Here is a 57,671-nt window from a genome sequence, read left to right as displayed (position 1 = left end):
CTGCCACCGGCTCGCCGTGGCTGTTGAAGATCGGTGCGGCGATGCAGCGCATCCCCGTGGCCCGTTCCTGATCGTCGATGGCAAAGCCGCGCGCCCGGATCTGCGCCAGATCGGCCCGCAGCGCCTCTGGCGTCACATGGGTGGCAGGGGTGGACCGCTCCAGCCCCTTGGCGCGCAGGATACGCTCCACCCGCATGTCGGAGTACCACGCCAGCAGGGCCTTGCCGATGCCTGACACATGCATCGGGGCCTTGGTGCCGGGCGGAAAGAAGGCGCGGATCGCCTCATGCGTTTCCACCTGACTCAGGAACAGCACCTCGTCCGCCGCCTCGATCCCCAGATTGGCCGTCTCGCCGGTGTCGCGCATCAGCGCATCCATCGGTTGCCGCGCCCGCTCCACCACCTTGGTGCGGCGCAGAAACGCGTTGCCCACCCGGAACGCCCCCGGCCCGATGTGCCAGACCTGCCCGCCGTCCTCGGCCTCCACCATGTCATGCTTTTGCAGCGTGACCAGCGCGCGGAATACGGTCGCCACCGCCTCGCCGCTTTGCGCCGCCAGTTCCGAAAGCGACAGGCCCGGCCGCGCCGCGACCTGCTCCAGCAGCGCAAGCCCGCGGTCCAGCGCCTGCACCGTGTTCTGGTCGGTCTTGTCGTGAAACGCCTTGGGCCGTCCGCGCGGCCGCAAAGAATTTGCCATCCCACACATCTCCTGCAATTCGTGAAAAAGGCTTAGTGACTGGATTTTATCGGAAATATCACGTTTTCAATGAAATGAAAAACCTTTTCGAAAAAATTGTCCCCCTGCGTTACACAGGTTAACGTCTTGTCATCAGCGCTTGGAGGAGCCGCCATGTATTCCCAGAACCCCGTCTTCATCCCCGGCCCGACGAATATCCCCGAGGCCATCCGCAAGGCCTGCGACATCCCCACGCTCGACCACCGCTCGCCCGCCTTCGCCCGGATGTTCAAGCCTGCGGTGGCCGGGGTGCGGCGGGTCCTGAAAATGGAGGAGGGCGAGGTGATCGTGCTGCCCTCTACCGGAACGGGGGGCTGGGAGGCCGCGATCACCAACACCCTCTCCCTCGGAGACACCGTGCTGGCCGCCCGCTTCGGCATGTTCAGCCACCGCTGGATCGACCTGTGCCAGCGCCACGGCCTGAACGTCCAGATCATCGAGACGCCCTGGGGTCAGGGCGCCCCCATCGACAGGATAGAGGCCGCCCTGAAGGCCGACACCGGCGGCACCATCAAGGCCGTCCTTGCCACCCACAACGAGACCGCCACCGGCGTGCGCTCTGATATCGCCGCCCTCCGCCGCGCGATAGATGCGGCAGGGCACGGGGCGATGCTGATGGTGGACGGCGTGTCCTCGATCGGCTCGATGCCCTTCGAGATGACAGCCTGGGGCGTCGATATCGCCGTCGCGGGCAGCCAGAAGGGGTTCATGCTCCCTGCGGGCCTCGCCATCCTTGGCGTCAGCCCCAAGGCCCTCGCCGCGATGGAGAGCGCCACCCTGCCGCGCACCTTCTTTGACTTCCGCGACATGCTGAAAAGCTATGCCGCGGGCGGATATCCCTATACCCCTGCCGTCGGCCTGATCGCGGGTTTGGCGCGGTCTGTCGAGATGCTCGAGGAGGAAGGGCTTGACGCGGTCTATGCCCGACACCACCGGCTTGCCGAAGGGGTGCGGCGCGCAGTGGCGGCATGGGGCATGCGGCCCTGCGCCGCCTCGCCCGAGCTATACTCTGACACCGTAACCGCCGTGTTGGTGCCCGAGGGCTGTAACGGCACCGATCTGGTGAAGCTGGCCGCAGACAAATACGGCATGGCCTTTGGCGTCGGGCTGGGCGAGGTCGCGGGCAAGGTTTTTCGTATCGGACATCTGGGGATGCTGAACGATGTGATGGTGCTGGCAGGTCTTGCAACCGCCGAGATGTGCATGGCCGATCTGGGCTGGCCGGTGCGTCTCGGGTCGGGTGTTGCGGCGGCGCAGGAATATTACCGCGGCTCGGCCGGAACGCTCGCCCTTGCGGCGGAATGAGGCGGAAAGGCCGGGGGGCTGTCTGCCCCCCGGACCCCCCGAGGATATTTAGGAACAGATGAACATGAAGGATCTGACCCCGATGTATGTGCCGACCTTCGACGACGTACTGGCCGCGCATGAGCGCATCCGTCCGCATATCCACCGCACGCCGGTGCTGACCTCGAGCTATTTCAACGAACTGGTCGGGGCGGAGTTGTTCTTCAAATGCGAGAACTTCCAGAAGGCGGGCGCGTTCAAGGTGCGCGGGGCCTGCAATGCGGTTTTCGGGTTGAGCGAGGCACAGGCGGCACTTGGCGTCTGCACCCATTCGAGCGGCAACCATGCGCTGAGCCTGTCCTATGCGGCGGGGCGTCGCGGGATACCCTGCAATGTGGTGATGCCGCGCACAGCGCCGCAGGCCAAGAAGGATGCCGTGAGGGGCTATGGCGGGGTGATCACCGAATGCGAGCCCTCGACCAGCAGCCGCGAGGCGGTGTTCGCGCAGGTGCAGGCGCAGACGGGGGGCGAGTTTGTGCACCCCTATAACGATCCGCGCGTGGTGGCGGGGCAGGCCACCTGCTCACGCGAATTGCTGGAGCAGGTCGAGGGGCTTGATGCGGTGATCGCACCGATTGGCGGCGGCGGGATGATCTCTGGCACCTGCCTCACCATGAGTGCGATTGCGCCGGGGGTCGATGTCTATGCCGCCGAGCCGAAGAATGCCGACGATGCCTATCGCAGTTTCAAGGCGGGCCGGATCATTGCCGACGACGCGCCCGAGACGGTGGCGGACGGGCTGAAGGTGCCGCTGAAGGACCTGACATGGCATTTCGTCTCGAACCATGTCGCCGACATCTTCACCGCCACGGAGGAGGAGATTGTCGAGGCGATGAAGCTGACATGGAAGCGGATGAAGATCGTGATGGAGCCGAGCTGCGCCGTGCCGCTTGCCACCATTCTGAAAAACAAGGACGTTTTCCGGGGGAGGCGCGTCGGCGTCATCATAACCGGAGGAAACGTCGATCTGGACACTTTGCCTTGGATGAAAGGGTAACGCCATGAACAAGCACGCAGATTTCGAAGGGCTGGAAGTGGGATACGACATCCCCGCGCTGCCGGGGATGGACGAGGCGGATATCCAGACGCCCTGCCTTGTGCTGGACCTTGATGCGCTGGAGCGCAACATCAAGAAGATGGGCGACTATGCCCGCGCGCATGGCATGCGCCACCGGGTGCATGGAAAGATGCACAAATCGGTGGATGTGGCCAAGCTGCAGGAGCAGTTGGGCGGTTCGGTGGGCGTGTGCTGCCAGAAGGTTTCGGAGGCCGAGGTCTTTGCGCGCGGGGGGATCAAGGATGTGCTGGTGAGCAACCAGGTGCGGGATTTGGCCAAGATCGACCGCCTGGCCCGCATGCCGAAGCTTGGGGCGCGCACCATTTGCTGCGTCGACATGATGGACAACGTGGCCGATCTGTCGGCGGCGGCGGTCCGGCACGGCACGCAGATCGAATGTCTGGTCGAGATCGATTGCGGCGCGGGGCGCTGCGGCGTCAAGACCACGCCGGAAGTGGTGGCCCTGGCCAAGGCGATCGAAGCGGCCGAGGGGCTGAAGTTTGCCGGCATCCAGGCCTATCAGGGCGCGATGCAGCACATGGATTCCTATGACGACCGCAAGGCAAAGATCGACCTCGCGGTGGCGCAGGTCAAGGATGCCGTCGATACGCTGAAAGCCGAAGGGATTGCCTGCGACATCGTCGGCGGCGGCGGCACCGGCAGCTATTACTTCGAGAGCAATTCGGGCGTTTACAACGAGTTGCAGTGCGGCAGCTATGCCTTCATGGATGCCGACTATGGCCGTATCCTCGACAAGGACGGTCGCCGGATCGATCAGGGCGAATGGGAAAACGCGCTGTTCATCCTGACATCGGTGATGAGCCATGCCAAGGCCGACAAGGCGATTGTGGATGCGGGCCTCAAGGCGCAATCGGTGGATTCGGGCCTGCCGGTGATCTTTGGCCGGACGGATGTGAAGTATGTCAAATGCAGTGACGAGCATGGGGTGGTCGAAGACCTTGGCGGCGTGCTGAAGGTCAACGACAAGCTGCGGTTGGTGCCGGGCCACTGTGACCCGACCTGCAACGTGCATGACTGGTATGTCGGGGTGCGGAACGGCAAGGTCGAGGTTGTCTGGCCGGTCAGCGCGCGCGGCAAGGCGTATTGAGATGGGAATCGCACATAGGATTTACGTCTGGCGCAGGTCTGGCGCGCGTATGGCAAATGTCATGACGCGGGTGCGACCATGCTGATCGTTCCTGAAAGCCTGATTGGCGGGCTGGTGTCGCCCGAGGATGCCTTTGCCGCTGTCGAGGCCACCTTTGCCGCGATGTCGCGGGGCGATGCCTATAACTTTCCGGTCGTGCGCGAGGCGCTGGGCGAGGGGCGGCAATACGGTTTCAAATCGGGGCTGGACCGGTCTGGCGGGCAACTGGGCGTGAAGGCGGGCGGTTACTTTCCCGGCAATGCGGCCAAGGGCATCATCAACCACCAGTCCACGGTGTTCCTGTTCGATCCCGAGACCGGACAGCCGACGGCCATGGTCGGGGGCGGTCTGCTGACGGCGCTGCGCACGGCGGCGGCCAGTGCGATTTCCATCGACCGGCTGGCGCGTGCCGATGCCCGCGTTCTGGGCATGGTCGGGGCGGGCCATCAGGCAGGGTTCCAGCTGCGGGCGGCCGCTCGGGTGCGGTCGTTCGAGCGGGTGATCGCGTGGAACCTGCACCCCGAGATGCTGGACCGGCTGGGCGCTGTGGCGGCAGAGCTTGGCTTGCCGTTCGAGGCTGTCCCGCTGGAGCGGATGCGCGAGGCCGATGTGATCGTGACAATCACATCGTCTCCGGCGGCCAGTCTGCTGGATGCGCATGTGTCGGCGGGCACCCATCTGGCCTGCATGGGCACCGATACCAAGGGCAAGCAGGAGGTCGAGCCCGCGCTCCTGGGGCGGGCTGCGGTCTTTACCGACGAGGTGGCGCAATCCGTCTCTATCGGAGAGGCGCAGCACGCGGTGGCTGCGGGCCTGCTCGGGCCGGAGGCAATCACGCCCTTGGGGGATGTGCTGACCGGCGCGCATCCGGGCCGCAAGACGGCCGAGGAGATCACGCTGTTTGACGGAACCGGCGTCGGACTTCAGGATCTGGCGGTGGCGGCGATGGCGGTGCGGCGCGCGCAGGAGCGTGGCGAGGGGATCAGCGTTGCCCTTTAGCCGGGAAAGCTTGTTCGGGTGACAAAGCGGCGCTTGCGCGGGGCGCGGGCGCGTGCTGAACCTGCGGCGGATCCATGGGGGACATCATGCGGGTTTTCATCAATGGCTTTGGCCGGATCGGCCGCTCGGTTCTGCGTGCTTGGGCTTCGGACGGGGCCGCATGGCCGGGGCTGGAGGTGGTGGGGATCAATGATATCGCCGCCCCCGAGATGTGCGCGCATCTCTTCGAGTTCGACAGCGTTTTCGGCCCGTGGCGCGGCAGCGTGCAGCTGGAGGGCGGGTCACTTGTCGTCAACGGCAAGGCCATTCCGCTGTTCCGCACGCCGGACCTGTCGGTGCTTGATCTTGCGGGCGTCGATGTGGTGATGGAATGCACCGGGAGGGCCGACCACCCCGAGGTGGCCGCGCGTGGCTTGCGGGCGGGGGCGCGGCGGGTGTTGATTTCCGGCCCGTCAGGCGCGGCGGAGGTCACCGTTGTGCTTGGGGCCAATGACGAGGCGCTGGCGGATCAGAAGATCGTCTCGAATGCTTCTTGCACCACCAATGCGCTGGCCCCGCTGGCCCGCCTGATCGAGCGGGAATGGGGCGTGGTGACCGGGTCGATGACCACGATCCATTGCTATACCGGCAGCCAGCCGACGGTGGATGCACCCGCGGCGGATTACGCACGCAGCCGTGCCGCGGCGCTGTCGATGGTGCCGACCACCACAAGCGCCTCGCGCCTGCTTGATCTGGTCTTGCCGCAAATGGCGGGGCGGATCGAAGGCTCGGCGGTGCGGGTACCGGTGGCGAGCGTGTCTTGTGTCGATCTGTCGGTGATGACCGCGCGTCCGGTGACCGTCGCCGCCGTCAACGCCGCCTTTCATGCGGCAGGCGGGGTGATCGGCGTGACCGACCGCCCGCTGGTTTCGACCGACCTGCGCGCGCGTCCGGAAAGCATCGTGATGGCCACGCCCGAGACGAGGGTGACAGCAGGCGGCCTGCTTCGGGTGTTCGGCTGGTATGACAATGAATGGGGCTTTTCCAACCGCATGCTGGATGTCGCGCTGCGCATGGGGTGACCCGCGCATGGGGGCTCTGCCCCCAAACCCCCGGAGTATTTGAAAAGCAGCAAATTGCATTTGCACCTTCCTGGATACGCCCGCGCGGAGCGCATCCCCCTCAGGGCTTGCGCCGCGGCTTTTCATCTGGCGCCGGGGTCAGCCCGTAGCGGGCTGCAAGCGCCCAGACATGGGCCGGAACCATGTTCTTGAGCCGGGCGGGGTGGGTCCTGCGCAGGTGAAGGATGGTCTCGATCGCCTTCATTTCCACGCGGGCGCGCGCGAATTCGAGGCCCTTGGGGCCAAAGTAGCGTTGCAGGAGGCCGACGAGCGGGCGGAGCAGATCGGGCATGCGGCGCAGCGGCAGGCCGCCTGCGGCGCGGGCGGTGTTGGCGGCGAAGCCCCTGACGGCCGCTTCGCGTCGGCCCGAGGACGCGGGCGGGGCGGTGTGCAGGCGGTCGGCGACAAGGGAGAGCAGGGTCGCCCCGCGCGGATTGCGGGCGATGATCCACTGATCGCCGCTGCCGCCCATGTAGCCGACGGTGATGTCGGCCAGTCTGTTTGTGTAGTCGACGCAGGTTTTGCAGGTCATCGGAAAGAAATCGGCGGGAAGCTTGCTGATGGGCAGTTGCAAGAACGGAATGAGCCGCGGTTTGCGGCCATCGTCAAAGCGCAACTCGACGCGGAAGTCGGCGCGAAATTCCAGATAGCTGATGGCCCCCGGTGCCTCGTCGAGCAGGTCGAGGAACCGGTGGAAATTGGCGGTGCTGGTGTTGTCCGAGCAGGGCGTGCCGATGATGTAGAGCGCCTCGAGCCCCAGCTCCACCTCGAGTGCGCGCAGGGCATAGGTCTGGCAGGGGATGCCGATCATCGCAAGGCGCCTGTGGCCTGCGGCGCGGACTGGTTCCAGGAGGGCCAAGGTGGGCGCCCAGCCCATGCGCATGCCGCGCGCCTGTGCCAGATCGGCGGGGTCGGTGATGAGCGCGGGCAGCGGTTTCCAGCGGTCTTGCGGGTCGGGGACCACGGTGAGCACGGCATCGACCAGCCCGTGTTCGAGCAATGTCGCCGCGAGGGTGGTCGTGATGCCGGTCCACTGCGCGCCGGGGGCGGGCTCTTTCAGGCGGGCGCGCAGCATGGTCTGAGTGACGCCGAAGAAGGCTTCGTCATTGTCGGGGTTGGCGGTACGGCCATGCGTGCGGCGCTCCAGCGCCGGATAATCGGGCGCGATGAACTGGCAGGCGCGCCCGCAGGCGCGGCCGTCGCCCAGACGGGACACGCCGCAATCGGTGCAGAGCCCGGCCCGCGGCGCGCCGGGGAGGGCGGGGGTCTGCGGGCCGGGGCGGGTCTGGTCGAACATGCTGTCTCCTGCGCTGGGGGCAGGATAGAACTGTCAGGAAAAAATGACAGTGCTTTGTCATCTTTTGTCGGCGACTTTTGGAAATGGCGCGTGCTAGCGTGCCGGATATGGAGGGATATCATGGAGATCAGGCGACCGGAGGCAGCGGATTTCGAGGCTTGGTGCGCGCTCTATGCGGGCTATGCCGCGTTTTATCAGGTGACACAGACCGACGAGATGCGGGCGCGCGTCTGGGGATGGATCTGCGATCCGGCGCATGAGGTGGAAGCTCTGGTGGCCAGCAGCGGCGGCCGGCTTCTGGGGCTTGCGCATTTTCGGGCCTTTGCGCGCCCGCTGTCCGCGAGCACGGGCGGATTTCTGGATGATCTGTTTGTCAGCCCCGAGGCGCGCGGCACGGGGGCGGCGGCGGCCCTGATTTCGGGCGTCGCCGACGAGGGACGCCGGCGGGGGTGGAGCGTGATCCGCTGGATCACGGCAGAGAACAATTACCGCGCGCGCGGCCTGTATGACCAGATGGCGCAGCGCACGGTCTGGGTGACATATGACCATAAGCTCTAGCGCGCGGCATCCGCGACCTTTGGCGGATTGACCGACGGGGGCGCCACACTACGCTGAACAGGAGGAGGAGCGCGCGATGACCCTGATTACCAGCCCGCTGGCCGATGTGCCGGTGCGTGACATCTCGATCACCGATTGCCTGTTTGAAGGCCTGGCCGATGCGCCGGACCGTGTCGTGCTGATCGACGGGCCGAGCGGGCGCAGCCTGACCGGGGCGGCGCTGATGGCGCAGGTGCGCAGCCTTGCGGGAGGGTTGACCGAGCGGGGCTTTGGCGCGGGGCAGGTGGTGGCGCTGATGGCGCCCAACATGCCCGAATATGCGGTGGTGTTTCACGCCGTGGCCTATGCGGGTGGCACCATCACCACCCTGAACCCCACCTATACCGCGCCAGAGATCCGCCATCAGCTTACCGATGCGGGTGCGTCCCTGCTTGTCACCATTGCCGATTTCCTGCCGCAGGCGCTTGCCGGGGCCGAGGGCACGGGGGTGCGGCAGGTCGTGGTGATCGGCGGGGCAGAAGGGCATGCCGCGCTGGACGATCTGATGAGCGCGCCACTGACGGCGCAGGTGCCCGTCGATCTGGAGCGTCACATCGTGGTGCTGCCCTATTCCAGCGGCACCACCGGCCTGCCCAAGGGCGTGATGCTGAGCCATCGCAATCTGGTGGTGAATGTCGATCAGGCGCGCGCCGTGATCCGCGTGGTTCCGGCCGAGGTGACGGTGGCCTTCCTGCCGTTTTTTCACATCTATGGCATGAATGTGCTGATGAACATGCATCTGGTGGCGGGGGCGGCGCTGGTGACGATGCCGCGCTTCGATCTGGCGGGCTTTCTGGGCCATGTGCAGCGGCACAAGGTGCGGATGGTGATGGCGGTGCCGCCTGTGGTGCTGGCGATGGCCAAGCATCCGATGGTTGCCGACTATGATGTTTCCAGCCTTGAGATCCTTGTTTCGGCGGCGGCGCCGCTGGGGGCCGAATTGTCGGATGCCTGTGCGGGGCGGCTGAACGCCCGCACCATTCAGGGCTATGGCATGACGGAGTTGAGCCCGATCTCGCATTTCTCGAATGAAGAACATGCCAAGCCCGGGGCGGTCGGCATCACGGTGCCGAACACGCAATGCAAGGTGGTGGACCCGCAGACAGGCAAGGCGCTGCCCATCGGGGAAGAGGGGGAGCTGTGCATCAGGGGGCCACAGGTGATGCAGGGTTATCTGAACAACCCCGAGGCAACCGCGCGCACGATCGATGCCGAAGGCTGGCTGCATACCGGCGATATCGCGGCTTTTGATGCTGATGGCCAGCTTTTCATACGGGACCGCCTGAAGGAGCTGATCAAGGTCAAGGGCTTTCAGGTCGCCCCTGCCGAGGTTGAAGCCGTGCTGCAAACCTGCCCCGGTGTGCTGGATGCCGCCGTGATCGGTGAGGCGGACGAGGCGGCGGGCGAGGTGCCGGTGGCCTTTGTCGTATCGCAGGACGGGGTGAAGGACGAGGCGCGGGCGCAGCAGATCATCGCGTTTCTGCGCGGACATCTGGCTACCTACAAGGTGCCGTCGCGGGTTGAATTCATAGAGGCGGTGCCGAAATCCGCGAGCGGCAAGATTTTGCGGCGGATGTTGCGCAAGACCTGACGGGCCGGTCGCGGCGCGATGCCAAGGCCGGGCTACCCCGGCCTTGGCGTCTGGCGCTATTATTCGCCGGCTTCTTCGGGCAGCAGGAGATTCAGCCCGATGGCGATGGCGGCGGCTGGCAGGAGGCCCGATGTCAGCAGGATTTGCGCCGTCTGGCCCATGTGCTGCAGCGCCTCTGGCACCTGTTGCAGGCCAAGGCTGACCGACAGGGCGGTGGCGAAGATCACCATGTTGCGGCGGTTCCACTTCACTTCCGACAGCATGTTGACCCCTGCGGCGCAGACCATGCCGAACATGACGACAACACCGCCGCCCAGCACGTTGATCGGCACCGTGTTGATGGCCGCCCCGATCTTGGGGACGAGGCCGCAGATGATAAGGAAGATCGCGCCGATGGTAACGACATGGCGGCTCATGAGCCCCGTCATGGCGATGAGGCCGACATTCTGGCTGAAAGAGGTGTTGGGCAGGCCGCCGAATACTCCGGCAATCGCGGTGCCTGCACCATCGGCAAAGGTCGCGCCCTCGATTTCCTTGTCGGTGGCCTCGCGTCCGGCACCGCCCTTGGTGATGCCCGAGACATCGCCGACGGTTTCAATGGCCGAAATGATTGCCATGAAGCACATGCCGATGACGATGGCCGCGTTGAATTCGAAGCCCCAGCGGAAGGGGTTGGGCAGGGCGAAGAGGCCTGCACGCTCGACGGCGACAAAGCTGACCTGACCCAGCATCAGGGCCACGATGTAACCGGCGATGATCCCGACCAGCACCGCCGCCACCGCAAGGAAGCCCCGGACAAAGAACTTGATCGACAGCGTGACAAGGATCACGACCAGCGCCGGTGCCCATTGCGCAAAGCTGCCGAAGCGGATCGTGCTCCAGTCGACGGGGGTGCCATTGGCCTTGGCCTCGGCAATGGCGCGCATGCCGGCTTCCATCGCGGGAACGCCGCCTGCCGCATACTGGATGCCGACCTTGACCAGAGCCAGACCGATCATCAGCACGATCAGGCCGGTGACGAGCGGCGGCAGGGCATAACGGATGCGGCCGATCACGAAGCCAAGGCAGAAATGGAACAGACCGCCAATCATGACGCCCGTCATCAGCCCGCCTAGGCCTGCCGCGCCAAGCCCCGCAACGGCGGGAATCATGATCGGCACAAAGGCGAAAGAGGTTCCCTGCACGATGGGCAGACGCGCGCCGACCGGCCCCATGCCGATGGACTGGAACAGGGTGGCGATGCCTGCGAACAGCATCGACATCTGGATCATGTAGGTCATGTCCGGAAAGCCGAGCGCGCCCTGGTCCGAGCCAAAGCCGATACCGGCCGCGCCGCAGACAATGATCGCGGGGGTGACGTTCGAGACGAACATCGCCAGCACATGCTGGATCCCCAGCGGAACGGCCCGCCCGAGCGGCGGCATGTAGTCGGGGTCGCGCATCTGCTGCGCGGTTCCCAAAGCGGAACTTGTCATGGTGTGGTCCTCTCCCTCGGGCATCTTTTTCACCCTCTGCGCTGCCCGGATGCAGAGGGGTTAGCTGCGCCCCCTCCTCAGGGTGCGAGAACCGTCCAGCTTTCGCTGTAGCGGTGTTCCTCCAGATTGGCGGTGGGACCGATCCGGTCTACCACCGCAAACAGGCCGGGGGCGTGGAGCGGGGTCAGCACCCCGTGCCAGACGCCGCGATGAAGGTTGATGCCTTGGCTGCCATCGGTCAGAAAGGCGAGCGGCGTCGCCTCCGGCCCCTGCGAGACGATCACCAGAAACGGGTCTGCCGTCATCGGCACAAAGGCCTGGCTGCCGTCTGGGTGGCGCTCGATCAGGTCGAAGGCATAGGGCAGGCTGCGGGGAACCGCCTTGAAGATCGACACTCCGGCCCGGCCATCGGGGCCGAAATCGAGCTTTGCGCGGTCATGGTGGCGCTGGCAAAGCCCTGCATTGATAAGACGGAAATCGCCGCTGGCCTCCAGCACATCGCCAAAGGGCGCGAAGGCGGTGGCGGTAAGGGGCTGGGCAATGATCTGCGGCATCTGTGGCACCTGTGGCTTGCGGCGGGCCGGGGGCTTTGCCTCCCGGCCCCCCTTCGGGGTCGTCAGGAACGGATCGGGGATCAGCGCAGCGCGCCAAAGCCGCCCGGGCCGCGCAGTTTGGCGTGCCGGTTCACGTCCTTGTAGAGCAGATAGCGGAAGGGGCCGGGGCCGGCGGCATAGCAGGCCTGCGGGCAATAGGCGCGCAGCCACATGAAATCGCCCGCCTCCACCTCGACCCAGTCCTGATTGAGTTTGTAGACGGCCTTGCCCTGAAGCACATAAAGCCCGTGCTCCATCACATGGGTTTCCTCGAACGGGATGGTGCCGCCGGGCTGGAAGGTGACGATGTTCACATGGGCATCGTGGCGCAGATCGGCGGGGTCGGCAAAGCGCGTGGTTCCCCAAGCGCCATTGGTGTCGGGCATCAGGCTGAGCGGCACATCCCGCTCGTTGATGAGGATGGGATCGGGACGGTCGAGGCCGGGGGCCGGTTCGTAAAGCTTGCGCAACCAGTGGAAGCGCGCGGGCGTGCCGCCTTCGGCGAGCAGTGTCCAGCGGGTGCCGGCAGGGATATAGGCATAGCTGCCCGCTTCCATCTCGTGACCGGTGCCGTCAAGGGTCAGGGTCGCGAGCCCTTGGGTGAAGAACAGCCAGTGTTCGGCCCCGTTCTCGGGGTCGGGCCTGTCGGAGCCGCCGCCGGGTGCGACCTCCATGACATATTGGCTGAAGGTTTCCGAAAAGCCCGACATGGGCCGCGCGATCAGCCAGAGCCGGGTGTCGCGCCAACCGGGCAGGGCGCTGGTCACGATATCGGAAAAGCAACCGCGCGGGATGAAGGCATAGGCGTTGGTGAAAACCGCGCGCTGGGTCATCAGGTTTGTCTGCGGCGGCAGGCCGCCGGTGGGGGCGTAATACTGGGTCATGGCAAAAGGTCTTTCAGCCGCAGTTCGGCGATGCGTTCCACTTGTGCGCAGGCGGTGGCGAATTCGGTTTCGGTGTCGTTGCCGATGCGGGCTTCGAAGGCGGCAAGGATGCTGGCCTTGGTGTTGTCCCGCACGGCGATGATGAAGGGGAAGCCGTGCTTGGCGACATAGGTCGCGTTCAGGCGTTCGAACTGCGCCCGCTCGTCGTCGGTGAGCGCATCCAGCGCGGCGCTGGATTGTTCGGCGGTGGACTCGGGGGTCAGCCGTTTGGCGGCGGCGAGTTTGCCTGCCAGATCGGGATGGGCCTGCAGCACGCCCAGTCGTTCGGCGGGGCTGGCGCTGCGGAACATGCGGGCAAGGGCGTTGTGCAGCCCCGCCGCGCTGTCATGGGCTGGCCCGAGTTCAAGCGAATGCGCGCGCTCGGCGATCCACGGCGAGTGTTCGAAGATGCTGCCGAAGCGCGCGACAAAGCGGTCGCGGTCCATCTGGCTGGGCCGTTCGCGCCGCTGATGCGGATGGGTCTTGGCCCAATGTTCGGCAATGTCGATGCGGCGGGGGAACCAGACGCCCTCATGCCCCTGCGCATAGTCGAGAAAGCGTTTCAGCCCCGCGATCTTGCCCGGACGACCGATCAGGCGGCAATGCAGGCCGATCGAGAACATCTTGGCCGCGCCTGCCTGACCTTCGGCATAGAGCGTGTCGAAGCTGTCCTTGAGATACTGGAAGAACTGCTCTCCGGTGATGTAGCCCGGCGCGGTGGCAAAGCGCATGTCATTGGCTTCGAGGGTATAGGGGATGACCAGCTGGTCATGGTCGCCGACTTCCAGCCAATAGGGCAGATCATCGTCATAGGTGTCCGAAATCCACGCAAGGCGATGCGTCTGCGCGGTCAGCCGCACCGTGTTCATGCTGCAGCGTCCGGTATACCAGCCCTGCGGCGGGCTGCCGACCACTTCGGTGTGCAGGCGGAACGATTCCCCGATCTGGGCGGCTTCCTCGGCCTCTGGCATATCTCGGTGGTCGACCCATTTCAGCCCGTGGCTGGCGATCTCCCAGCCTGCCGCCTTCATGGCCGCCACCTGTTCGGGGTTGCGGGCAAGTGCAGAGGTGACGCCGTAGATGGTCACGGGAATGTCGCGTTCGGTGAACAGGCGGTGCAGGCGCCAGAAACCGGCACGCGCGCCATAGTCATAGATCGATTCCATGTTCCAGTGCCGCATGCCCGGCCAGGGGGCGGCTCCGGCGATATCGGACAGAAAGGCCTCGGACTGGGCATCCCCGTGCAACAGGTTGTTCTCGCCGCCTTCTTCATAGTTGAGCACGACAGAAATGGCGATCCTTGCGCCACCGGGCCATTTTGCATCGGGGGCATCGGGGCCGTGGCCGCGAAAATCTCGGGGGTATCTGTTCACCTGCGAACCCTCACTTTCAAGCGTTGCCGCAAGATAGGCCGGAAATATGCGGGATTTTTTCAAGAAATTCGTGAAAGACATATCCGGTGATGACATGGTCGCATCGGACGCGCTTTCGTGCTGTGATAAGAGGCAGAACAGATCAAGGAGTGGGCGATGGGGCGGCTTTCGACGCATGTGCTGGACACGGCACTTGGCAAACCGGCGGCAGGGGTGAAAATCCGGCTTTATCGGGTCAGCGGGGACACCCACGAGAAGATTGCCGAGGTTGTGACCAACAGTGATGGCCGCACCGATGCCCCGCTTCTGGCCGGTGATGCGCTGCAGGCCGGAACGTATGAGCTGCTGTTCTTCGCGGGGGATTATCTGCGGGCGACGGGGCAGGCATCTGGTGATGTGTTGTTTTTGAACGAAATTCCCATCCGTTTCGGGGTGCCCGATGCCGCGCAGCACTATCATGTGCCGTTGCTGATCTCTCCCTTCGCCTATTCGACCTATCGGGGCAGTTGACCCGCTCGGGGCAACGCTGCCGCAAACCTTGTCTTGCGCTTCTGCCGAGAAAGCGGTTTTGTCTTGCGACAAGTAAAACGCCTTTCCGGGAGAATGAGATGTTCAGGACCAAGGTATTGATGACGGCGCCGGTCATGGCGTTCTTGATGTGCGGCACCGCCCATGCGGCCCTGACGGTCGATCAGGTCTGGGCCGATTTGCAGGCTGCGGCGACAGCGGGCGGCATGACGATCACCGTCGCCACCGAAGTGCCGGGGGACCGCGAGTTGACGCTGAACGGGGTCAGCATCGCGCCGACCGGCGCGGCGGCGGTTGCCACGATTTCGGAGCTTGCCATTGTCGAGCAGGAAGACGGCAGCGTGGCGTTCTTCCCCGGCGAGATCAAGCTGCTGAACACCGGACCGGCGAATGTGGTCATCAGCCATGAGGAACTGTCGGTCAGCGCCTTCGAGGATGCGGGTGGTCTGGGCTATGGCATCGATGCGGACAGTCTGAAAGCGGTTGTGAACATTGATGACGGCGCCAGCAGCTTTGCAGGCACTTTCGATCTGATCTCGGTCGGCGGGCGCTATACACGGGGTCTCGACGCGCTGGGCGTGGACATGTCGGCCGAGCGGTTGGCCTATGACATCAAGCAGGTCGATCCGGCGATCGGGGTCGACAGCACCCAGATCAGCGAGACCGCCGATCTGGTCCTGAGCGGGGAAATCACGCTGCCGGACGGGATCGACCTGACCGCCTTGCAGGACAGTGCAGGCTTCATCGCGGCAGTGCGTGCCGGCCTTGGCCTTGACTTCGAAGCGTCGCAGGGCGTCTCCAAGGGGGAGATGGTTGAAAACAATGCAGCGATGCCCCTGAGTGTCGTCTTCACCACCGAGCCCGGGGTGACGACGCTGACGGCGAATGCCGAGGAAGTTGCGATGTCGACCAGCGTCGAGGGGATGGAGTTTTCCCTGCGCCCGCCGATGCTGCCTATGCCCGTCAATGCCACGTCTGGCGCGTTTGTGCTGGGCCTCGGCTTGCCCACGGTGACCGGGGATGAGGCTGGCGATTACGGATTTGAGCTGAAGCTGGAAAATCTGGAGTTCGACGAGGCTGCGTGGGGCATGGTTGATCCGTCCGCCGTGCTGGAGCGTGGCCCGCTGGATGTCGCGCTGGACCTTGGCGGCAAGGCAAAGATCGACATGCTGGACCTGATGGCGGCGGGTGAAACCGGCACGCCGCCTGCCACCATGCCGGAATTGCAGTCGCTCGACATCCGCACGCTGGCGATCAAGGCTTTGGGCGCCGCGGCGACGGGAAGCGGGGCCTTCACCTTTGACAATTCGATGGTGGCTATGGGGGGCCCGCCGCTGCCCGTCGGCACCGCCGATGTGCGCCTCGAAGGGGGCAACAAGGTGATTGACGCGCTGATCAAACTGGGCGTGATGACCGAGGAAGACGCGATGGGCGCGCGCATGATGATGGCCATGTTCGGCCAGCCTGCGGGCGATGATGTGCTGACCTCCAAGATCGAAGCGCGCGAGGGCGGCTCGATCTTTGTGAACGGCCAGCAGATCCAGTAAGCGGCCCGACCCACATGAGACGCCCGCGCCACCCGGCGCGGGCGTCTTGCGTCTGTGTCAGCCGTCGATGGCGCGGCGCAGTTCGTCCTTCATCCGCGCGGCCATGTAATCGGTGAACAGCCGCACCTTCGGGTCTTTGAGCCGCCGGTGCTGGCTGAGGCTGGACAGCTGCACCGCAAGCGGCGGGGTGGCGACCGCCACCGGTACCAGCGCGCCCGAGCGCAGATGCTCGGCAACCTCGAACTGCGGTTTCATCACGATGCCCCGCCCGCTGAGCGCCCAATGCGTCAGCACATCGCCATCATCCGACTCATAGGGACCGGTGATTTCGAACCGTCGCGGGCCATCGGGGGTGGTCAGGGTCCACTGGAACTCTTTCGCCCCCGGATAGCGCAGGTTCAGGCAATCGTGCCGGTCGCGCACAAGCGCTGCCCCGTCCTCGGGCATGCCGCGCCGTGCTATGTAATCCGGGGCCGCGCAAAGCACCCGCTGGCAGTCGGCGATCAGCCGCACCTTGAGCGTGCTGTCGTCCAGAATCCCGAGGTGAAAGGCCACGTCGATGCCTTCGCTGACAACATCGACCCCCCGGTCAGACAGGCGCAGGCGCACATCGATCAGCGGGTAAAGGTCTTTGAAGGCCGGAACATGCGGCGCGATGAAGCGCCGCCCGATGCCGAGGGGCGCGGCAACGAATATGGTGCCGCGCGGATTCTGGGTGACATCCATCACCGCCGCCTCGGCGTCCTCGATCGCCTCGAGTATTCGCACCGCGCCTTCGTAAAAGATGCGGCCATTCTCGGTGGGTTGCAGGCTGCGCGTGGTGCGGTTGAAGAGGCGCACGCCCAGATGCTTTTCCAGTTCCGAGATTCGCGCCGAAGCAACCGCCGGAGAAGTGCGCTGGTCGCGGGCCGCGCCACTCATGCTGCCCAATTCATAGACACGGACAAACATGCGGATGGTGTTGACGTAGGACATCTGGGCGCATCCCATTATATCGCAGGATTTGAAAGTGATCCGGCATTTCTTTGGATTAACAGAAGATACCCCGCCGGTATAGCGTTTCGCAAAGGCAATCAGGGGAGCGCGCGATGTATGATCTGGCGGTGATGTGGGAATGGGTCGAGATTGGCGTGCGCTGGTTGCATGTGATCACGGCCATCGCATGGATCGGGTCCTCGTTCTATTTCGTGGCGCTTGACCTTGGCCTGCGCAAGACCCCGAGCCTGCCACCGCTGGCGCATGGCGAGGAGTGGCAGGTGCATGGCGGCGGCTTCTATCACATCCAGAAATATCTGGTTGCCCCCGCGATGATGCCCGAGCACCTGACATGGTTCAAATGGGAGAGCTATGCGACGTGGCTTTCGGGTTTCGCCATGCTGGTGCTGGTCTATTACCTTGGCGCCGAGATGTTCCTGATTGATCCGCAGGTGATGGATCTGGCCGTGTGGCAGGCGGTGGCGATTTCCCTGGCCTCGCTTGCCTTTGGCTGGCTGGCCTACAACACCCTGTGCCGTGTGTTCGTGAATGCCGATCAGACCGTGCTGATGGTGGCGCTGTTCGCGGTGCTGGTGGGGATGTCGTGGTTCTACACGCAGGTGTTTTCGGGCCGTGCCGCCCTGCTGCATCTGGGGGCCTTCACCGCCACCATCATGAGCGCGAATGTGTTCATGATCATCATGCCGAACCAGCGGATCGTGGTGGCCGACCTGAAGGCGGGGCGCACACCGGATGCCAAATACGGCAAGATCGCCAAGCAGCGCAGCACGCATAACAATTACCTGACGCTGCCGGTGCTGTTCCTGATGCTGTCGAACCATTACCCGCTGGTTTTCGCGACGCAATATAACTGGATCATCGCCAGCCTCGTGTTCCTGATGGGGGTGACGATCCGTCATTGGTTCAACACCAAGCACGCCCGCAAGGGGAACCCGCACTGGACATGGGGGCTGACCGCCATCCTGTTTCTGGTGATCGCGTGGCTGTCGACCGCACCGCTGCGCACCGTGCCGGAGCCCGAAGCCGCACTGTCGGGCGCGGCCTTGCGCCATGCCTCGGCTGCCGGTTTCGATGAGGTGGTCGGCATCGTGCAGGGGCGGTGCAGCATGTGCCATGCCGCCGAGCCGAACTGGGAAGGCATGGTCTGGCCGCCCAAGGGCGTGGTGCTGGAAACCGAGGCGCAGATCGCGCATGAGGCGCGGCGCATCTACCTTCAGGCGGGCGTCAGCCATGCGATGCCGCCCGGCAACCTGAGCTATATGGAGCCCGAGGAACGTCTTGCGATTATCCGCTGGTTCCGCGCGGCGGGTCTTGGCGGCATCGAAGGCTAGGCCGCGGCAAGCAAAAAGGGCCGGTGCAGCACCGGCCCTTTTGCGCCACATGCGGCGGGCGTCAGCCTTCGAGGCAGGCTACGATGTTGGTGGCAAGCGCGCGCATCAACGCATCATAGGCATCGGGGCCGGGTTCGATGGTGCTGCCTTCGGGGTCAAGTGCCGCGCCGATGCGGGCAGTGGTGCCATCGGCCATCTGCACCACAAGCGCGGGGTCGTGCTGCGCCTCGGGGAAGAGGCAAAGCCCGTCTTCGGCAGCGACGGTTTGCGACAATTCGCGAAGCCGTGCCGCGCCGGGTGAGCTTGCATCGCCAAGGGCCACCGTGCCCGCGACGTTCAGCCCGTAATGGCTGGCAAAATAGCCATAGGCATCATGGTAGACCACAAAGGGCTGGCCCGCGACGGGGGTCAGCAGCGCGGAAAGCTCTGCATCCAGCGCGTCTATGCGTGCCTGCGCGGCGGCGGCGTTTGCCTGATAGGTGGCGGCATTCTCGGGGTCCAGCCGCGCCAATTCGGCGGCAATGGCGCCCACCCAGACCTTGGCATTCGCCGGGTCCAGCCATGCATGCGGGTCCAACCCGCTGTGCGCGTGGTCGCCATGATCTGCATGATCGTGACCGGCGTGGTCGTGACCTGCATGATCGTGCTCTGCATGATCGTGACCGGCGTGGTCATGATCATGGCCATGATCCTCCGCCTTTGCCTCCTGCGCATGATCGTGGTCGTGTTCCGCGTGGTCATGCCCTTCGTGTTTCCCTGCGGCCTTTTCCTCGGCATGGCCGTGGTCATGGCCTTCGGCTTCGTGCGCATGGTCGTGTCCGCCGGTCTCGCCGTAGTTCTGCCGGAAGGTGCCCTCTGACGCCAGCAGCGCAAGGCGCGGCACATCGGGTGACAGCCCGTTCAGGGCGCGCTCCATCCACGGGGTCAGTTCCGGCCCGATCCAGATCACCAGTCCGGCATCGGCAAGACTTGCGGCCTGACTGGGGCGCATCTGGTAGCTGTGGGCATTGGCCCCACGGTCGAGCAGAAGTTCCGGCTGCCCCAGATCGCCCATGACCTGCGCCGCGATGGCGTGGACAGGCGGAACATCGGTGACGACGCGCGGCACCTCGGCAAGGGCGGGCAGGGCGGTGCTGGCCAAAAGGAAGGATATGATATAACGCATCGTATGGGCCTTTCTGAACGTCTCTGCTGGCCTTATGTATGTTATATCATAACTGGTCAACCCATGAGGAGGCTGCTATGCCGCATGACCACGCGCCCGGCGATCCGCATCGGGACGGCGACACGGCGGGCGAGTGCCCCGGCTGCGCCGCGCCCGATCTGGCCTTTGCCCGTCATGACCACGCCCATTGTGCCGCCGACGTGCTGGCGCGCGCCGATGCGCTGGCGGCAGGTTCGGGTGCGCGGATGACTCCGGTGCGCCGCCGCGTGCTGGAGATCCTGCTGGAGAACCACAAGGCGATGGGGGCCTATGACGTGCTGCAGCGACTGGCGGCAGACGGGTTCGGCAACCAGCCGCCGGTGGCCTATCGGGCGCTGGAGTTTCTGGTCGAGCAGGGGTTTGCGCATCGCATCCGCCGCCTGAACGCCTTTGCCGCCTGCATGCATCCCGGCGAGCCACATGCGCCTGCCTTCCTGATCTGCAAATCCTGCGACACGGTTGCCGAAGCGCCGGCAGCCACGGTGCGGGCTGCGCTTGATCGCGCTGCCGACGCCGTGGGGTTCGTGATTGAACGCTCGAACATCGAGGCTCTGGGTCTTTGTCCCGCCTGCCGGGATGCCGCGCCATGACGCTGATCGCGGCCGATCACCTGTGCGTGCGCTTTGGCGGCAGCGAGGTGCTGCATGACGTGTCCATCGCCGTGCAACCCGGCGAGATCGTCACCATCGTCGGCCCGAACGGGTCGGGCAAATCGACGCTGCTGCGCGCGCTGCTTGGCATCGTGCCAGCCGCGCAGGGCAGGGTGCAGCGCGCGCCGGGTCTGCGCATCGGCTATGTGCCGCAGCGGCTGGCGCTGGATCGCAGCCTGCCGATGACGGTGCGGCGCTTCCTGTCCTTGCCGGTGCGCGTGAGCGATGCCGCCGCCAGTCAGGCGCTTGCCCGTGTCGGGGTTCCCGCTGTGGCACAGATGCAGATGTCGAGCCTTTCGGGCGGCCAGTTGCAGCGTGTGCTGCTGGCGCGCGCCCTGCTGTCCGACCCGCAGCTTCTGGTGCTGGACGAGCCGACACAGGGGCTGGATCAGCCGGGCGAGGCGGGTTTCTACCAGTTGATCGAGGATGTGCGGGCGCAAAGCGGTGTGGCGGTGCTGATGGTCAGCCATGATCTGCATGTGGTGATGGCCGCGAGTGACCGTGTGGTCTGTCTCAACGGCCATGTCTGCTGCGAAGGCACCCCGCATGTGGTGTCTTCGGCACCAGAGTATCGTGCCCTGTTCGGCCTTGGCACCAAGGGCGCGCTCGCGCTTTATCAGCATGTGCATGACCATGACCACGGCCATGACCACGCGCATGCCCATCCCCACTCCCATGCTCATGACCATAGCCATGCTTGATGATTTTCTGACCCGCGCCGCCTTGGCGGGTGTGGGCCTGTCGCTGGCCACGGGGCCTTTGGGGTCTTTCGTGGTCTGGCGGCGCATGGCCTATTTTGGCGATGCTACGGCACATGCCGCAATTCTGGGGGTGGCTTTGGCCTTGGCCAGTGATCTGCCGATCGGATTTGGCATCATGGTTGTGGCTCTGGCGATGGCGGTGACCGTTGCTACCTTGGCCGCAAAGGGCTGGGCGATGGACACCACTCTGGGGGTGCTGGCCCATTCGGCGCTGGCCTTCGGTCTGGTGGCGGTGTCTTTCGTGCCGGGGGTGCGCACCGATCTGTCGGCGTGGTTGTTCGGCGATATCCTTGCGGTCAGCCGGGGCGATCTGGCCTTTGTCTGGGGCGGGGCGATCGTGGTTCTGGGCCTGCTGGCATGGCGCTGGCAGGCGCTCTTGACCGCGACGCTGAACGAAGATCTTGCCCATGCCAGCGGCCTGAACCCGGATCGGGAGCGTCTGGCGCTGACGGTTGCCCTGGCCATCGTGGTTGCGGTCGCGATCAAGGTTGTCGGGGCGCTGCTGATTGCGGCGATGTTGATTATCCCTGCGGCCGCCGCGCGCAGTCTGTCCCGCACGCCGGAAGCGATGGCGGTTTTTGCCATCGGCATCGGGGCGGTGTCGGCCTTGGGCGGGCTTTACCTGTCGCTCTGGCAAGACACGCCCGCCGGTCCGTCCATCATTGTGATCGCTGCGGGCATTTTCGCGGTGACCGCCGCCTTGTCGCGTCCGCGCGCATGAAAAACGGGGTGGCTTGCGCCACCCCGTTCCTTACGCATCGCGTAAACTGCCAGAGATCAGCCCTGATATTCGGGCAGCGTTTCCAGCTGGTCTTGGGTCATCGACACGCGGAAGTGGTCGACGGTGCCATCGGCATTGCGCACGGTGGTCAGAGCGTCGGAACCAAGCGCCACGCGCTTTTCACCGATCCCGAGGAAGCCGCCGACGTCGACAATCGCGCCTTCGATGGCGCCATTGGCACCGATCGCCACTGCGCTGACTTCACCGATGTCTTCGTCGTTGACGCCAACCACACGCTTACCGATCAGGTCGGTCTCCGTCATGGTGGACAGATCGGCCATTTCGGCGTTGTTGGTCATTGCGCCATCGGTCATGGTGCCGTCTGCAACCACGCCGCCGGTGGTGCCAACGGTGCCGTCAGCCGGAGCAGTGGTCGCCGCGCCATCCGCCGGAGCGGTTGCCGCCATGCCGTCCGTGGCGGGGGCCACAGGTGCGGTGCCATCGGCAGCCATGCCGGTGGTGTTGTTCACGCCGGTGTTGGTGGCGGTGGCTTCGAAGACCATGTTCTCGTCGAATTCCGGAGCGCCTTCCAGCTCGGCCTTGGTGCCGTGGAACACGATGAAATAGTCATCGGGGCTGTTCGAATCCGGCACCATCACCAGATTTGCCATCGACAGGGCCACGGTTTTCTCACCGATCCCGAGGAAGCCGCCGAAATCGACCAGCACTGCCTCTGCGTCACCGCTCAGCGAAATGATGAGGTCGGAGATTTCACCGGCATCGTCCCATTCGGTGTCTGCAACGGCGATGGCATCAACCGACATCGTCGAGGTGTCCTGCTCGGTCACATACACACGCTTGCCGATGAAGTCAGAGGCGCGCACGCCGCGCTCGATGCCTGCCAGATACGGCGAGTTCATCGCCATGTTGCCCTGTGCCATGGTGTCCTGCGTGGTGGCCATGTTGCCATCTGCGGGCATCGGAGCGGTGGCGTCCTGAGCGAATGCGGGCATCGCCAGAGCCATAACCAGTGCGGAAGTTCCAAAAAGCTTTTTCATGGTCGTCTCCTGTTCTTGCGAAGACAGCAGGGGGAGGGCGAAATCTTCCGTCTCACTCTGCCGTCGGTATGAACAACAAACCCCCCGCATCGACTTACGTTCCAAAAATGGGGGTGTTTTTGTTTTCAACCGGAGGCGGAACTTTTTGCCGCAACGCCAGTTTAATACGCGCGAAATTACGCCCGCATCGCAGGGCGCGCAGCCAAGGTTCGGGCCGCCTTTTGCCGTGGCTTGCGTGCAGCCTTCGTGCTGGGATCACAGGCCCGCACCCCCTGCGCTGCGCTGTCGCCTCCAATACCGCCGCCGATGTCGTTTTCGTCTGCCAAAGGTCGGGGGATATTGTCCGCCTTCGTGCCGATCAGGCATTTATGGCACAAACGCCAATCCCGGAGAGCGCCAATGAAAACGCATGTCAAAGCCCTTGTTGTCGGTGGCGGAGCCGTCGGAAACGGGATCGCCTACCATCTGGCAAAGGCGGGGTGGGATACGATGCTGGTGGAGCGTGACGAGCTGACCGCCGGTTCGACATGGCACGCGGCAGGGCTGCTGCCGCTGTTCAACATGAGCTATGCGACCACGCATATCCACAAATACTCGGTCGATTTCTACAAGTCGCTGGAGGCCGAAACCGGCCTGAACGCAGGTTTTGCTGTGGTGGGCAACCTGCGGATGGCGCAGCGGCAAGAGCGGATGGACGAATACATGCTCTATTCCTCGGTGGCCGAAACCGCCGGAGTCTATCATGAATTCCTGACGCCCAAGGAAATGAAGGACCGCTGGCCGCTTCTGCGCACCGAAGACCTTGTCGGCGCGCTGTATCATCCGCAGGACGGTTACATCAATCCGGCCGACGTGACGCAGGCTATGGCCAAGGGCGCGCGCCAGCTGGGTGCGACGATCGAGCGGAAGATTCAGGTTAACGGGTACCGCTGGACGGGCTCGGAATGGATCGTCACCTGCGCGCGGATGGTGGAACAGGGCGGCAATCTTGTTGCCTCGGATGAAACCTTCGAGATTCGTGCCGAGCATGTGGTGACGGCAACGGGCAACCATGCGCAGCGCACCGCGCGTCTCTTGGGCGTGAAGATTCCGGCCATTCCGGTCGAGCACCAGTATATCGTCACCGAACCCGATCCGGCGCTGGTCGCATGGCGCAAGGCCGGCAACCCCGAGCACCCTGTCCTGCGCGACGCCGATGCCAAATGGTATGTGCGCGAAGAGCGTGGCGGCTGGATCCTTGGCCCTTATGAGCGCAACGCACCCGCCCGCTTCCTCTATGACGTGCCGGAATCGTTCCGCGCAGACCTGTTCCCGCTGGATCTGGAACGGATCGAAGGCGAATACATGTCGATGATCCATCGCCTGCCGTCCTCGGAAACCGTCGGCCTCAAGGATGATTTCAACGGCCCGATCTGCTATACGCCCGATGGCAACCCGCTGGTCGGTCCCGTTCCGGGACTGCGCAACATGTGGATCGCCGAAGGCTTCAGCTTTGGCATCACCGCGGCGGGTGGCACGGGCTATTACCTTGCGCAGATGATGACGCAGGGCGAGGCCGAGATCGATATGGCCTCCCTCGACCCGCGCCGTTATGGCCAGTGGATGACGACGGAGTATGCGGCGCGCAAGAACGAGGAATGCTACGAGCATGTCTTCATCCTGCACCACCCCGATGAAGAACGCGAAGCCTGCCGCCCCCTGCGCACGGCACCGGTCTATGACCGGCAGAAGGCGCTTGGCGCGCAGTTCGGGCAGGTGAACGGCTGGGAGCGCCCGATCTATTACGGGCCGAAGGATGCGCCCGAGGATTTTGACCACAACACCCGCAGCTTCCGGCGCGGGGGGTGGTGGCAGTATGCCGTGGAAGAGGCAAAAGCCATCCGCGAGACTGCCGGTCTGATCGACGCGACCGCCTTTACCAAGCATCTGGTCCGTGGTCCGGGTGCAACCAAGTTCCTCGACTGGCTGACCTGCAACAAGCTGCCTGCCGTGGGCCGCATCAACCTGACCTATGCGCTGACCCCCAACGGCACAACGCGCACCGAATACACCATCGTGCGGCTGGCGCAGGATGAGTATTACTGCGTCTCGGCGGGGGCGTGGACAGATTATGACGGCGATTTCCTGCGCAAATGCGCCGAGGACAAGGCGCCGGAGTTCGGCCATATCGACATCCACGACGTGACAACACAATGGGGCGTCTTTGCACTGGCCGGCCCCAACGCCCGCAAGATCCTGCAAGAGATCGTCAAAGACGCGAACCCTGAAACCGTGCTTTCCAACAAGCGTTTCCCGTGGCTGTCGATGCGCAACATCGAGCTTGGCATGGTGCCTGTGCGCGCCATCCGTGTGGCCTATACGGGCGAACTTGGCTGGGAGTTGCACCATCCCATCGAGATGCAGCGTCACCTGTGGGAGCTTTTGCTCAAGGCAGGCGAAAAGCATGGCATGAAACTGGTGGGCGCACGGGCGCAGAACTGGCTGCGTCAGGAAAAATCCTATCGCGCCTTTGGCAATGAACTGGGCCGCGACGCCACCCCGCTCGAGGCCGCGCTGGACCGCTTTGTCGATCTGAGCAAGGATTTTCAGGGCAAAGAGGCGATGCTGGCCACCGGCATCCGGTCCAAATGCTGCACCCTGCTGATCGACGGACCGGCGGATGCCGATCCTTGGGGCAAGGAAGCGATCTTGCTGAACGGCGAGAAGGTCGGGCGGCTGACCTCGGGCGGCTATTCGGTGGCCTTTGGCAAGCAGATCGGCATGGGCTATGTGCGCCCGGAACTGGCCGAGGTCGGCACCAAGCTCAAGGTCAAGATGTTGCGGCAGGAATGGGATGCGGTGGTTGTGGAAGACAGCCCGTTCGATCCGACGAACGCACGCATCCGCATCGACGGGTGAAGCGGTGGCCGGGGCGCATGGCCCCGGCCCTGACCACGCCTGGGGCCTATCGGGTGCGCCGCGCGAGCCACGCGCGCCACTCTGCCGGCGAGCCTGCAAAGACATTCAGATCGCCATCTCCCGGCTTGCCCGGAATTTGTCCGGTTCCGGAATACTGCCAGAAGGTCCAGCGGGTGCCGGGATAGACCTGTGACGGGTGACCTGCCACCGACCGCAGCCAGAATTCGACCCCACGCAAGCGCCAGAGTTCGCGATCCTTGAAGATATCGGGGCTGACGTAGACGATCGGCATCTGCCCGTAATGCCGCGCGACCATGTCGATAAAGGTCTGTGCCTCGGCCAGAAGCTCTGCCTGCGGCGGGCGGCGGGTGCAGGTCGGCGAAAACGGGGTCCATTCCAGATCGAGCACCGGCGGCAAGGCCCCTGTGGCGCGCGGTACCTGCCGGATGTAGTTTTGCGCCTGAGCCCGACCTGTCGCGCAATGATACCAGAAATGATAGGCCCCCGTGGCCACTCCCGCCGCCCGCGCACCATCCCAATGTTGCCGGAACATCGGATCGGTATCATCCGCCCCTTCCGTGGCTTTCACAAAGGTGAAGTTCACCCCGTTTGCCCGCGCCAGGGCCCAATCCACCGGCGGCTGATAGCGCGAGGTGTCGGTGCCATGCACGGCATAGGCCGAGGGAGCGCGCCCGTCCCACGGATGCGGCTTGCGGTCGCCAAAATTGGGAGCAGTGACAACGCCCATCGGCAGGCTGGTCGCAGCAGCGTTTGGCAAGGGGGCACGGCCTTGCGGGGCGGGGCTGCCGCAGGCGGCGAGCCCGAGCATCAGGCAAAGCGGCAAGGCGCGGGAAAGGAGGGGGAAAGGCTTGTCGGTCATGTCCGGACCGTGCCGCAAAACGCTTCCCCTGTCACCCGTTTGCGGCGCTCTTGCCGCAGCCTTTCGGCGGGGCTCCGCCGGTTCAGGCGGGGGCGGCCAGTTCGTCCCAGCAGGCTAGCGCGTGGGCGGCATACATCAGTGCCGGACCGCCGCCCATCTGGATGCACATTTCCAGAACGCCGCCAAGCTCGTCGCGGCTGGCGCCGGCTTTCATCAGCGCCTCGACATGAAAGGTGATGCACGGCTCGCAGCGCTGGGTGATCGCGATGGCAAGCGCGACGTATTCCTTTTCTTTCACCGCAAGCGGCCCGCTGTCCTTTACCGTCTTTGACAAGTCGGCAAAGGCGGCGGTGGTTTGCGGGATCAGTTTGTTCATGCTGCGCAACTCGCTGCGCATCGCGGTGATCTTGCTTCGATAGGTCATGCTGCAGTCCTTTCCGGCCTATGCGCGAGGCATGCCACGCCGCAGAACGGGCGACCTTGATCTGGGTCAAGTTACATTCAGTAGTGTGAATGTTACTCGAGGCGCGCCGGAGACAGGGCTTGCACCAGTGCCGGGGGCAAGTCTGGCCTGCGGCCAAGGATCAGGTCGGCGGCGAGCGTGCTGGCGGCGGGGCAAGACTGAAAGCCTTGGCCTCCCTGTCCTGCCAGCCAGAAGAAGGTTGGCTCCCGCTTGTCGGCCCCGATCACCAGCGAACGGTCGGGGGCAAAGGTGCGCAGACCGGCCCAGCTTGACAACAGACGGGTCACGGGTTCGGTCACCATCGACTCATACCGCGCCAGACCTTCGGCAAGCACCATGTCATCGGCCCATGCGTCATGGGGCTCTGCCGCGTCTTCCTCGGCCGGAGAGACGATCAGCGCACCGGCGTCAGGTTTGGCATACCATGCCTCTCCCGCGCCAAAGATCATCGGCCAGCGGGACGTGTCGTGCCCCGCCGGCGCAGGAATGCGCGCCATCGATCGCCGATAGGGGGTGAACCCCAGCGGCACCACCCCCGCCAGAGCGGCGATCTGATCGACCCATGCTCCGGCGGCATTGACGATGATCCCCGCGCTGACCGGCCCCTGCGCGGTGTTCAGGTGCCAGATTGCCCCGTCGCGGCGGATCGCGCTGACCGCTGCGCGCGTCAGCACTGTGGCCCCCGCCGCTCGTGCTTCGCGGGCGAACCCTTGCAACAACAGGTCAGTGTCAATGTCCCAGGCCTGAGATGACCAGGCGGCCTGCGTGATGCGGTCAAGGTTCAGGATCGGCACCATGGCCTGCGCCTCGGCCAGCGAGATCGGGTCCAGCGCCATTGGCGCAGACTCGCTGGCAAAGGCCGCCTCGTCACCTGCGCCGCCCACCATCATCAGGCCGCGCGGCGACAAGATGCCCGGCGTGGTCTGAAAGAAGGTCTCGGAGGCAAGGGAAAGCTCTACAACCGCCGGACTGCCGTAACGCGGTTCGAACAGCGCGGCGGACCGGCTGGAGGCATGATGCGCAAGGCTGGCCTCGGCTTCGAGCAGGATCACCGAGGCATGGGGGGCAAGGCGCGCTGCCAGTGAAACGCCGGCAATACCGCCCCCGATGATCGCCACATCCGCCTGCATCCTGCATCCCCGCCTTGATTTGCCGTTGCAAGACAAGGATCACGCGGCGGCGTGTTCTGCAAGACAGGCCGCCCTGTTCCAACGCAAAAGGCCCGCGCGTGGCGCGGGCCTTTCGTTTGGCAGATCAGAAGATCACTTCGGGATATCGCCCGAGATGCCTTCGACATAGAAGTTCATGCCCAGCAGATCGCCGTCGGGAGCAACCGCGCCTTCGGCCAGCCAGACAGAGCCGTCCTGCTTGTTGATCGGTCCGGTGAAGGGATGATAGGTGCCCGCCGCAATCGCATCGCGCATCGCTTCGGCCTCGGCCTTCACGTCAGCCGGAACCGCGTCGGTGATCTCGCCGATCTCGACCTCGCCTTCCGGAATACCGGCCCAGCTGTCGACTTGCTCATAGGTGCCATCCAGCAACTGGCCGACGCGTTTGACGTAATAGGGCGCCCAGTTGTCGATGATCGAGGACACGCGCGGGCTTGGCTTGTAATCCGCCATGTCGGACGCCTGACCGAAGCCGATCACGGCGCCATTCGTCTTGGCAGCCTCGGCCAAGGGTGCGGTCGAGTCGGTGTGGCTGGCGATCACGTCGACGCCCTGATCGATCAGCGCCTTTGCCGAGTCGGCCTCTTTCGCCGGATCGAACCATGTGAAGGCCCAGACCACCGACAACTCGACATCGGGGTTCACCTTCTTGGCGTGCAGGTAATAGCTGTTGATGCCCATCACCACCTCGGGGATCGGGAAGGAGCCGATGTAGCCGATCTTGTTGGTCTTGGTCATCTTGCCCGCGATGTGGCCCTGAATCGCGCGGCCTTCGTAGAAGCGCGCGTTATAGGTGGACACATTCGGATGCTCGCGCTTGTAGCCGGTGGCATGCTCGAACTTGATGTCGGGGAACTTGGCCGCGACCGTGTTGGTCGGGTCCATATAGCCGAAAGAGGTGGTGAAGATGATGTTGCAGCCCGAAAGCGCCATCTGGGTCAGCACACGCTCGGCATCCGCACCTTCGGGCACGTTTTCCTGAAACGCGATTTCCACCTTGTCGCCATAGGTTTCCACCAGTTCCAGCGCGCCTTGGTGGTGCTGGTAGGTCCAGCCCAGATCACCGATCGGCCCCACATAGACAAAGCAGGCCTTGACCTTGTCCATCCCCTGCGCACTTGCGCTGCCGCCGAAGGCAAGACCAAGCCCGAGCGCGGCTGTGGCCAGAAGTGTTCTGCGTTTCATAGTCGTCTCCCTGATGAGGGCCGTTGACCAGCCCTGGTTTGATTGAGCCTCAACGCGAGGCGTGAAAATTCTTCCCCAGACTCGCCGGAGCATTCAGACTGGCCTTGCCGCGGCCCGATGACATGATGACCAACACGATGATCGTTATCAGATACGGCGACATCGACAAGTATTCGACCGGAATTCGCGCACCTGCCGCCTGCAAATTAAGCTGAAGCACCGTGATCCCGCCAAAAAGATAGGCGCCGACCAGTGCGCGCCAAGGCCGCCATGAGGCAAAGACGACGATCGCAAGCGCGATCCAGCCCGCGCCGGCGGTGATGCCATCGGTCCATTGCGGCACCCGCACGAGGCTGACATAAGCGCCGCCCAAGCCTGCCATCGCCCCGCCGAACAGGATTGCCAGCACGCGGATCTTGCGCACCTTGTAACCCAAGGCATGGGCGGCATCATGGCTTTCGCCAACCGCCCGCAGGATCAGGCCCATGCGGGTTGCCTTCAGCATCCACCACGTTGCCGCGACCAGGGCGACAGAGGCGTAAACGACCCAGTCATGTCGGAAAAGCACCCGGCCCAGAAACGGAATATCCGCCAGTGGGCCAAAGGGAACGGTGCCGGTCGAGGGCGGGCGGATGCCGACAAAACTCTGCCCGATCAGCGAGGACAGGCCCAACCCGAACAGAGTCAGCGCAAGGCCCGAGGCCACCTGATTGGCCAGCAGAACCTGCGTCAGCAGGGCAAAGATCAGCGACAGCGCCGCGCCGCCCAAGGCCCCGCCCACAAACCCCAGCAGGGCGCTGCCTGTCTGCACGGCCATGATGAAGCCGCAGACCGCCCCCATGATCATCATGCCTTCGACACCAAGGTTCAGCACCCCGGCGCGTTCCACCACCAACTCGCCGATGGCCGCCAGCAGGATCGGCACCGAGGCCACCATCAGCGCGGATATCAGCAGCGCAGGATCAATGCCCCCGATCATCAGATCGCCTCCTTCTTGTAGCCCAGACGAATGCGGTAATTGCTCAGCAGATCGACCGCCAGCAGGAAGAACAGGAGCATCCCCTGAAAGGCCTGAATGGCAGCGGCGGGCAGGCCAAGCATGAATTGCGCAAGCTCGCCGCCGATATAGGTCAGCGCCATCAAGAGCCCCGCCAGAAGAATCCCGATCGGGTTCAGCCGCCCGAGGAAGGCGACGATGATCGCGGTAAAGCCGTAGCCTACGTTGAAATCGATGCTGATGCGGCCGGCAGGGCCTGCCACCTCGAAGAGGCCCGCAAGACCGGCAAGCGCGCCCGAAATGCCCATGCACAGCAGGACAAGACCCGTGGGGTTCACGCCTGCGTATCGCGCGGCGCGCGGCGCCTGACCGGCCAGCTTGATGTGAAAGCCAAGGATATGGCGCTGCAGCAGGACATAGGCCGCGATCACCGCCATCAGCGCCGCGATCACCCCCCAATGCATGCCGGTGCCTGCGATCATTTCGGGATTGGATGCCGCCGGATACTGGCTCAGGTTGCGGCTGCCCGGAAAGCCCCCGCCTTCGGGATTTCGCAGCAGGCCCAGCGACATCGACGACAGGATGTTTTCGGCGATGTAGACCATCAGCAGGCTGACAAGGATTTCATTGGTGTTGAAGCGGGTGCGCAAGATGGCGGGGATCATCGCCCAGACCCAACCGCCGAAGGCGCCTGCCACCACCATCAGGGGAAAGATGAACCACAGATCCGCCGGATAGAACGCCAGCCCCACGCCAGCCCCCAGCAGCGCGCCCATGATGTATTGTCCCTCGGCCCCGATATTCCAGATCCCGGCGCGAAAGCCGAGGGACAGGCCAATCGCGATCAGGATCAGCGGCGCGGCCTTGACCAGCAATTGCGGGCGCGAATAGCTGGCAAATTGCGGATGGAACAGCGGGTCCCAGAAGATCGTGCGAATGGCATCGAAGGGGTTCTTGCCAAGGGCTGCGAACATCAGCCCGCCCGCGATCATGGTCAGCACCACCGCCAGCACGGGGGTAGCCCCTTGCCAGAACCGGCTTGGCGAGGGTCGTTTTTCGAGCCGGATCATGCTTTTGGCCCCTTCATCTGTTCAACACTGGTTACAGGGATGGCGGGGCAACCTTTTGCGTCAATGGCCATGATGCGCCACCTCCATCCCGTGGGCGCCACCCATCATCAGGCCGATTTCATCCACCGTCAGACCGGCCACCGGCCGCGGCGTGGTCAGCCGCCCTTCATTCAGCGCGGCAAAGCTGTCGGCGATCTCGAGCAGCTCGTCCAGATCCTGCGAGATCACCACCACCGCCGCCCCGCCCGCGGCGCGGTCCAGAATGGCCTGCCGGATGCTGGCCGCAGCGGCTGCATCGACCCCCCATGTCGGCTGATTGATGACAATCACCGAAGGGCTCTGGCTCAATTCGCGCCCGACCACGAATTTCTGCAGATTGCCGCCCGACAGGGCGCGCGCGGCGACCTGCGTGCCGGGGGTGCGCACGTCGAAATCGGCGACGATGGCGGCGGCAAAACGCTCGGTCGCGGGCCAGTCGATAAAGCCGTTGCGGGTCAGGTTTTGGCGCACCGCCCCGGACAGCAGCGCATTCTCGACAAGGCTCATGTCGGGCGCTGCCGCATGGCCAAGCCGTTCTTCGGGCGCGGCCACCAGCCCAAGTTTGCGCCGCGTGGTCGGATCGGTGTCGCCGATGCCCGCGCCGTCGATGCGCACGGCATCCCGCGCCGCCTTCACCTCGCCGGACAGGGCCAGAAGCAATTCGTCCTGACCGTTGCCCGCCACGCCCGCGATGCCCAGAACCTCGCCCTTGGCCACGCGGAACGAGACATTCTTGAGTGATGTTCCAAAGGGAATTGGCGAGGCCACCGACAGGTCCGCCACCTCGAGCGCCACGACCCCCTTGTTGCCGCCCGCGCGGGCCGGAGGGGTCAGGGTTGCGCCGACCATCAGTTCGGCCATCTCCCGCGCCGACCGCTCGCGCGGGGTGCAGGTGGCCACCACCTTGCCGCGCCGCAGGATCGTCGCCTCGTCACACAGGGCGCGGATTTCTTCCAGCTTGTGGCTGATATACAAAATCGCCGTGCCTTCTGCCGCCAGCTGGCGCAGCGTCTTGAACAGGATGTCCACCTCTTGCGGGGTGAGCACGCTGGTCGGCTCGTCCATGATGAGCAGCTTGGGGTCCTGCAAAAGACAGCGGATGATCTCGACCCGCTGGCGCTCGCCCGCCGACAGATCGCCCACCATGCGCGCAGGATCGAGCGGAAGCCCATATTCCTGGCTGACCGCGCGGATGCGGCTCGCCAGTTCTTTCATCGGCGGCGGGTTTTCCATGCCCAAGGCGACGTTCTCGGCCACGTTCAGCGCCTCGAACAGGCTGAAGTGCTGGAACACCATCGCCACGCCGCTGGCCCGCGCCGCGCGCGGCTCGACCGGGGCATAGGAGGCGCCGCGCAGGGTCATGCGCCCCTGGTCCGGTTTGACCAGCCCGTAGATCATCTTGACCAGCGTGGATTTGCCCGCGCCGTTCTCGCCCAGCAGCGCGTGGATTTCACCTTGCGAGATCGCGAAAGACACGTCTGAATTGGCAACGACCCCCGGATAGGTCTTTGTCACCCCCTCGACACGTAACAGGTCTGGCCGGGTCATTGGGTGTTCTCCTTCAAGGAAGACTGCGGCATGGGCAAAAGCACGGCTTGCGCAACGCCGATGGCAATGGCCTGCGGGTGCTTGCCGTTGGCGGGGGTGCCGATCGGGCAGTCGATGCGCGCAATCGCGGCGGCGGAGTGGCCAAGCGCTGCCAGACGCGACCGGAACCGCGCCCATTTGGTCGCCGACCCGATCAGCCCCGCGCGGGCAAAACCGTGGGCAAGCAGCCTGTGGCACAGCTCAAGGTCGAGCGTGTGACTGTAGGTCAGCACCAGATGCTCTGCATCCTTGGGCGCGAGGGCCACCAGCCGCGCCGGATCGGCGCAGGGCAGGGCGGTGACGGATGCCGGAACATCCTCGGGAAACCGTTCTGCGGCCACATCGATCCAGGTGATCCGCAGGTCCGGCAGCGGGGCAAGCACCGACACCAGAGCGCGCCCCACATGGCCCGCGCCCCAGACCCAGAGATCACGGGCCACGGGCGCGGCAGGCTCCACGAACCAGCCTTGCACCATCTGCGGCGCCGGCATCGCCCCCTGCGCCCGCGCCCTGTCGAGTATCCGTTTGACCGACAGAGGCATCGCGGTGCCGTCAATGCTGCGCGCGACCACCCCTGCCTCTGGCACGGGCAGGCTGCCCGCATCGAAAACCTCGGTCAGCAAGGTGACGGCCCCCCCGCAGCACTGGCCCAAGGCCGGGCCGAGCGGCACCCGACGCACCGTCCGGCCGCCGCGAGACAGCATGGCCCGCGCCTCGGCTGCCGCCTCGTATTCCAGCGCGCCGCCGCCGATGGTGCCCGATTGCGACGCAGGCCAGACCAGCATGGCCGCCCCCGCCTCGCGCGGGGATGACCCGTCATGCGCGGCGATCACCACGCGCGCGACCCTGCCATGCGCGGCCACCGCTGCCGCCAGAGCGTCCAGATCAAACATGGCCGCGCACCCGGTTTACCGCCGCCAGCACGCGCTCGGCCGTTGCGGGCGCATCCAGCGCGGGATAGCCCGGTCCGCAGGCCGCAATCGCATCTGAAAGGGCATAAAAGGCCGAGATCCCCAGCATGAACGGCGGCTCGCCCACCGCCTTGGACCGGCCCACCGTGTCTTCGCGGTTGGGTTTTCCCCAAAGCGCCACGTTGAACACCGAAGGGCGGTCGGAACAGGCGGGAATCTTGTAGGTGCTGGGGGCATGGGTCGCCAGACGCCCCTTGGCATCCCACACCAGTTCTTCCGTGGTCAGCCAGCCCGCGCCTTGCACATAGGCCCCTTCTATCTGTCCGATGTCGAGCGCGGTGTTCAGGCTGTTGCCGGTGTCATGCAGCAGGTCTGCGCGCAAGATGCGGTTCTCTCCGGTCAGCGTGTCGATGACCACCTCGGTCACAGCCGCGCCATAGGCGAAATAGAGGAAGGGGCGGCCCTTGCCGGCCTTGCGGTCCCATTGCAGCTTTGGCGTGGCATAGAACCCTGTGGAAGACAGGCTGACCCGCGCAAGGTAAGCCCACATCGCCACGCGCGCGAATTCGTAGGCTTCGCCCGCCACCCGCACCAGCCCGTCGGCAAAGCACACGGTCTCCGGCTTTACCTGATGCTTGGCGGCGATGAATTCGGCCATGCGGTCACGGATGATGATACAGGCCGCCTGCGCAGCCATGCCGTTCAGGTCAGAGCCCGAGCTTGCGGCGGTGGCACTGGTATTGGGCACCTTTGCGGTATCGGTCGCGGTGATCTTGACGCGCGCCGGATCGACGCCGAACACCCCGGCGGCCACCTGCGCGACCTTCTGGAACAGGCCTTGCCCCATTTCGGTGCCGCCGTGGTTCAGGTGGATGGAGCCGTCCTGATACACATGCACCAAGGCCCCCGCCTGATTGAGATGGGTCAGCGTGAAGGATATTCCAAACTTCACTGGCGTTAGCGCGATGCCGCGCTTGAGGATCGGGCTGGCTTGGTTCCATTCGGCAATCGCGCGGCGGCGCGCCGCGTAATCGGACGACGCGACCAGCGCCGCCACCAGTTCATGCCCGATGAAATCCTCGACCGGCATGAAATAGGGCGTCGTCTGCGCGGTGGCGGCGCGTGCCGGCACGGTTCCCCGCGGCTGCATGGCCGTGGCGCCGCGCGACGTCAGATCTACCGAGTCATCGGCGGGGGGCGCCTCGGGCGTGATCTGGCCGACGGGGGGGGCAGGGGCCGCCTCGGTGTTCGCCGCGTGGTAGAAGTTCGCGCGCCGCACTTCCAGAGGATCGCGGCCCAAGGCATGGGCGATATGATCCATCACACGTTCGATGCCGACCATTCCCTGCGGCCCGCCGAATCCACGGAAAGCGGTCGCGCTCTGGGTGTGGGTCTTCAGCCGATGGCTTTCGATGCGGATATGCGGCAGGTGATAGCAGTTGTCGGAATGGAGCATCGCGCGGTCTGCCACCGGCAGGGACAGATCTTGCGCCCAGCCGCAGCGGAACAGATGGGTGAACTCCACCCCCGTGATCTGCCCGTTGTCGTCAAAGCCCGCGCGGTAAAGGATGCGCAGATCATGCCGCTTTCCGGTGATCATCATGTCATCGTCGCGGTCATAGCGCATCTTGGCCGGACGCCCCGTGCGGGTGGCGACAACCGCGCAGGCGATGGCGAGCGCGTTGCCCTGGCTTTCCTTACCGCCAAAACCGCCGCCCATACGCCGCACCTCGACCCGCACCGCGCTCATCGGCAGATGCAGGGCATGGGCGACCTTGTGCTGTATCTCGCTGGGATGCTGGGTCGAGGAATGAACCAGAAGCTCTCCCCCTTCCAGCGGCAGACAGGCCGCGACCTGACCTTCGAGATAGAAGTGCTCTTGCCCGCCCACCTCGAGCTGGCCCTCGACCACATGCGCCGCCCCGGTGATGGCGCGGGGGGCGTCGCCCTTCTGCCAGAGGACGGGGCCATCTTCAAAGCGGCTTTGCGCCGCCAGGGCATCGTCCACCGTCAGGAGGGCCGGCAGGGTTTCGTAACCGACCTTGGCCAGACGCGCCGCCTTGCGCGCCGCCAGATGGCTTTCGGCGGCGACAAGAAAGATCGGCATGCCAAGGTAGAACACCTCGCCGGTGGAAAGCAGCGGCTCGTCATGCGCCGAGGGGCTGCAATCGGGCATCTCGTCAAAATCTTCGGGTCCGAAGACCGCGACGACGCCGGGGGCCGCACGCACCGCCGACAGATCAAGCGCGGTGATGCGCCCGTGCGCGATGGTCGAGAGGCCGAAGGCCAGATGCAGCGCGTTGGCGGGCAGGGGAATGTCATCGACATAGCGCGCCTGTCCGGTCACATGCAGCGGTGCCGCGTCATGCGGCAGGGGTTTTCCCATGCTCATGCCCGCACCTCCAGCACCGAAACCTTGGTGCCGTTCAGATCGTGAACATAGCGGTGCAGCATGTTTTGCGCCGTCGCCAGCCGATAGGCCGCGCTGGCCCGCATGTCGGAAAGCGGGGTGAAATCTTCGGCCATCCGCGCCGCCGCCTTTTCCGCCACGTCCAGCGTCAGGGGCTGGCCCAGCAGCGCCGCCTCGACTGCCGCCGCCCGCTTGGGCGTTCCGGCCATGCCGCCGAAGGCGATACGGGCCTCGGTGACCACGCCATCCGCCACGGTCAGGTTGAAGCAGCCGCAGACCGCCGAGATATCCTGATCGAAGCGCTTGGAAAGCTTGTAGCAGCGCAAGGCAGGAGCCTTGGCCGGGATCGTCACCGCCTCGACGAATTCGCCGGGCTGGCGGTCCTGCTTGCGGTATTCGAGGAAGAAATCCTCGAGCGCCATTTCGCGCCGGACATCGCCCCGACGCAGATGCAGGCGCGCGCCAAGCGCGATCAGCGCGGGCGGGCCATCGCCAATCGGCGAGCCATTCGCGATATTGCCGCCGATGGTGGCGGCATTGCGCACCTGTTCGCTGGAATAGCGCCGCAAAAGCTCACCCAGCGAGGGAAAGCGCGGGCCAAGCGCCGCGCGCAGGGCGGCAATGGTGACCCCCGCCCCGATGCGCAACCTGTCTCCCTGATCCTCGATCTGTTGCAGGTCGGTGATGCCGGAGAGGAAGGCCACGGGCGCAAGGTTGCGCAACTGCTTGGTCACCCACAGGCCGACATCGGTTGCTCCGGCAATCAGCGTCCCCTCGGGATTAGCAAGATACCACTGCGCCAGTTCGTCGCTGCTGCGCGGCTGGACGAAACGCGGGGCGGGCTCGGCCTCGCCTCGGGCGGGGGACTGACCCTGCCCGGCGGAGGAACGGATGATATCGCGGTCAGTGGTCATCCACTCTGGCACGGGCGCGGTTTCGGCGGCCTTGGCGGCGCGGATGATCGGCGCATAACCGGTGCAGCGGCACAGGTTGCCGGCAAGCTGGTCGTCATGGTCGCTGGCCCCGTTCAGATGCGCGGTTGCCATCGAGACGATGAACCCCGGCGTGCAAAATCCGCATTGCGAGCCGTGATGGTCGATCATCGCCTGTTGCACCGGATGTGTCTGGCCCTGCGGCCCTGCGATGCCTTCGACCGTGCGCACCGCCTTGCCGTCAAGTTGCGGCAGGAACAGGATGCAGGCGTTCAGGGCGCGGCTGCCGGTGGCGTCCGTGACCATGACGGTGCAGGCCCCGCAATCGCCTTCGTTGCAGCCTTCTTTGGTTCCGGTCAGGCCGCGGGTTTCGCGAAGCCAGTCGAGAAGCGTCCGCGTGGGCGCCTCATCAGACACGCGGATGGGCGCTCCGTTCAGGTGAAACGCAATCTGCGACATATGTTTTCGTCCGCCGCCTTCTCCCCGTTCGAGGGTTTTTGCATGCCCGCCCGATGCGGCGTAAAACGGGCATGCCCCCCTTTGTCCCTGTCAGATCATCAAGCAAGGCGATGTGCCACAAGGCAAGACAAATATCCCTGCCTTAATTTGAAGCACCATCACGATTTGCCGAAGAATGAGGCACCCTTTCCCCGAGCCGGATGCTTCGATAGGCTGCGGATATGTCAAAAGCACCGCGATTCATTCACCTCAGGGTCCATACCGAACATTCCTTGCTGGAAGGGGCGGTTCCGGTCAAGTCCTTGATCAAATTGGCGGTGGCGGCCGAGATGCCCGCCATAGCCGTCACCGATAGCAACAACATGTTTGCCGCGCTCGAGTTTTCGGTGACGGCGCAGGGGGCGGGGGTGCAGCCGATTGTCGGCTGTCAGGTCAGTTTGCTGCATGACGCGGCCCAACCCGGCGAGAAGCCCCGCCCGCCCGCGCCGATTGTGCTGCTGGCACAATCCGAGGCGGGTTACATGAATCTGATGAAGCTCAACTCCTGCCTGTATCTGCGCGGGGACGGGCAGTTGCCGCATGTGACGCTGGATGATCTGGACCGCCATTCGGCAGGGCTGATCTGCCTGACGGGCGGGCCGGACGGGCCCTTGGGGCGTTTCCTGCAAGCGGGGCAGGTGGCCAAGGCGCGGACCATTCTGGAGCGTCTGGCAGCCGCCTTTCCGCAGCGGCTCTACGTCGAATTGCAGCGCCATCCCGGCGAGGGCGGCAAACTGCCGCCGGCCGAGGCGGGGTCCGAGCGGGGCCATATCGAACTGGCTTACGAGATGGGCCTGCCGCTGGTGGCAACCAATGATGTCTATTTCCCCAAGGCCGAGATGTACGAGGCGCATGACGCGCTCATCTGCATTGCCGAAGGGGCCTATGTCGACCAGAGCCAGCCGCGCCGTCGCCTGACGCCGCAGCATTACTTCAAATCCGAATCCGAGATGTGCGCGCTGTTCGCCGATCTGCCCGAGGCGCTGGAGAACACGGTGGAAATCGCCCGCCGTTGTGCCTTTGCCGCCTTCAAGCGCAAGCCGATCCTGCCCAAGTTCGCCGATGACGAGGTGCAGGAACTGCGACGGCAGGCCAATGAGGGCTTGCAGGCCCGGCTGGCGATCATCCCGCATGCGGTCACGCCGGAGGAGTATCAGGCGCGGCTGGATTTCGAGCTCGACATCATCGAAAAGATGGGCTTTCCCGGCTATTTCCTGATCGTGGCCGATTTCATCAAATGGGCCAAGGATCACAACATTCCTGTCGGTCCGGGCCGGGGGTCGGGGGCCGGTTCGCTGGTCGCCTATGCGCTGACGATCACCGATCTGGACCCGCTGCGCTATGCGCTGCTGTTCGAACGCTTCCTGAACCCCGAACGTGTGTCGATGCCCGACTTCGACATCGACTTCTGCATGGACCGCCGCGAAGAGGTGATCCGTTATGTGCAAGAACGGTATGGCCGCGAGAAGGTGGGGCAGATCATCACCTTCGGTGCGCTTTTGTCCAAGGCGGCGGTGCGCGATGTGGGGCGGGTGCTGCAACTGTCTTACGGGCAGGTGGACCGTCTGTCGAAGATGATTCCGGTGGAAGGCGTGAAGCCCGTCAGCATCACCAAGGCACTGGCCGACGAGCCGCGTCTGCGCGAGGCCGCGAAGGAAGAGGTGGTGGGCCGGTTGCTGGAATACGCCCAGCAGATCGAAGGGCTTTACCGCAACGCCTCGACCCATGCTGCCGGGGTGGTGATCGGCGATCGCCCGCTGGATGAACTGGTGCCGCTCTATCAGGACCCGCGGTCCGACATGCCCGCGACGCAGTTCAACATGAAATGGGTGGAAGCGGCGGGGCTGGTGAAATTCGACTTTCTGGGTCTGAAGACCCTGACCGTCATCCAGAACGCGATGGACCTTCTGGCGCTGCGGGGGGTGTCGTTCGACATCAACCTGATTCCGCTCGATGACAAGCCCACCTATGAGCTTTACGCCGCCGCGAAAACCGTCGCGGTGTTTCAGGTCGAATCCAGCGGCATGATGGATGCGCTGCGCCGGATGAAACCCACCTGCATCGAGGACATCGTGGCGCTGGTGGCGCTTTACCGCCCCGGCCCGATGGAGAACATTCCGGTCTACTGCGAGGTGAAGAACGGCCTGCGCGAGATTGAATCGCTGCACCCGACGATTGACCCGATCCTGAAAGAGACCCAAGGCATCATCGTCTATCAGGAACAGGTGATGCAGATCGCGCAGGTCATGGGCGGCTATTCCCTTGGCGGGGCCGACCTGTTGCGCCGCGCGATGGGCAAGAAGATTGCCGAGGAAATGGCCAAGGAACGGCCCAAGTTCATCGAAGGTGCGAAGAAGACCCACGGGATCGACGCCAAGAAAGCAGGCGAGGTGTTCGATCTGCTGGAAAAGTTCGCCAATTACGGGTTCAACAAATCCCATGCCGCCGCCTATGCGGTGGTCAGCTACCAGACGGCCTATCTCAAGGCTAATTACCCGGTGGAGTTCATGGCCGGGGTGATGAACTGCGATATCCACCTGACCGACAAGCTGGCCGTCTACAAGCGCGAGGTGGACAAGCTGGGCATCGGCTTGGTCGCCCCTTGCGTCAACCGCAGCCTTGCCACCTTTACGGTGCGCGATGGCCAACTGATCTATGCGCTGGGCGCGCTCAAGAATGTCGGTGTCGAGGCGATGAAACTGATCGTCGAGGCGCGCCGTGCGGGGGCGGGGGCAGAGCGGCCCTTTGTGTCGCTGTTTGATTTTGCCCGCCGCGTCGATCTGAAGCGCGTCGGCAAGCGGCCCTTGGAAATGCTTGCGCGGTCGGGCGCGTTCGACCAGCTGGATGTCAACCGTGCGCGCGTCTTTGAAGCGCTTGACGCGCTTGTGGCCTATTCCGCCGCGATCCATGATGCGAAGGCCAGCAATCAGGTGTCGCTGTTCGGCGAGTCGGGGGCCGACATTCCCGAACCGCGTCTGCCCTTCCGCGATGACTGGCAGCCGGTGGAACGTCTGGGCCATGAACATCAGGCGGTTGGCTTCTATCTCTCGGGTCATCCGCTGGATGATTACATGGGGCCGCTGCGGCGCAAGGACGTCAAGACGCTGGCCGAGATCACGCAGATGGCGCAGCGCGGGCCTCTGATTGCCAAGCTGGCGGGGTCGGTCGCATCCAAGCAAGAGCGCAAATCCGCCAAGGGCAACCGCTTTGCCTTCGTGCAACTGTCGGACCCGACCGGGCTTTACGAGGTCACGGTGTTTTCCGATGTGCTGGAAGCGGCGCGCGATTTTCTGGAACCGGGGAAGAATGTGGTGCTGACGGTCAAGGTCGACCCCGATGGCGACGGGGTCAAACTGCTGGCCAATGCCGTGCAGCCGATTGACGCCGTGGCCGCCGAAGCTGGCGCGCAAGACCTGCGCATCCACCTGAACCGCGTCGAGGCGGTGCCATCGCTCGCCGCGCTTCTGTCGCGCGTCGAGGGGCGCCACCGCGCGCAGATCACCCTGTGCGTGCCCGATGCGCAAGGGCGCGAGATCGACCTGACGCTGCCGCAGGCCTATCCGATCACGCCGCAGATCAAGGGCGCGATCAAGGCCATGCAGGGCGTGGTGATGGTGGAAGAAGTCTAGGGCGGGCCGTCGGCCCCCCTACCAGTCGATATGGTCTTTGAGATCGGAAACGACCCTTTCCCAAACGCGCAGATTTTCGGCGAACATCGCCTCGTTCATGCCGCCGACCAAGGTGATATCCTGTTCGACGATGGGGTCGCCCTCATCGTCCAGAAACACCTTTCCATAGCGGTTGAGTCTGTTCCAATCGTTGGCGACCGACGGGTCGAGGCCGTTTTCGGTATCGAAGCCCGCCGAAAACTGGATGGAGCGGCAGGCTTTGCCGTCTGTGCAGCCATAGAAAAACACCGAGAAGTTGACGCCCCCCGCCGCCGATCTGATCTGGGGATCGCCACCGGCATCGGTTGTCAGCTCGGCACGGTATCCGAGCCGCCGCATCGCGCCGGCGACCGTTTCGGGCGCGCTTGCGTCGATGAGTGCAGGCGTGCCGCCCCCCGCATCCTGACACAGCGCCGAGAACGGGAACAAAGCTGCAATCAGAGCAAGGGAACTGGCTTTCATCCTATCGTCCTGTGAACAGGCTGCCGCACAACTGGCACAGGCCGTGCCCCGCTGCCGGGCAATGGGCAGGCACCGTGCATGGCGGGACGATGGCCCGATTTGCCGCGCCGATCAAGCGGTTCGACAGGCCTTTGCGCGTTCGGTCGGGGCGGCCTTGCGTCTGGCCGTCCCGCGCCTGTCCTGCGGTCAGCGCAACCCGAACTCTGCCATCGCCTCTGCCAGCCCCGGCGGCAGGGCCTCCTCGGCTTCCCGTCCGGGCAGCAGGTCTGGCGGGGCGTCCTTTGCATCCAGATAGCGCCAGCCCTGAAACGGACGGCGCGGCACCGCTTGGGTGCGCGTCACCTCGGCATCCAGCACGATGGCGCAGCGCGAAATCCCGTCCTCGCCGGTGATCTGGTCCAGACCGACCACTGTTTGACGCGCCAGAATGACGCCCTTTATCACCCAGTAGAGCGAGCCGCCCGCCAAAATCTCGTCCGCGCGCTTGGGCCACATGCGGGTGACATGCACCGCGCATCCCTTTGGCCAGCGGGCGCGCTGACTGCGCTGCCAGTCCAGCAAATCCTCGATGCTTTCGGCACCGACACAGAGTTTGAGCATGTGGACGTGTTCGGACACCGGAACGATTCCTTGGGCTAAGGCGGCACAGCATAGGGCGCTTGCGGGCAACGGCAAGCCGTTGACCCCGACGGTTTGGGGGCGTATTTTGTGCGTTCCTCCGTAATCCCCACAAATACAAGGCTGTCCCCATGTCCCGATTCGCTGCGCCCATTGCCGAACAGATCTGGGACATGAAATACCGGCTCAAGGCTCAGGACGGCTCGGCGGTTGACGGAACGGTCGAAGACACATGGCGCCGGATCGCCCGCGCGATGGCCGCCGTGGAAAAGGACTCCGCCCATTGGGAGGCCAAGTTCTATGCCGCGCTGGAGGATTTCAAATACCTGCCCGCTGGGCGCATCACCGCGGGCGCGGGCACCGGGCGCTCGGTGACCTTGTTCAACTGCTTTGTCATGGGCACCATTCCCGACAATATGGGCGGCATCTTCGACGGGCTGAAAGAGGCCGCGCTGACCATGCAGCAGGGTGGCGGCATCGGTTATGACTTCAGCACCATCCGCCCCCGCGGCGCCGAGGTGAAGGGCGTCGCCGCCGATGCCTCGGGCCCCTTGTCCTTCATGGATGTCTGGGATGCCATGTGCCGCACCATCATGTCGGCAGGCTCCCGCCGCGGCGCGATGATGGCCACCATGCGCTGTGACCACCCCGACATCGAACAGTTCATCGAGGCCAAGAAAGACCCCGCCCGTCTGCGGATGTTCAACCTGTCGGTGCTGGTGACAGACCCGTTCATGGCGGCGGTAAAGGCGGATGGCCCGTGGGAACTGGTGTTTGAAAACAAGGTCTACAAGACCGTTCAGGCGCGCGATCTGTGGAACAAGATCATGCGCAACACCTTCGATTTCGCCGAACCGGGGGTGATTTTCATCGACCGTATCAACGCGATGAACAACCTGAGCTACTGCGAAACCATCGCGGCCACCAACCCCTGCGGAGAACAGCCGCTGCCGCCCTATGGCGCCTGTCTGCTGGGCAGCATCAACATGGCGGCGCTGATCCGGAACCCATTCGCTGATGACGCCGCGCTTGACCTCGAGGCGCTGGACGATCTGGTGCGCACCGCCGTGCGGATGATGGACAATGTGGTCGACGCCAGCCGCTTCCCGCTGCCGCAGCAAGAGGCAGAGGCACAGGCGAAGCGCCGGATCGGGCTCGGGGTGACGGGCCTTGCCGACGCCCTGCTGATGATCGGCGCGCGCTATGGCAGCGAAGAGGCCGCCGCGCTGACCGAGACATGGATGCACGCCATCGCCCGCGCCTCCTATCTCGCCTCTGTCGATCTGGCGCGCGAAAAGGGGGCTTTCCCCCTGTTTGATGCCGAGAAATACCTCGCCTCCGGCTCGCTCGCCCATATGGATGCCGATGTGAAAGACGCCATCCGCCAGCACGGCATCCGCAATGCCCTGCTGACCTCGATTGCCCCCACCGGGACCATCAGCCTTTACGCAGGCAATGTCTCGTCGGGGATCGAACCGGTCTTTGCCTATGCTTACACCCGCAAAGTGCTGCAAAAGGACGGCTCGCGCACCGAGGAAGAGGTGGTGGATTACGCCGTGCGCCTGTGGCGCGAGAAGATGGGCGATGCACCGCTGCCCGATCACTTCGTGAACGCCCAGACCCTGCCGCCGCTCGATCATGTCCGGATGCAGGCCGCCGCACAGAAATGGGTCGATTCCAGCATTTCCAAAACCATCAACTGCCCCGAAGACATCAGCTTCGAGGATTTCAAAGAGGTCTACATGGCGGCGTGGGATCAGGGGTGCAAAGGCTGCACCACCTACCGTCCCAATGATGTGACCGGATCGGTGCTGTCCGTGTCGGAAGCCACCGACAAGACCCCGTCAGAGGCCCCCGCAAGCGCCCAGCAGGATGGCGAGGTGATTTACCTGTCCGAACCGCTGGACCGCCCTGCGGCGCTCGAGGGGGCGACCTACAAGCTGAAATGGCCCGGATCGGAACACGCGCTTTACATCACGGTGAATGACATCATCATCTCGGGCCACCGTCGTCCGTTCGAGGTGTTCATCAACTCCAAGAACATGGAGCATTTCGCCTGGACGGTGGCGCTGACCCGGATGATCTCGGCCGTGTTTCGCCGGGGTGGGGACATCTCTTTCGTGGTCGAAGAGCTCAAGGCCGTGTTCGATCCTCGCGGCGGGGCCTGGATGGAGGGGAAATACATTCCCTCGATCCTTGCTGCCATCGGCGGTGTGATCGAGCGCCACCTGATCGAGATCGGCTTCATCGAGGGCGAAGGCATGGGCCTGAAGACCGACCCGCAAGCCGAAGTCGTCGCCATCGGCGCCCCCCGCGGCAAAACCTGCTCCAGCTGCGGCGGCTTCGACATGCGCATGGTCGAAGGCTGCATGACCTGCGCCAGCTGTGGCTACTCCAAGTGCGGTTAAGGCGTTAGGTGTGGTTGTTGTGTTGTAGAACCAACCATAAGAGAGCCACTTTGACGGTTTTGTTCGCCACTCGCCAAGGATAACTTTGCTACGATTGGCTAAGCCATTGAAATCGCTAGATGCCCAAAGTGCCGTCCCGAGAGGGGCGGCACCTTTGTTTTGGGCCGCATCCAAGGACCCTTGGCTTGACGAGCGCAGGGTTTAGCAGCGTATTCCAGACCATGACACCGACGGACTACCCCACCCAACGCCTCGCCGCCTGAGAGGAGGACTCAGAAGGCATCTCGCCACAGCCACCGAAACAGACTGCCAAAACACTGATCGGGCCCTGGGCAGATCCTGCAACCGACTGCGCAGCGCCGTGTCGGGCGCAGGCTGCGACTTGTGGCGCATCATCTTGCGATCCGCCCCGCCATAGCGCGGTGATTTCCCTTCCACTTGTAGACCGTCGCATCGCTGACGCCGTGCTTGCGGCGCGGCTCGGGCACGGAAGCTCCGGCCTTGTGCTCCTTTAGAATGTCGATGATCTGGTCCTCGTGGGATCGAACACCCTCTGGTCCGCCAGGCTAAGGCTCCTTGGCGAAGACCGTGCTGATGGCGCGGATGCCTGATGCGCGGAGCGGGCCTTTCTTGCAGGACGCCAGCACGCCGTTTCTTTGGCAAAACTCGAGGATCGCGCGCACGGTGGCGGGGGTCAGGTAGCCGTTGACGGGCGTCTTGTAGCCTTCGTTTTCCAGCCTTTTCTGCAAGGTGTAGATCAGCACATTTGCATTTGCGCCGCGAAGGGTAGAGAGGAGACGCGCGAACTGGGCGCCCGGAAGCTCGGCCCCTTGAACCGCAACCTCCCGCCATGCGCGCTCGCTTCTGGCATTGGCGCCGCGCAAGATGAGATACTCCAGCATGACGTCATCCGTCGCCATCTCGTCCGGCAAGCTGCGCAGGAAGGCTTCGGACAGGCGCGCGGCGTCGGTAACATTGGCCAGACGTAGCACCCTGAGATGCAAGAGGGCTGCTGTGCTGCTCCCTTCTCTGGCCGTACGGTCCAGCACCGACAGCAAGGTCGAGACATCGGTGGCACCCCGGACGGTCGGATCGGTAAAGGCCGAGGCAAGCAAAACTGCCGACTCTGCGTCCATCTGACCGGCATCCGACGGCAACAGAGAAAGCCCTAAGCCCGGGTCAGACAGAAGACCGATCTGCCCGCGCAGATGCCAGAGGGCAAGCTGGGTTCGCGCGGCACCGTCGCCCGCTTTTGCCGCAGTTTCCAGCGCCTGAACGGCAATGTCATAATGTCCGCGGCGCTGCGCGCTTATAGCGAGTTTGCGGCGCTCTGCGGCAGGCATTTCCGCATCCTGCGCCACGGCCGCCACTGCATTTTTCAGGGCATCATCGGCCTCGGGATCGAGGGCGAATGTGTTCCTTGCATAGAGCGAATGCAGCATATCGGCGGCATCCGTGCTGCCCTGTGACTGGTGACGCATCAATCCTCGCAGAACCGATATCCCCGTGACGGTGACAGAACCGCCATCCCTGAGCTTGCGGGCGGTCGCGAGGGTGGCGCGAAGATCGGCCTCGTTCTCAAGCCAGACGGCCGCCCTTGCGCCATCCGACGCAGGTCCAAACGCGCCGTCAAGATCGCCGCGCAGCAAGGCATCCTCGGCACCGGCGATCTGGGCCGCTGCCGCAAGCAGAAAGACCTGCCGCGCTTCGGGGCCGCTCTCCAGCCGGTCGCGCAGCAGCCGGCCAAGGCGCATGAGCACTTCGGTGCGACCGGCATCAGCGGCAAATCTCCATGCCTCGGCCGCGCCTGCCGTATTATCAAGCGAAAGCCGGAGTGTCCCCAGTCTTACCGCCGCCCGGGCATCGCCCTCGTCCATCAGCCGGGCATACAAGGCGTCGGCTTCGGCCGCGTCCACCTCGGTGCCAAAGCCCGCCGCATAGGCATCGGCCAGCGCCAGCCTTGCCGAACGCGAACCATCGGCTGCGGCGATTTGGTAATACTCGACGGATTTGGCCGGATCATGCGAGTCTGATCCGGCATCCTTGTAGATCATCGCAAGCCTTTCGGCTGCGCCCCTTTCCCCCGCCTCAAGAGCGCGCTCGAAATATGAAATGGCCCTTGCATGGTCGGGAAGGGTGCCGATGCCAAGCCGGTAAGTCTCTCCCGCAAGGAAAGCGGCTCTTGGATATCCGGCATCCGCAAGCGCCTGAAGTTCGGCGATCTCGGCTGCGTCCACGCCATCCGAGGCGGCGAATTTGCGCTGAATCTCGGAAAGCCGCTGCGCAACCGCCTTGGGGGTTTCGAGGGCCTCGATTGCCCGAGCGCTTCCGCTGTCCGTCTGGGCGCAAACTGCCGGAACCAAAGCGAGCCAGACCGCAATGGCGGCGACGATTCTGGACGATGACCACCTTTTACGCATTTTGCTCTCCGCCCCGTGCGCGAGCCAGAGAGACCGGCCAGCCGAAGGTAGAATTTGAGTATTTGCCCAGCAGGCAGGCCGTGCAACGAAAATCTGCCCTGTGCGCGCGTCTCGCTCAGGCTTGGCCTACAGGACAGACCGCACGAGATCGCGCACATTGCTGACATAGCGTTCGGCCGAAAACTCCGGCGCTTTTGCCAAGGCGGCAGCCGAATAGGCTTCGGCATTCTCCCAAGCCTTTGTCACGCATTTGACCCATGCCGAAACGGTGTTTTCAGGCACCAGCTGCCCCGAGCGATCATGATCGACATAATCATCGCAGGATGCGCCAGCCGTCACGACGACGGGCTTTCCGATCCGGATGGCACTGACAACATCCATGTGACCGTGAGAGATCGGGCTTTGCACCAGCGGGACAAGAACGATGCGGCTATGGGAAAGAATGGTCCCGTATTCCCGCCTTGGCACCATTTCGCGGCGCGCATCGATCCCCGGGAAATGCGTTTCGGGCAGCCGGTCGGAAATGGCGATACATGGCAGCCCGGTTTCGACCACAGCCTGCAAGGCCGGTTCGAAATCGCGCATCTTCCGCCCGCCGACAAAAATGTAACCCTCGTCATTTCCACGGGCCGCTTTCGCAAGGCCGAGCGGAATGAATGCAAGCCGGTCACTTTGTATCTGATTGAATTCGGATCGGGAGTGAACCACCCACCGCTCGACCAATGCGTCATTCTCTTTGGACCAGATCTTGCGCCCCTTGTAAGTCACGATCAGCAGGCGCGTGCGGGGCAAAAGCCCGTTCCGCTTCCAGTCCAGAATGAGCTTGCAGGTTTCGAGATAGTCCGTCGCGCCGGGCGCGAGGGCGACAACAGGCGCTTGTGCCAGCCGCTCCACCGTCACGTCTTCGAAGGGCAAAATCGGGTCTTGCCAATACTTCAACCAATGGTGATGGGCCGCATCGGCCACCATGAGGCATGGTTCTTTGGCGGCGTCCATCACAGCTTTACGCTCGCCGTTACAAGAAGGTTTTGGGTCAGAAAGTCGCGATCGGTCAGATCAGGATAACGGCGGCGAATATCGTCCGTCAGTCTGGTGGAGCCGTTTTCGGGGCGCGCAAGGATTTCCTCGCTGCTCTGGATATCGAAGTATTTCGAGGTCAATGCCAGAAGGTCGTCCAGTTTTATCCGGTTCAGGCCACGGGCAATGTAATGGTCCGGTTCCGGCCTGTAGGCGATGTGGGCCCAGTCGGTGTATTTCATCTGCTCTGCATCGCCCGGAACGATGGCGGCCACAGTCTTTGGAGGAAGGTGATGCCCGTTCCACGTGTAAAAATTATGGTGGTTATACAGAATTATGCCGCCCGGCCTTAGGCGCAAAGCGATTTCGCGGAAGACATCCTCGATGTGGATCAGATGTTCGGTGACATTGTGCAGGGTCGCGACATCAAAAGCGCGGTCGGCCGGCAGCGTCTGGATCAGCTCCGGTGTCACGCGCCAAGGCTCGACCAGCGTCGCGATCTCGCGAGGGGACCACCCGAATGGCTCTTTGGTTTTGCGCGCCAGATTTTTGACGTGGTCTTTGTCCAGCTTAACAATCGGGTCCGCACCAAGGTAACTGTTTGCCCCGGCGGCCAGATAGCCCAGACCGTGCAGACCGGGGCCACAGCCGATATCCAGAATGTCCTTTCCACGCACAATGGCCTGAACCTTAGAGGGCCAGCCGATATAGCCGTAGTCGAAGGCTGCCTGAAGCAGCGCGGGGTGAAAGCTGCGTCCCCGCCAAGGTTTGCCTGCGTTGTTCGTCCAATAGGCCCGAAGCAGATGGGAATGGCTCCGCGACAGGCTGATTGCGCCGGGCTGCATGCCAGCGCTGGAATGGTGGAAATCGAACATATCGGCAAAGGTCGCGAAGTTCGGGTCCGCGAGGACACGTTTGTTCAACTGCTTCACAATGGAAGGCCAGACGGTCTGCGCCGCGGTGCTGGGTTCCATATTGGACAGCAATTCGTAAGCGCCCGTCCAATTGCTTTCACCTAGCAGTTTGGCAAGTTGAACGACTTGAAATGCCCTGTCGCTGCGCGTCGCGGTTTCCGGTGTTGCTGTCTTGGCAATCTCTTCAGCCTTGGCAAACTCCGGACCGGCATAGCAGGCCAATGTGTTGCAAGAGGCAGGGGCAGGCAAAGTGCTTTCAACCAATACGTTGCCAGCCACAAGTTTGCCCATCAGTTCCACGAGCGCCGGATAAGCAGGGTTCAGCGCATTCTTGAACAGGATAAGCGTGGCCGGCGTTGTCCAGCCCGCAATTGCCTTGAAAATCGTCAGTGCCAGTTCCGGAGTTTTTGGCGCATCGATCATGCAGCAATCGATGATCGGCCCCGGCCAGTTGAAGTCTTCGAAATCCATCTCATGAATGGTCGCCGAGCACCCCAGAGCGGCCAGATTTTCCGAGAACACCTCTTTGAACGAGGCACCTGCAACAAGAAGGTTTTCGATGCGCTTTGCGTGTTGAGCCGTCCAGATGAAATTGTCGACTACATGCACCGAACCGTGGCGCGCCAGACGCGCCGTCACGCCGCCCAGCCACGGTCCGAACTCCAAAATGACCGCGTTTGCTGGCAACAGATCAAGATGCCGTTCAATCACCGCCACATCACTCTTGCCGACCATCGAAGGTATGTCATCGACACGCAAAATGTTGAACGGCTTGCGGCTTTTTCCGTTTTGCGTCATTTTCCAACAAGGCTTCCGTAGGGTGTTTTGTTGGGCGACGGTATGCGAACTCCTTCGGCGGCACAAGTTCGCTCTCGGATACTGGAACTGTGTCTGGCAAGGCGCACGCGGCAGGCATTGGACGCCCTGCTGGAGTGGAACATCTCGGCGGACGAAAGCCCCGGCGACTGGGAAGTTCTGGCGCGCGCGTGCCTCCGTCAAGGCGATGCCGAAACAGCCGCCCTTGCCTGCACCATTCTGATGAAGGCAGAGCATCTGCATGGCGATCTGGCGATAACCCACGCAAACCGATTGGTGAAGCAGGGGATGGCGGGCGCGGCGATCCGGCTGCTTACGGCCCAGTTCGGGGATCGGCCGACCAACAATGCCGCCAAACAGGCGCTGGTCAGGGCATGGATCGAGGAGAACCCGCGTGTCGCGCTCGACCTCTTCGATGCTGCCGATGACGAGCCTGATCTGGCGCTTTTGCGGGTCGACACCCTGCGCGCGCTCGATCGTCTTGATGAAGCGTCGAGCCTGATCGAGAGGCTGGCAAACCGCTTTCCCGAAGACCTCAGGGTTTTGACACGTCAGGCGCGGATCGAAGAGCGGACCCGGAATTGGGCCAAGGCGATTGGGCATTGGACCCGTATCATGCAGGACCATCCGGGCCAAAGCACTCTGGCCCGAATGAAGGTGATGCAACTGCAAGCCAGATTCGAGCTGTTCGAAGACGCCGCCAGTTCTGCTGCCGGCCTTATGTGGCCGAAGACTGCGGATGAAAGCGTTGATCTGTTGACGCGTATCGAGGTCTTGCAAACGGCGCTGCAATCCCGGGCCGTCCGCGATTTGATCATCGCGGCAGCCGCGCCCGCCGAACGGGGCCGCCACACGCCCGAGACATGGGCGCAGATCATGACCATGCTGCTGGATTCCGGGCATATCGGGCTTGCAGCATGGCTGACCACACAAGGGCTGGTGTTCAACGCAGCCGCTATAGAGTTGATGCAGCAGGCAAGACCGCTTTTGGGCTTGTCCGATCTGGACCTGAGAAATCCGGCCAAAGCGGCCAGGATCACAAGTCCGCATGTTTTGCTGCCGGCCCTGTCCGATATGGCCCGCACACAGGACAACAAGGCAGCGGCGGATGGCAAGATACTGCTGGTAAATGCGACCCTTGCCGCCGGTGGGGCGGAACGCCAGTTCGTGCTGCTGGTGAAATCGCTCTTGGGGGCGGGTCTTGATCCCGATCGCCTGATCGTGGCGCTGTTCTCCTCAGCGGACGAACTCGGGCATGGGCATTTTCGGGTGGCGCTGGAGGATTTAGGGGTCACCATTGTCAACCTGCAAAGCCAGAACGCCTCTGCTCCGGATTTGCCCCCCGATTATCGCAGGCTTCTGGCGCTGATGCCGCGCAGGTTGCGTGCCGATCTGTTGCCGCTTCTCGGCCTTTGCCTGAAGGAGCGCCCATCGGTCATTCACGGCTGGCAGGACCGGTCGTCCATAGCCGCGGGGCTGGCCGGAATAATGGCGGGAACGCCAAGGATAATCCTGACCGCCCGCAATATGCAGCCCAATCGGCGCCTTTTGGCGGATGGGGAAAGTTACCGCGGCATTTACCGGATGCTGTGCAAGGCCGCGTCGGTCCAGATGGCGGCAAACTCTGAAGCCGGGGTGCGCGACTATCAGGCATGGCTTGACCTGCCAGAGGGCACGCTGAGCGTCCTGCACAATGCCATCGACACCAAGGCCTTTCCGCTGTTGCGAACCGAACCGGCGGGGCGCGGCGAAAGGCCGGTCCGGATCGTGGGCGTATTCCGTCTGGCCGCCAACAAGCGACCCGAGCTTTGGATGCGGACTGTTGCGCGCCTGCGCGCCCGTGGCAGGATAAAGGTGCAGCCAAAGATTGTCGGAAGCGGCCCGTTCCTGAGCGAGATCGAAGCGCTCAAAGGCGAACTCGGTCTTCATGATCTTGTCGTTGCCGGAAATCTCTCGTCTGCCGGGGCGATCTATGGGGATGCAGATATCTTGCTTCTGATGTCGCGGGTCGAAGGCACCCCCAACGTCGTCATAGAGGCGCAGTGCTGTGGTCTTGCCGTCGCGGCTTGCGATGTCGGAGGTGTGAAGGAAGCGCTTATGCCCGGTAACCTCATCTTGCCCGTCGATGCCGATCCGGAAACGGCGGCGACGCTGATCGAGGACTGGATTTCCGGTCTGGACTGGTCGCAGCAAGAGGCAAATGTTCTGGCTGTTCGCAACAAGTATGACGTGACCAAACTGGCAGACGAGACTTTGAAGCTCTACCGGATCGACCACGCGCAGGTTCTGGTTTGATGCCCGCTCCAGACCCTTCGCGTGTTGTCAGCCTGCTGTCGGAACCCGAAGACCGGATGACGGCAGTCATTTGCGATGATCTGATTTCGGCAGAGCCGGGGCTGTGCATCCTGCTTGAAGATGACGCGGCGAACGGCACGGAAGACCGGTTTTTTACCAGCCAGACAGCCTTTCTCAGCCGTGCCTTTGATCCGCCTGCCACGGGCCGCGTCCAGATTCTGTTGCGGCGCCAAGACGCTTTGATGCAAAAGGAGGAATGGGAGAGGGGCCTGCAATTGCTGGCGGCAGTTCTGCAGGCCTCGCCCGAAGTGCCCGTCGAATTGTTGGCCCTGACCGAACAGGCAGCGCAAACTTTTGCCACGCGTCTGCGCAGGCCAGTCGCTGTTCTCCCTTCGAAGGGCGCACCGGTTGCCGATGCGCGCAGAACGGTGCGTGTGAACGAAAGGGAAGGCACGATCTGCTCGGACACGGCGGCGATCGATATCGATGCGTGGAACTGGTCACGGCTGCGCAGGACGGTGCGGTTCGATCTTTCCTCTGTCCAGAGCGATGACCTTTACGATTGCTGCCAGCGGTGCAATGAAACCGGCGCCACCACGGGGGCCATCGGCGAGAATGCCTTTCTGATTGTCGTGCCAAACGGGGTCGGTCTGGGTCATCTGACCCGGATGCTTGCGATTGCCGACGAATTGTCGATGCAGGCCGGATCGCGCATCGAGTTCTGGTGCTATTCGCAAGGTGCCGCCATCATTCAGGCGGCGGGCTATTTCGTCCATGTACGTCATACCCCGAAACATCTGGGCTGTCGGGTCGAAGACTGGCACTGTTGGGAAGTGTCGGACCTTGTCCAGACCCTGCGCCGCCTGAAGCCGAAAGCAGTTGTCGTCGATGGCAGCATCATCGACATGACCCTGATCGAAGCCGTGCGTGATCCCTTGTGCGCTGCGCCGGATATCATGTGGGTGCGACGCGGCATGTGGAACCCGCTGGCAAATCCGCTGCCGCTTGGCGGCGCGCAATACGCCACCGCTGTCGTCGTGCCGGGGGATCTGGCACAGGAATGGGACACAGGGCCGACGGCGCAGGTCGACCCTAGGACGCAAGGCCTGTCGATAACCAGAACAACCCCGCCCATCACGTTTGCCATCGGCAATGAAGCCTTGGGCAAGGCAGAGGCGCGGCGGGCTTTGCGTCTTGGCCGGTTCAGCCGTCGAAAAACCTGTCTTGTCAGCTTGGGCGGCGATGCCTTTGATTTGCTGGGGGGGCTGCCGCGTCAGATCGCAGAGGCTGCGGCGCGTGCTAAGGTGCGGCTGATATGGGTCCGCTCGCCACTGGCCCGCGTGCCAAGTCCCCATCTCGTGCAGGATGACTTGCGCAGCATCTATCCCTTGGGCCGGTTTCTTCAGGCGTTTGATGGCGCGATCTCGGCGGTGGGTTACAACAGCTTTCACGAACTTGTCTTGCGCACCGAGTTTCCGCTTTTGTTTGTGCCGATGGCCCATCAAAGACTCGACAATCAAAGCGAAAGGGCAAGGTTCGCGTTTGAAAACGGCTGGGCAGACTGGCTTTCACCCGAGGCACGCTTGCAAACCAAACCGGTGCTGGACAGGTTTTTTGACGCGGTGAACGCGGGGGCGGTCTTTACGCACCGGCCACGGATCGAAAACGGGGCGGCCGAGGCGGCGCGGTTCCTTCTGTCACCGTCAGGCGGAGAGTGAGCGTGCAGAAACCGTTCTGGCCGGACCATTCCGAAGACGAGGGGCGCAAGGAGGCGCGGCTCGTCCAACACGAATTCCGCGCAATGCTCGACGAAATCCTCTCCGGCTTGGCGTTCGAGGCGAATGTTGCCTTTGGCAAAAGACCGCTCCGCACGCAGGTGCCGCCGCCCCCGATCCTTCGCGCCAATCCGCCCGCGGGGGTCGCCGCGCTGCCCCCGCCGCTTGGTCTGATCGCGCAAGATGTCAGACAGGCTGATCTGGTGACGGCGGCGATCCTGATCGGTGACGAGCCGCTTCAAGGTTGGGGGCGCAATTGCTCGACTTCATGACCGAGCATAATTTCCGTCCCTTTCTGCGCCCCGTGTTCCTTTGCGAAACGATGGTACCGATCCCGTTGCTTGCACGTTACGGGTTTTGCTGCCTGCCCCTGGCAGGGGGCGATCCGGTCGCGGTCGTGCAGTCGATAGCGCCGCGGTTTGGCATCGCACAACTGCGGGCCCTGTCGGACGGGCGGCTGATCTGGTCTCGCGGCACACCATAATTCATCGCGTTTAACCATCGTTTGGGCGCGGGTCGGTCGCATCTCTGCCCCATTTTCCGGTCACACAGACCAATGTCAGGGCATGACATCCGTCTGCTCTCGGGAAACTGCGTTTGGGATTGGTTAGGATGGAGACCGTCGAGAGGCTCACCTGGCTGAAATGAGGTAAACATGAAAGCAGTCGTTTTAGCTGCGGTCGCTGTGGCACAAGTCGCATTTGCGGGTCAGTCAGTTGCAGCAACATGCGCAGAAAGCAGTGTCGTTCAGGCGCGGCTTGGGTCCAAGTTCGGCGAGCGTCTTGCCTACACCGGCCAAGCCCGTGAAAACCACTCCGTATTGGTGTATGCGTCCGAGAAAACCGGGCGATGGACGATGTTGGTCGAAACGCCGAGCGGGCTTGCCTGTCTCGTTGCGACGGGAAGAGGCGAATCGTCTCTGAGCCAACGCATGGGCCAACAGTTTAACGTCGTGTTTCGCTGACCCAGTCGACAAGACAAACGGGCGGAACAGGCCGACGTCGCTCATGCCGCCGACCTGACCAAGGTTTATGCCTTGCCTGGCGGACCACCCGGAGGGCCGCCTGAAGGCGGACCACCACCGGGAGGACCACCACCGGGAGGACCGCCACCCGGAGGACCACCTGAGGGCGGCCCTGATGGGGGACCATCGGCAGGAGGGCCGCCGCCCGGAGGTGTATTAGACGGCGGGCCACCGCCCGGAGGCTCGGTTGTTCCAGGGCCGACACCGCCCCCTTCGTTGCCGGTGCCGTTCCCGCCGCCAAGACCGACACCCACGCCACAGTTGCCGCCGCCGTCATCATAACAGGCAGACGTCTTGACGAGCCACTGGTCGATATACTGCTCGCGCGTCGCGGGCGCCGCGCCGTCAAAGGCAGATGTGGCTATGCGGGATCTGGCTTCCAGAAAAACTGCCATATCGGCAGCACTTCCCGATGCAGCCAGAAATGCGGCCCAATGGCTATCGACCGCAAACCAGTCGGAACTCGGGGTGCGGGTATAGGATTCAATCACGGCTTCAGCCAGCGGCAGCCGCCTGTTTTCCATGGCGACGAAGGGCGGCAGTGGCGCAATCGTGGCGCTGACGTAAATGGCCTCGACCTCGCGGCGTGCGTTTGTCCAGCCGGTTTCTTCATGAGGAACTGGCGCAGGCACAGGCATGCCTGACGCCGCCGCGCGCGAGGCGATCAGCGATCCCATGACCAGTTTCTTGAAGAACATAAATTGTTTGAACTTCATTTCAGCACCATGATGCCCGCAACCGAAAACTCGTTGCTTGTGCTGAACGGAGCCGAGAAAACAATTTCATCCGTTGAAATGGCTGTTTCGAAATAATTTGCCACTTCGCCATTTGAAACATCAGAGCTTGCCCTGAAAGTTTTGCCGGCACTGTACAAATTGGAAAGCGACGTGCCGCCTTTTACCAGATTTGCCACGCGGCCTGCGTTTTCTTCGCCGGCGGGCAACAAAACCACACCGTCAATCAGGGAAAGCAAACGGCCTGTGTCGATCTCGACCGTGGGCAGGCCAGCAAACAACTCGCGTTTGTCGGCGTCTTCCAATCCTGTGCCGCCGGTCATGTTGCCAAGATTTCTGGTGCCCTCTGCCGAGACCAGAGAAACCACGCTCTCTTCGCTGACCACCACCCGCTTGAGCAGATCGCCCCTGCCGGAAAACACCGATGGCGCGACGGAGGTATTGAACATCCGCGCGGGAAGCTCTTCTTCTGCATTCACAATAACTTGCGCTTGCGAAGCACCTGAACGCCGCAAATCGACTTGGGCGACTTCTCCGTCGGAACCTGCTGTCGGCCTCGCGCCATAGCGCTGCGCTTCCGCCTCGAACAGGTCGCTCAGCCAGATGCCGGAAACATCGACATTGCGGTCAAACTTCACGACCAGGGTTTCGTCAAAGTCGATTTCGTCATTCTGGCCGCCGCCAAGAATACCAATGCCGTCAATCGGGTCCCAGTAAAGCGTGGCAGGGGCGGCCTCGCCAGACGCGGTCTGCCGGAAGGCAGAAAGCGTGACACCGCCGACAGTGCAGGTATGCTGCTCAAGGCAAACGCCAAAATCCGTAACACGGAAGTCGATCTGGTTTTCCAGATCGCGGTCGATTTTTGCAGGTATGGTTTGGGCATGCGCAGCACCTGCGCAAAGAACAAGCGACACAACAAACTGGTTAAAGAACAGAGAGGTGGCACGCACCATAGGCTCACAATCCTATCGACCAAACGACATATCTTTAGGATAGATGTCTATAAAACGGATGGGACAGTCCATCAAATTCAGAAAGTTACTGTGTTTTACAATTTAGGGTTGCGTATTGCGGCCACTTTGTCGCCTTTAGTTTGCCACAATTGAGATTGTTCCAACTTTGACGATAGTTGCAGACCTCGGGTCGTCTCGCGGCGGTGCCGAATCGGTGGCCCGCGGAGAGGAATTTCTCGTGCCAAATCGGCCCTTTCCCGGAAGGCTCCCCGGTGTGCGGTCCAGGGACCGTTTCGGGCCGGCGATTGGCGCGGCCCTTTCGGACGGGGAGAGGGACAGAGGCGGTGAAGATGCGCCTTCACCTGTCGACATCCACCGGTAATCCTCCCCATGGTTAAGGGGATGCGGAAGTAGAATTTTCTCGGCAGGATGAACGAGGAGATTCCGATGAAGAAGAGCCGTTTCACCGAAGCCCAGATCATGGGCGTGCTGCGCCAGGC

46 protein-coding genes and 1 pseudogene (1 of these 47 running past the window's edge) are annotated in these 57,671 nt (G+C 63.6%); 20 read left to right on the top strand and 27 right to left on the bottom strand.

Translation table 11 applies throughout. The features are described 5' to 3' along the window. Window positions 1–697 carry the 5' portion of an HTH-type transcriptional regulator BhcR gene (gene bhcR, locus G3572_RS06775; RefSeq protein WP_164610135.1) on the bottom strand. It extends 119 nt beyond the left edge of the window, so 697 of the gene's 816 nt are visible here — the first part of the coding sequence; its start codon is at window positions 695–697; its stop codon lies off the left edge, out of view. A 153-nt stretch (window positions 698–850) separates the two neighbouring features. On the opposite strand from bhcR, the gene bhcA reads away from it, so the two are divergent. The 5 genes from bhcA (at window position 851) to G3572_RS06750 (ending at window position 6,344) form a co-directional block, all read left to right on the top strand. Further along, window positions 851–2,041: an L-aspartate--glyoxylate aminotransferase BhcA gene (gene bhcA, locus G3572_RS06770; RefSeq protein ID WP_164610133.1), complete on the top strand. Its 1,191-nt coding sequence runs from the start codon at window positions 851–853 to the stop codon at window positions 2,039–2,041. Between the two features lie 64 nt (window positions 2,042–2,105). Then, window positions 2,106–3,077: a beta-hydroxyaspartate dehydratase BhcB gene (bhcB, locus tag G3572_RS06765; protein WP_164610131.1), complete on the top strand. Its 972-nt coding sequence runs from the start codon at window positions 2,106–2,108 to the stop codon at window positions 3,075–3,077. A gap of 4 nt (window positions 3,078–3,081) precedes the next feature. Further along, on the top strand, window positions 3,082–4,245 hold the full coding sequence (bhcC, locus tag G3572_RS06760; protein ID WP_164610129.1) for a 3-hydroxy-D-aspartate aldolase BhcC: 1,164 nt from the start codon (window positions 3,082–3,084) through the stop codon (window positions 4,243–4,245). A 78-nt stretch (window positions 4,246–4,323) separates the two neighbouring features. Continuing rightward, window positions 4,324–5,283 carry an iminosuccinate reductase BhcD gene (gene bhcD / locus G3572_RS06755; protein WP_164610127.1) on the top strand — a complete coding sequence of 320 codons (960 nt, stop codon included), beginning with the start codon at window positions 4,324–4,326 and terminating at the stop codon, window positions 5,281–5,283. Between the two features lie 86 nt (window positions 5,284–5,369). Further along, entirely contained in the window at window positions 5,370–6,344 is a 975-nt protein-coding gene (locus tag G3572_RS06750) for a type I glyceraldehyde-3-phosphate dehydrogenase (RefSeq protein WP_164610125.1), read from the top strand. A 100-nt stretch (window positions 6,345–6,444) separates the two neighbouring features. Here the strand turns inward: G3572_RS06750 and G3572_RS06745 are convergent, their stop codons facing one another. Continuing rightward, window positions 6,445–7,680, bottom strand: coding sequence for a coenzyme F420 hydrogenase/dehydrogenase beta subunit N-terminal domain-containing protein (locus G3572_RS06745; protein WP_164610123.1), 1,236 nt, complete (start codon window positions 7,678–7,680; stop codon window positions 6,445–6,447). A 120-nt stretch (window positions 7,681–7,800) separates the two neighbouring features. Here G3572_RS06745 and G3572_RS06740 point away from each other — a divergent pair, with 120 nt between their 5' ends. Together G3572_RS06740 and G3572_RS06735 are read left to right on the top strand one after the other, a co-directional pair. After that, window positions 7,801–8,238: a GNAT family N-acetyltransferase gene (locus tag G3572_RS06740; protein ID WP_164610121.1), complete on the top strand. Its 438-nt coding sequence runs from the start codon at window positions 7,801–7,803 to the stop codon at window positions 8,236–8,238. Between the two features lie 76 nt (window positions 8,239–8,314). Then, window positions 8,315–9,868 carry an AMP-binding protein gene (locus tag G3572_RS06735; RefSeq protein ID WP_164610119.1) on the top strand — a complete coding sequence of 518 codons (1,554 nt, stop codon included), beginning with the start codon at window positions 8,315–8,317 and terminating at the stop codon, window positions 9,866–9,868. Between the two features lie 59 nt (window positions 9,869–9,927). Here G3572_RS06735 and G3572_RS06730 read toward each other — a convergent pair whose 3' ends face one another. The 4 genes from G3572_RS06730 to puuE form a co-directional block, all read right to left on the bottom strand. Further along, entirely contained in the window at window positions 9,928–11,343 is a 1,416-nt protein-coding gene (locus G3572_RS06730; protein WP_164610117.1) for a uracil-xanthine permease family protein, read from the bottom strand. A 77-nt stretch (window positions 11,344–11,420) separates the two neighbouring features. Next, window positions 11,421–11,897 carry an ureidoglycolate lyase gene (locus G3572_RS06725; RefSeq protein WP_205518634.1) on the bottom strand — a complete coding sequence of 159 codons (477 nt, stop codon included), beginning with the start codon at window positions 11,895–11,897 and terminating at the stop codon, window positions 11,421–11,423. Between the two features lie 80 nt (window positions 11,898–11,977). Then, window positions 11,978–12,820 (bottom strand): bifunctional allantoicase/(S)-ureidoglycine aminohydrolase, encoded by an 843-nt coding sequence (locus G3572_RS06720; protein ID WP_164610114.1) that lies wholly within the window; start codon window positions 12,818–12,820, stop codon window positions 11,978–11,980. Further along, window positions 12,817–14,232, bottom strand: a complete 1,416-nt coding sequence (puuE, locus tag G3572_RS06715) for an allantoinase PuuE (RefSeq protein WP_164610112.1) — start codon at window positions 14,230–14,232, stop codon at window positions 12,817–12,819. Before puuE ends, G3572_RS06720 begins: the two co-directional genes overlap by 4 nt. Window positions 14,233–14,388: 156 nt before the next feature. Here puuE and uraH point away from each other — a divergent pair, with 156 nt between their 5' ends. Both uraH and G3572_RS06705 read left to right on the top strand, forming a co-directional pair. Beyond that, entirely contained in the window at window positions 14,389–14,742 is a 354-nt protein-coding gene (gene uraH, locus G3572_RS06710) for a hydroxyisourate hydrolase (RefSeq protein ID WP_164610110.1), read from the top strand. A 98-nt stretch (window positions 14,743–14,840) separates the two neighbouring features. Further along, entirely contained in the window at window positions 14,841–16,307 is a 1,467-nt protein-coding gene (locus G3572_RS06705; protein WP_164610108.1) for a hypothetical protein, read from the top strand. A gap of 57 nt (window positions 16,308–16,364) precedes the next feature. Here the strand turns inward: G3572_RS06705 and G3572_RS06700 are convergent, their stop codons facing one another. Further along, entirely contained in the window at window positions 16,365–17,282 is a 918-nt protein-coding gene (locus G3572_RS06700) for a LysR family transcriptional regulator (protein ID WP_164610106.1), read from the bottom strand. Window positions 17,283–17,395: 113 nt separating this feature from the next. Between G3572_RS06700 and G3572_RS06695 the strand changes: the two genes are divergently transcribed. Then, the gene (locus G3572_RS06695) at window positions 17,396–18,634 is read left to right on the top strand and encodes a urate hydroxylase PuuD (protein ID WP_164610104.1); all 1,239 of its coding nucleotides are present in this window, start codon (window positions 17,396–17,398) and stop codon (window positions 18,632–18,634) included. Between the two features lie 61 nt (window positions 18,635–18,695). On the opposite strand, the gene G3572_RS06690 is transcribed toward G3572_RS06695, so the two are convergent. Continuing rightward, window positions 18,696–19,799 (bottom strand): zinc ABC transporter substrate-binding protein, encoded by a 1,104-nt coding sequence (locus G3572_RS06690; protein ID WP_164610102.1) that lies wholly within the window; start codon window positions 19,797–19,799, stop codon window positions 18,696–18,698. A 77-nt stretch (window positions 19,800–19,876) separates the two neighbouring features. On the opposite strand from G3572_RS06690, the gene G3572_RS06685 reads away from it, so the two are divergent. The 3 genes from G3572_RS06685 to G3572_RS06675 are packed head-to-tail and all read left to right on the top strand — an operon-like array spanning window position 19,877 to window position 21,970. Beyond that, complete coding sequence (locus G3572_RS06685) at window positions 19,877–20,428, top strand: transcriptional repressor (RefSeq protein WP_164610100.1); 552 nt, start codon at window positions 19,877–19,879, stop codon at window positions 20,426–20,428. Continuing rightward, window positions 20,425–21,189, top strand: coding sequence for a metal ABC transporter ATP-binding protein (locus G3572_RS06680; protein ID WP_164610098.1), 765 nt, complete (start codon window positions 20,425–20,427; stop codon window positions 21,187–21,189). The genes G3572_RS06685 and G3572_RS06680 overlap by 4 nt, the downstream gene beginning before the upstream one ends. Then, complete coding sequence (locus tag G3572_RS06675; protein WP_164610096.1) at window positions 21,182–21,970, top strand: iron chelate uptake ABC transporter family permease subunit; 789 nt, start codon at window positions 21,182–21,184, stop codon at window positions 21,968–21,970. Before G3572_RS06680 ends, G3572_RS06675 begins: the two co-directional genes overlap by 8 nt. A gap of 56 nt (window positions 21,971–22,026) precedes the next feature. On the opposite strand, the gene G3572_RS06670 is transcribed toward G3572_RS06675, so the two are convergent. Next, window positions 22,027–23,028: a PRC-barrel domain-containing protein gene (locus tag G3572_RS06670; protein ID WP_164610094.1), complete on the bottom strand. Its 1,002-nt coding sequence runs from the start codon at window positions 23,026–23,028 to the stop codon at window positions 22,027–22,029. 399 nt (window positions 23,029–23,427) lie between these two features. Between G3572_RS06670 and G3572_RS06665 the strand changes: the two genes are divergently transcribed. Continuing rightward, a complete protein-coding gene (locus G3572_RS06665; RefSeq protein ID WP_164610093.1) occupies window positions 23,428–25,926 on the top strand; it encodes a GcvT family protein in 2,499 nt (832 codons plus the stop codon). Between the two features lie 46 nt (window positions 25,927–25,972). Here the strand turns inward: G3572_RS06665 and G3572_RS06660 are convergent, their stop codons facing one another. The 10 genes from G3572_RS06660 to xdhA form a co-directional block, all read right to left on the bottom strand. Next, window positions 25,973–26,806, bottom strand: coding sequence for a glycoside hydrolase family 25 protein (locus tag G3572_RS06660; RefSeq protein ID WP_164610091.1), 834 nt, complete (start codon window positions 26,804–26,806; stop codon window positions 25,973–25,975). A gap of 82 nt (window positions 26,807–26,888) precedes the next feature. Further along, entirely contained in the window at window positions 26,889–27,230 is a 342-nt protein-coding gene (locus tag G3572_RS06655) for a carboxymuconolactone decarboxylase family protein (RefSeq protein WP_164610089.1), read from the bottom strand. A gap of 92 nt (window positions 27,231–27,322) precedes the next feature. After that, window positions 27,323–28,399: an NAD(P)/FAD-dependent oxidoreductase gene (locus G3572_RS06650; RefSeq protein ID WP_164610087.1), complete on the bottom strand. Its 1,077-nt coding sequence runs from the start codon at window positions 28,397–28,399 to the stop codon at window positions 27,323–27,325. Window positions 28,400–28,531: 132 nt separating this feature from the next. Continuing rightward, on the bottom strand, window positions 28,532–29,623 hold the full coding sequence (locus G3572_RS06645; RefSeq protein WP_164610085.1) for a BMP family ABC transporter substrate-binding protein: 1,092 nt from the start codon (window positions 29,621–29,623) through the stop codon (window positions 28,532–28,534). 49 nt (window positions 29,624–29,672) lie between these two features. Next, complete coding sequence (locus G3572_RS06640; RefSeq protein ID WP_435530961.1) at window positions 29,673–30,602, bottom strand: ABC transporter permease; 930 nt, start codon at window positions 30,600–30,602, stop codon at window positions 29,673–29,675. Next, window positions 30,602–31,690: an ABC transporter permease gene (locus G3572_RS06635; protein ID WP_164610083.1), complete on the bottom strand. Its 1,089-nt coding sequence runs from the start codon at window positions 31,688–31,690 to the stop codon at window positions 30,602–30,604. Before G3572_RS06635 ends, G3572_RS06640 begins: the two co-directional genes overlap by 1 nt. Before the next feature lie 60 nt (window positions 31,691–31,750). Next, entirely contained in the window at window positions 31,751–33,277 is a 1,527-nt protein-coding gene (locus G3572_RS06630; RefSeq protein WP_164610081.1) for an ABC transporter ATP-binding protein, read from the bottom strand. Then, window positions 33,274–34,209, bottom strand: coding sequence for a xanthine dehydrogenase accessory protein XdhC (gene xdhC / locus G3572_RS06625; protein WP_164610079.1), 936 nt, complete (start codon window positions 34,207–34,209; stop codon window positions 33,274–33,276). The genes G3572_RS06630 and xdhC overlap by 4 nt, the downstream gene beginning before the upstream one ends. Further along, entirely contained in the window at window positions 34,202–36,619 is a 2,418-nt protein-coding gene (xdhB, locus tag G3572_RS06620; protein ID WP_164610077.1) for a xanthine dehydrogenase molybdopterin binding subunit, read from the bottom strand. Before xdhB ends, xdhC begins: the two co-directional genes overlap by 8 nt. Then, window positions 36,616–38,028: a xanthine dehydrogenase small subunit gene (gene xdhA / locus G3572_RS06615; RefSeq protein ID WP_164610075.1), complete on the bottom strand. Its 1,413-nt coding sequence runs from the start codon at window positions 38,026–38,028 to the stop codon at window positions 36,616–36,618. Before xdhA ends, xdhB begins: the two co-directional genes overlap by 4 nt. Before the next feature lie 221 nt (window positions 38,029–38,249). Here xdhA and dnaE point away from each other — a divergent pair, with 221 nt between their 5' ends. Beyond that, window positions 38,250–41,696, top strand: a complete 3,447-nt coding sequence (gene dnaE / locus G3572_RS06610) for a DNA polymerase III subunit alpha (protein ID WP_164610073.1) — start codon at window positions 38,250–38,252, stop codon at window positions 41,694–41,696. Between the two features lie 18 nt (window positions 41,697–41,714). Here the strand turns inward: dnaE and G3572_RS06605 are convergent, their stop codons facing one another. Together G3572_RS06605 and G3572_RS06600 are read right to left on the bottom strand one after the other, a co-directional pair. After that, a complete protein-coding gene (locus tag G3572_RS06605; RefSeq protein WP_164610071.1) occupies window positions 41,715–42,197 on the bottom strand; it encodes a YbjN domain-containing protein in 483 nt (160 codons plus the stop codon). 186 nt (window positions 42,198–42,383) lie between these two features. Beyond that, entirely contained in the window at window positions 42,384–42,815 is a 432-nt protein-coding gene (locus G3572_RS06600) for a DUF1489 family protein (protein WP_164610069.1), read from the bottom strand. Window positions 42,816–42,946: 131 nt separating this feature from the next. On the opposite strand from G3572_RS06600, the gene G3572_RS06595 reads away from it, so the two are divergent. Continuing rightward, the gene (locus G3572_RS06595; RefSeq protein WP_164610067.1) at window positions 42,947–45,223 is read left to right on the top strand and encodes an adenosylcobalamin-dependent ribonucleoside-diphosphate reductase; all 2,277 of its coding nucleotides are present in this window, start codon (window positions 42,947–42,949) and stop codon (window positions 45,221–45,223) included. Between the two features lie 413 nt (window positions 45,224–45,636). Here G3572_RS06595 and G3572_RS06590 read toward each other — a convergent pair. From G3572_RS06590 to G3572_RS06575, 4 genes and pseudogenes are all read right to left on the bottom strand, one after another. After that, window positions 45,637–45,750, bottom strand: a pseudogene (locus G3572_RS06590) (transposase); the annotation flags it as partial. A 39-nt stretch (window positions 45,751–45,789) separates the two neighbouring features. Continuing rightward, on the bottom strand, window positions 45,790–47,643 hold the full coding sequence (locus G3572_RS06585; RefSeq protein ID WP_164610065.1) for a tetratricopeptide repeat protein: 1,854 nt from the start codon (window positions 47,641–47,643) through the stop codon (window positions 45,790–45,792). Window positions 47,644–47,769: 126 nt separating this feature from the next. Further along, complete coding sequence (locus G3572_RS06580; RefSeq protein WP_164610063.1) at window positions 47,770–48,612, bottom strand: glycosyltransferase; 843 nt, start codon at window positions 48,610–48,612, stop codon at window positions 47,770–47,772. A 26-nt stretch (window positions 48,613–48,638) separates the two neighbouring features. Continuing rightward, window positions 48,639–50,372 (bottom strand): class I SAM-dependent methyltransferase, encoded by a 1,734-nt coding sequence (locus G3572_RS06575; protein WP_164610061.1) that lies wholly within the window; start codon window positions 50,370–50,372, stop codon window positions 48,639–48,641. A gap of 42 nt (window positions 50,373–50,414) precedes the next feature. Between G3572_RS06575 and G3572_RS06570 the strand changes: the two genes are divergently transcribed. The 4 genes from G3572_RS06570 to G3572_RS06555 all read left to right on the top strand — a co-directional run bounded on the left by G3572_RS06570 (window position 50,415) and on the right by G3572_RS06555 (window position 55,424). Further along, window positions 50,415–52,685, top strand: a complete 2,271-nt coding sequence (locus tag G3572_RS06570) for a glycosyltransferase (protein ID WP_205518632.1) — start codon at window positions 50,415–50,417, stop codon at window positions 52,683–52,685. Continuing rightward, the gene (locus G3572_RS06565; protein ID WP_164610057.1) at window positions 52,685–54,403 is read left to right on the top strand and encodes a hypothetical protein; all 1,719 of its coding nucleotides are present in this window, start codon (window positions 52,685–52,687) and stop codon (window positions 54,401–54,403) included. Before G3572_RS06570 ends, G3572_RS06565 begins: the two co-directional genes overlap by 1 nt. Before the next feature lie 2 nt (window positions 54,404–54,405). Next, complete coding sequence (locus G3572_RS06560; protein WP_164610055.1) at window positions 54,406–54,732, top strand: hypothetical protein; 327 nt, start codon at window positions 54,406–54,408, stop codon at window positions 54,730–54,732. A 383-nt stretch (window positions 54,733–55,115) separates the two neighbouring features. Next, the gene (locus tag G3572_RS06555; RefSeq protein WP_164610053.1) at window positions 55,116–55,424 is read left to right on the top strand and encodes a hypothetical protein; all 309 of its coding nucleotides are present in this window, start codon (window positions 55,116–55,118) and stop codon (window positions 55,422–55,424) included. A gap of 65 nt (window positions 55,425–55,489) precedes the next feature. On the opposite strand, the gene G3572_RS06550 is transcribed toward G3572_RS06555, so the two are convergent. Together G3572_RS06550 and G3572_RS06545 are read right to left on the bottom strand one after the other, a co-directional pair. Continuing rightward, window positions 55,490–56,200 carry a hypothetical protein gene (locus G3572_RS06550; RefSeq protein WP_164610050.1) on the bottom strand — a complete coding sequence of 237 codons (711 nt, stop codon included), beginning with the start codon at window positions 56,198–56,200 and terminating at the stop codon, window positions 55,490–55,492. Further along, entirely contained in the window at window positions 56,197–57,171 is a 975-nt protein-coding gene (locus G3572_RS06545; RefSeq protein ID WP_164610048.1) for a hypothetical protein, read from the bottom strand. Before G3572_RS06545 ends, G3572_RS06550 begins: the two co-directional genes overlap by 4 nt. Window positions 57,172–57,671: the final 500 nt, after the last annotated feature.

This window comes from Pseudotabrizicola algicola, from assembly GCF_010915705.1.
GTDB classification, from domain to species: Bacteria; Pseudomonadota; Alphaproteobacteria; order Rhodobacterales; family Rhodobacteraceae; genus Pseudotabrizicola; species Pseudotabrizicola algicola.
Note: the sequence above shows the minus strand (reverse complement) of the source record. Positions and strands in the feature narration are given on the sequence as shown.

Excerpts from the sequence above, each read along its gene's own strand:
- bhcA (WP_164610133.1), top strand. The coding sequence starts at position 851 with ATGTATTCCCAGAACCCCGTCTTCATCCCCGGCCCGACGAATATCCCC.
- bhcB (WP_164610131.1), top strand. The coding sequence starts at position 2,106 with ATGAAGGATCTGACCCCGATGTATGTGCCGACCTTCGACGACGTACTG.
- bhcC (WP_164610129.1), top strand. The coding sequence starts at position 3,082 with ATGAACAAGCACGCAGATTTCGAAGGGCTGGAAGTGGGATACGACATC.
- bhcD (WP_164610127.1), top strand. The coding sequence starts at position 4,324 with ATGCTGATCGTTCCTGAAAGCCTGATTGGCGGGCTGGTGTCGCCCGAG.
- G3572_RS06750 (WP_164610125.1), top strand. The coding sequence starts at position 5,370 with ATGCGGGTTTTCATCAATGGCTTTGGCCGGATCGGCCGCTCGGTTCTG.
- G3572_RS06745 (WP_164610123.1), bottom strand. The coding sequence starts at position 7,680 with ATGTTCGACCAGACCCGCCCCGGCCCGCAGACCCCCGCCCTCCCCGGC.
- G3572_RS06740 (WP_164610121.1), top strand. The coding sequence starts at position 7,801 with ATGGAGATCAGGCGACCGGAGGCAGCGGATTTCGAGGCTTGGTGCGCG.
- G3572_RS06735 (WP_164610119.1), top strand. The coding sequence starts at position 8,315 with ATGACCCTGATTACCAGCCCGCTGGCCGATGTGCCGGTGCGTGACATC.
- G3572_RS06730 (WP_164610117.1), bottom strand. The coding sequence starts at position 11,343 with ATGACAAGTTCCGCTTTGGGAACCGCGCAGCAGATGCGCGACCCCGAC.
- G3572_RS06725 (WP_205518634.1), bottom strand. The coding sequence starts at position 11,897 with ATGCCGCAGATCATTGCCCAGCCCCTTACCGCCACCGCCTTCGCGCCC.
- G3572_RS06720 (WP_164610114.1), bottom strand. The coding sequence starts at position 12,820 with ATGACCCAGTATTACGCCCCCACCGGCGGCCTGCCGCCGCAGACAAAC.
- uraH (WP_164610110.1), top strand. The coding sequence starts at position 14,389 with ATGGGGCGGCTTTCGACGCATGTGCTGGACACGGCACTTGGCAAACCG.
- G3572_RS06705 (WP_164610108.1), top strand. The coding sequence starts at position 14,841 with ATGTTCAGGACCAAGGTATTGATGACGGCGCCGGTCATGGCGTTCTTG.
- G3572_RS06700 (WP_164610106.1), bottom strand. The coding sequence starts at position 17,282 with ATGTCCTACGTCAACACCATCCGCATGTTTGTCCGTGTCTATGAATTG.
- G3572_RS06695 (WP_164610104.1), top strand. The coding sequence starts at position 17,396 with ATGTATGATCTGGCGGTGATGTGGGAATGGGTCGAGATTGGCGTGCGC.
- G3572_RS06690 (WP_164610102.1), bottom strand. The coding sequence starts at position 19,799 with ATGCGTTATATCATATCCTTCCTTTTGGCCAGCACCGCCCTGCCCGCC.
- G3572_RS06685 (WP_164610100.1), top strand. The coding sequence starts at position 19,877 with ATGCCGCATGACCACGCGCCCGGCGATCCGCATCGGGACGGCGACACG.
- G3572_RS06680 (WP_164610098.1), top strand. The coding sequence starts at position 20,425 with ATGACGCTGATCGCGGCCGATCACCTGTGCGTGCGCTTTGGCGGCAGC.
- G3572_RS06675 (WP_164610096.1), top strand. The coding sequence starts at position 21,182 with ATGCTTGATGATTTTCTGACCCGCGCCGCCTTGGCGGGTGTGGGCCTG.
- G3572_RS06670 (WP_164610094.1), bottom strand. The coding sequence starts at position 23,028 with ATGAAAAAGCTTTTTGGAACTTCCGCACTGGTTATGGCTCTGGCGATG.
- G3572_RS06665 (WP_164610093.1), top strand. The coding sequence starts at position 23,428 with ATGAAAACGCATGTCAAAGCCCTTGTTGTCGGTGGCGGAGCCGTCGGA.
- G3572_RS06660 (WP_164610091.1), bottom strand. The coding sequence starts at position 26,806 with ATGACCGACAAGCCTTTCCCCCTCCTTTCCCGCGCCTTGCCGCTTTGC.
- G3572_RS06655 (WP_164610089.1), bottom strand. The coding sequence starts at position 27,230 with ATGACCTATCGAAGCAAGATCACCGCGATGCGCAGCGAGTTGCGCAGC.
- G3572_RS06650 (WP_164610087.1), bottom strand. The coding sequence starts at position 28,399 with ATGCAGGCGGATGTGGCGATCATCGGGGGCGGTATTGCCGGCGTTTCA.
- G3572_RS06645 (WP_164610085.1), bottom strand. The coding sequence starts at position 29,623 with ATGAAACGCAGAACACTTCTGGCCACAGCCGCGCTCGGGCTTGGTCTT.
- G3572_RS06640 (WP_435530961.1), bottom strand. The coding sequence starts at position 30,602 with ATGATCGGGGGCATTGATCCTGCGCTGCTGATATCCGCGCTGATGGTG.
- G3572_RS06635 (WP_164610083.1), bottom strand. The coding sequence starts at position 31,690 with ATGATCCGGCTCGAAAAACGACCCTCGCCAAGCCGGTTCTGGCAAGGG.
- G3572_RS06630 (WP_164610081.1), bottom strand. The coding sequence starts at position 33,277 with ATGACCCGGCCAGACCTGTTACGTGTCGAGGGGGTGACAAAGACCTAT.
- xdhC (WP_164610079.1), bottom strand. The coding sequence starts at position 34,209 with ATGTTTGATCTGGACGCTCTGGCGGCAGCGGTGGCCGCGCATGGCAGG.
- xdhB (WP_164610077.1), bottom strand. The coding sequence starts at position 36,619 with ATGAGCATGGGAAAACCCCTGCCGCATGACGCGGCACCGCTGCATGTG.
- xdhA (WP_164610075.1), bottom strand. The coding sequence starts at position 38,028 with ATGTCGCAGATTGCGTTTCACCTGAACGGAGCGCCCATCCGCGTGTCT.
- dnaE (WP_164610073.1), top strand. The coding sequence starts at position 38,250 with ATGTCAAAAGCACCGCGATTCATTCACCTCAGGGTCCATACCGAACAT.
- G3572_RS06605 (WP_164610071.1), bottom strand. The coding sequence starts at position 42,197 with ATGAAAGCCAGTTCCCTTGCTCTGATTGCAGCTTTGTTCCCGTTCTCG.
- G3572_RS06595 (WP_164610067.1), top strand. The coding sequence starts at position 42,947 with ATGTCCCGATTCGCTGCGCCCATTGCCGAACAGATCTGGGACATGAAA.
- G3572_RS06585 (WP_164610065.1), bottom strand. The coding sequence starts at position 47,643 with ATGCGTAAAAGGTGGTCATCGTCCAGAATCGTCGCCGCCATTGCGGTC.
- G3572_RS06580 (WP_164610063.1), bottom strand. The coding sequence starts at position 48,612 with ATGGTGGCCGATGCGGCCCATCACCATTGGTTGAAGTATTGGCAAGAC.
- G3572_RS06575 (WP_164610061.1), bottom strand. The coding sequence starts at position 50,372 with ATGACGCAAAACGGAAAAAGCCGCAAGCCGTTCAACATTTTGCGTGTC.
- G3572_RS06570 (WP_205518632.1), top strand. The coding sequence starts at position 50,415 with ATGCGAACTCCTTCGGCGGCACAAGTTCGCTCTCGGATACTGGAACTG.
- G3572_RS06565 (WP_164610057.1), top strand. The coding sequence starts at position 52,685 with ATGCCCGCTCCAGACCCTTCGCGTGTTGTCAGCCTGCTGTCGGAACCC.
- G3572_RS06555 (WP_164610053.1), top strand. The coding sequence starts at position 55,116 with ATGAAAGCAGTCGTTTTAGCTGCGGTCGCTGTGGCACAAGTCGCATTT.
- G3572_RS06550 (WP_164610050.1), bottom strand. The coding sequence starts at position 56,200 with ATGAAGTTCAAACAATTTATGTTCTTCAAGAAACTGGTCATGGGATCG.
- G3572_RS06545 (WP_164610048.1), bottom strand. The coding sequence starts at position 57,171 with ATGGTGCGTGCCACCTCTCTGTTCTTTAACCAGTTTGTTGTGTCGCTT.